The organism is Limosilactobacillus walteri, assembly GCF_014830205.1.
Classification (GTDB): Bacteria; Bacillota; Bacilli; order Lactobacillales; family Lactobacillaceae; genus Limosilactobacillus; species Limosilactobacillus walteri.
Window position 1 is genome coordinate 1 of record NZ_QORN01000037.1, and the last position, 53,025, is coordinate 53,025.

The following is a 53,025-nucleotide window of genomic DNA, read 5'->3' on the forward strand; positions in this document are numbered from 1 at the left end:
GTACTTCTTGACGAAGAGCCCCTTTTAATCATTCCTTAAATTAATTATAGGCCACTTTAAAATGAAAAGCACAATACAACCTTAGACAATTGTACTGTGCTTCTATGATTTTAGTTTTCAAAGGCCTTAATCATTCGATCAAGTAATTCAATGTCAGTATCACGAGAATAAATATCCATAATCTCGTAAATTTGTGGTGCAGAGGTTGAACCAGTAAAGGCTAAGTTTAATGGGAAGTATAATCCCCGACCCTTAATACCAGTATCCTTACCAACCTCCTTAATTGCTTGACTGTAATCAAGATCGTCCCCGCCATTTTCAAGCTTATCTTTTAAGCCCTTAATAACCGCTAGGACGTCATCATTAGCAAAGTCCTCATTGTCCTTTAGTAAGTCATAGTTAAATGATTGGTCAAGGACAGTGTAGTAAGACCATGCATATTGAACCACTTCAAGTAATTTATTAACATCACGCTGGTGAACCTCAATCGTCTTCTTAAGCAGGGTAGTTAATTGATCTTCTGGAATAGTTTGGAGGCGCTCAGCTTCTTCAGTTTCGCCTTCCTTAATTAGTTTCATTGTGCGATCCGTAAGTTCATCAATTGACATACTCTTGATGTATTGGGCATTCATCCAATCGAGCTTCTTTTGGTCAAAGTATGCTGGTGCCTTTGACATCCGCTTTGGATCGTATACCTTAATCAATTCATCCTTTGAATAAATTTCACGCTCACCAACTGGAGACCAACCTAAGAAAGCAATGAAGTTAAAGATTGCTTCATGAAGGTATCCATGCTTCTTGTATTCGCTGATGAACTGTAATGTATCCTTATCACGCTTACTTAACTTCTTGCGAGTCTTAGGGTTAAAAATCAATGGGATATGACAGAAAGTTGGGTGATCCCAGCCCAATGCTTCATAAATAGCAATTTGCTTTGGCGTATTTGAAATATGATCAGCGCCCCGTAAAACATGTGTAATATCCATGGTGTGATCATCAACTACTACCGCAAAGTTATAAGTAGGCATCCCATCACTTTTTTCGATGATGAAGTCCCCACCAAGATTGTCAGAATTAAAGGAAACGTGGCCCCGCGCAATATCGTCCCATTCATAATCATGATCCTTAGGGAAATGGAAACGAATAGTTGGCTTTAAGCCTTTTGCTTCAGCAGCTTTTTGTTCTTCTTCGCTCTTACCGTACCAACGGCCGTCATAGTGAGGCGGTTCATTGTTAGCCTTTTGACGTTCCCGCATCTCTGCTAATTCTTCTTCGGTTGAGTAGTCTTTGTAGGCAATTCCCTTATCTAATAATTCTTGGATGTACTTATGGTAGATACCTTCCTTGTTACGTTCACTTTGGCGGTATGGAGCGTACTTTGGATTTGGTTTGTTTGGACCTTCATCCCAGTCAATTCCTAACCAATGAAGGTTTTCTTTTTGACTAGCTTCACCATCTTCAACGTTTCGCTTAGTATCCGTATCTTCAATCCGTAATACCATCGTACCGTTAAAGTGACGCGCAAATAAATAATTAAATAATGCTGATTGAGCATTTCCAATATGTAAGAAGCCTGTTGGGCTAGGTGCATATCGAACTCTGACCTTTTGATCCATTATCTAAGACTCTCCTTTAGTAACTAATCAGGATATAATATCCCCAAATTAAAACTGACTGTTAGAATCCTCTAACAATCCTTTAAAAGGATGTCATCCCTAATAGACGGCACTCCTTTCAATGCAACAAATATAATTGTATATGAAACAACATATTTGTCAATTCATCAATCATTTTCGCATAAATAACGCCTGGTACAACAACCAGACGTTAGTTTAGTTTTAGTATTGTTCCATATAGTGTTGCCGTTCCCAATCAGAAACGTGTTGACGATAAGAAGCGTATTCTCGCGTCTTGGCTTCCATGAAGCTGTGGTACAAGTGGTCACCCATTGATCCTTTTACAACTTCATCGGCTGCTAATGACTTCAATGCATTATGCAAGGTATCAGGTAAATCACGAATATCTTTTTCTACCCGTTCTTCCTTCGTCATTGTGTAGATGTTTTCATCGACATTGTGAATTGGCGGTAAGCTGTTACGCAAGCCATCAAGGCCGGCTTCAAGGACAGCAGCAATTGCAAGGTAAGGATTAGCTGATGGATCAGCTGATCGTAATTCCAGCCGAGTTCCCATCCCCCGATCACTTGGGATCCGGACAAGCGGTGACCGGTTAGATGTTGACCAAGCAACATAAACCGGTGCTTCGTAACCAGGAACTAGTCGCTTATAAGAGTTAACAATTGGGTTGCAAATTGCTGTATAACTCCGCGCGTGTTTCATTAATCCGCCAAGAAAATGATAGGCTGTTGTAGAAAGCTGATCTTTATCATTTTCATCAAAGAATGCATTAGTACCATCTTGCTTAAATAATGACATATTAAGGTGCATTCCCGAACCATTAATTCCTGATAATGGCTTAGGCATAAATGTGGCATGGAAGCCATAGTTCTTGGCAATTGTCTTAACAACAAACTTAAATGTTTGAATGTTATCAGCCGCTTCAAGCGCATCAGAATATTTGAAATCTACTTCATGTTGTCCCGGAGCAACTTCATGGTGGGCAGCTTCAACATCAAAGCCCATCTTTTCAAGGGCTAATACAATATCGCGCCGACAGTCTTCGCCAGGATCAGCTGGTTCCATATCAAAGTAATTTTCTTTATCGTTTAAGTTTGTTGTCGGATTACCCTTTTCATCAGTCTTAAAAAGAAAGAATTCTGGCTCAGGACCGATATTAAAGTCCTTAAAGCCCATCTTGCGCATGTCTTCAAGCACACGCTTTAAGTTATTACGGGGATCACCTTCAAATGGGGTACCATCAGTCTTATAAACACTGCAAATTACGCGGGCAACCTTACCGTGCTCTGCACCCCAAGGGAATGCCAGCCAAGTAGACATATCTGGGTAGAGGTACATGTCACTTTCTTCAATTCGGACAAATCCATCGATTGAAGAACCATCGAACATAATTTTATTGTCCATTAACTTGTCAAGTTGACTAACCGGCAAGTCAACGCTCTTAATCGTTCCTAATAGGTCAGTAAACATCACCCGTAAGAAATGAATATCTTCATCCTTAACCAGTTGGCGAACTTCATCTTTTGTAAATACGTGTTTACCCATAAATCTTTTCATTCCCTTTCATACAATCTCGACAGGTGAAAACGACTATACCAATCGTCTCAATCATCCGCCGCTCTCCTTAACACTGTCACATAGAATAACAATAGACAGCTCATAAGTCAATTCTATTTAGACGCTTTATTTCAATTAACAAAAACTTTCCCATTTAGCTTTACTTTTTTAACCATTCATCGATTAGCTGCTTAATTTGGTTAATATCTTCTGGATTACGCAAGAGGTCAAACCAATGTGTATCAGCCTTATTTCTAAACCAGGTTAGTTGACGCTTAGCATAATGACGGGAATCTTGCTTAATCTTTGCGACAGCATCATCAAGGCTACAGTTCCCCTGAAAGTACGGGAACAATTCATGATAACCAATCCCCTTTCCAGCTGGAAGATTTTCACCATTATGATCAAATAACCAGCGGGCTTCTTCCAACAGTCCATTAGCCATCATTAGGTCCACCCGTTTATTAATCCGGTCATATAAGGCTGGACGATTGGTTGTTAACCCAATTAAGAGAAAATCATTATCCGTTATATACTGGGGCTGTTTTGAGAAGAGCTGACCTGTTTTTTGAATCACTTCAAGCGCACGAATTACCCGTCGTGTATTTGCTGGTGGAATATGCGTACTAGCATCGGGATCACGCTTTGCTAACTGCTTCCATACATATTCCGGTCCTTTTTCTCTTGCTTGCGTTTTCCAATAATTTCGGATTTTTAACGTTTCTTGGTCAAACTGGTCGCTGCCAAGAGCAAGGTTATCTGTCAAAGCTTGTAGGTAGAAGCCAGTCCCGCCGGCAATAATCGGTAAGTGATTGCGGCTTGTAATCTCAGTAATCTTTTCATTTGCCATTTTCTTAAAACAAGCTGCGGAAAATCGCTCGTCAATATCACAAATATCAATTAGGTGATGCGGAACACCTGCCATTTCTGCTGGCATGACCTTGGCCGTTCCGATATCTAAATGACGATAGACCTGCATTGAATCTCCTGAAATAATTTCACCATTGAGTGCTTGCGCTAGTTTGATTGATAATGCTGTTTTCCCTACTGCCGTTGGGCCAACGATTGCAATTACTTTACTCATATTGACTCTCCATTTTTATAAATTTTATGCTAAAAGTTATCCTTCTTACTGGTAAATCACCATTAATTCTTGCATAATGGAGGTAACCTAGAATTTCGAGGAGGTTTTATGTTATGAAACAATTAGCAAAGGGTATTTTAGTTGGTAGTTTAGCAACAGTTGCTGCAATCGCTAGTGGGGTTCTGACTTTCCATAAGACTGTTATTAAGCCTGCCGAAGAAGAGGAAGAAAAGTTTGATCAAAACCGTCGAGCTGCTATTCGCAAGGGTCGCTCCGCACACCAACTATAATAACTAGATTTTATAAACAAAAGAAGGGCTGTGACTTGATGTCATCGGCCCCTTTTTTGTAGATAAAGTTATAAACACAAGTAATAACTACTTTTGTTTTAATACTTGGACTTTTTAGTCTTACCGTCCCATGCGCGGTAACCATCTTTTAAAATGTACAAGTGACTATACCCATGTTTACCTAAAAAGGCAACTGCTTGGGTACTTAATGTCATTCCTTCATCATAAAGATAAACTGGCAAGTCTTTCCGTAATTCGCCATATTGCTGGCGAAGGTATGGGTACGGTAAGTTACGTGCACCGAGAATATGTCCCCGCTTAAAATCATTTTCTTGACGGAGGTCGATTACCTGCGCTTTACGCATTCCTTTTTTAAAATCCTCTTGACTTAACACTGTTGCATAATGCTTACGACGATAAGTCTGAAATGCCCAGCTAAAAATCCATACTAGTAAGATGATTAAAATTACAGCATTGAGAATCATCAAACCAGAACTAACTCCAAGTACCACTATCATTTCCCCTTAATAAACTAAAATTAATCTTCGTTGATAAACTGACGAGCCAATGATGCGGCACCAATAACACCAGCATCATTACCCAATTCAGCTAGCTTCAATTGAGTTGAAGTACGGACAGTTGGGAAAGCAAATTTTTCAAAGTTTTGCTTTACTCGCTTCAATAAGAATTCCCCAGCTGCAGAAACCCCACCACCAATAACAAGGTATTCAGGGTTGAGCGCGTTGCTCAAGTTTGCAGCAGCTAAACCAAGATAGAAACATACTTCGTCAACAACAGTATTTGCTAAGTAGTCATTTTCCTTTGCAAGGTCAAAGACGATTTTAGCTGTAATTTCATCACCGTTGTCAATCATTGCCTTTAAACGGCTGTTACCTTCATATTCTTCGGCCTTATCTTGGGCAATGTGAACAATACCAGTAGCTGATGCATATTGTTCAAGACATCCATGATTACCACAGGTACAAAGGTAGCCATTTGGTTTAACAATCATGTGGCCTACCTCCCCACCGGCACCAACAACACCGTGAATCAACTTACCATTGGAGATAAGTCCACCACCGACACCAGTACCAAGAGTCATGAATGCAACATCATCACCTTCATTACCAGCACCTTTCCAACGTTCACCAAGAGCGGCAACGTTAGCATCGTTATCAAGCGCAAATTGCATTCCTGTGCCTTGTTCAATCTGTTCTTTAACATTTTGGGTCGTCTTCCAGTTTAAGTTGTAAGCTCCAACAACTGTTCCTTCTTCACGATCAATTGTCCCCGGTGTACCCATACCAATTCCAATAAATTGATCGCGTGTCATCTTGTATAAATCAAGGTGGTGATTAATTGAGTCGATGATGTCTGGGACGATATGTGAACCATCATCCAAAATGTTAGTCCGTAGTGACCACTTTTGTTGGATTTCACCGTTCTCCGTTAAAATTGCAAACTTGATGGTCGTACCACCAAGGTCAACACCAATTAATTTTTTAGCCATAATGATTCCTTTCTTGGGCAATTTAATATAGTTTACCCCTTTTAATTCTCGTTTGTTCTTCACGATGTTCTTTGCGCAAAACAATTTTTGCCTTAGCATAGGTTGACTTATCAACGACACCAGATTGATATAAGTTATCCAATTCAATTGCCATTAATTCTATATCGTATAATCTTTTGCCAACGTATACAAACACATTAAATTCTTTCAGCAACTGTTGAACATCATACAATGTGCGGTATATCCGTGAGGTGACTGCCATAAATTATCACTTCAATTCTAGAGTTAGTATTATCAAACTCACAGTTAATATAGTGCCACTCAGGAAACGCTTTATCAAGCTAATATTTCCTAATAACGGGGCACCAACAACAAATGCAATGAGAAAGCCGCCAAATAATCCACCGACATGTCCTGCCAGGTCAATTCCTGAAAGGAAAATATCCATCACAATATTAATGATGACGAATAGAAAAAAGGTCCGACTTAAAACACGTACAATAACGTTATGGTGAAAACAGACGCCAAGCATCAAAAATGCTCCAAATAGTCCAAAAATAGCTGTGCTAGCCCCTGCCGAAATAGTTGAAGGCATTAAGACTGCACTAACTAAATTACCGAAAACTGCACTAACAAAATATATTACAATCATTCGCCAATGACCGAAGAATTCTTCGATATAACGACCAATATATAAAAGCGTCACACTATTAACAACTAAATGCGATAGCCCAACATGTAAAAACACAGGTGATATTAAACGCCACCACTGCCCATCTCTAATCAAAGTAGTACTTCTTGCTCCTGAGTTAAGGAGGACCGTTGTATTAGTAGAACCACCTGCATAAACTAACCAGCAATAAACAAGAACTTGAAAGATTATTAAGGTGAGCGTCACTGGCGCCAGTTTTAATCCCTGTGACCGCATCTTTTTATATCTCCGGCAAATGTAATACTTTATCTATGTGCTGATCAAACTCGTCTGGCGACCACTCATTTTCATTAGCTAACTGGGTCGTTAACGCCATTGAAATGGTCGGTCCATTATAATGTTGAAGGTAACGATCATAATAGCCACCACCAAACCCAATCCGGTGACCAGAAGCAGTAAACGCTACTCCAGGCACCACCATTAAGTCAATCTCATCTGGAGAGTAAACTTTACCTTCGTGGGGTTCTAGTATTCCAAACGACGTCTCATCAAAATCCGTATCTTCATTTAATTCAACAAATTCCATTTGATGATTTGGCAACGTCCGAGGAACAACAATCTGCTGTCCCTTATGACGAGCATGAAGAATAATCGGGGCCGTATCAATCTCAAAAGACTGACTCAAAGTAGTCGCAATCGTTTTAGCATTGATCCATTCAGATTGATCATATAGTAACGACGCTAACTGACGTTCTTCGTGAAGCCGTGTGTTTAAGTCTAATTGTTGAAGGCGGGCAATATATGCTTGCCGCAATTCTTTCTTTGAATAAGCCATTATGTTATGACCGCTCCTTTATAGTGAAATAACAAACGGTATCAGCCTTTATTATCACCGCTTGTGCGAATTTATGCAAGCGTTTTTTTATAAAAATGAATAATGCTACGACAAAAGCTTTATTTAATTCATTTTATAAAAAAGAGGACTAAGGAACACAAATTCCTCAGTCCTACTATTTAGCCATTACTTAGTTTCCCGATGTAATGTAACCTTTTGTTCCCGTGGACAGTACTTGTTTAATTCAAGACGATCTGGGTTGTGACGACGGTTCTTGCTAGTTAAGTAAGTCCGTTCGTGGCATGAAGTACATTCAAGTGTAATGTTGACACGCATTGTTTTGACCTCCAAACTATTTCTTTTATTTAACGTGGTTATTTAACGTAACCCTAACTCGTACAACTATATCATTTATTTTTCATTTTGGCTAGTAATTTATCAAACTTTGTTAAGGAAATTTCCTTGACAGCTTTAATTATTTACTAACATCTTTAGAACTTTGAACAATCTTCCAATATGCTTCAAAAATTTGCTTAGCCATTGTTAGATTTGCTCCCCCATCGGAGTTAGACGCTCCTGGAATAGCAAGGGCAACAACAACTTGCGGATTATCTGACGGAGCATAACCAGCGAAACTTAATGTAGTCGTGGAATGAGACTTGTAATATGTTTCAGCTGTTCCTGTCTTACCAGAAATCGATGGCTTTACACTTGCCAATGCTTTACCAGTAATATAGCGATTTGATCCGTGAACCACTTGGTAAAGTCCTTGTTTTACTACGTCAAAGTCCGCCTTTGAGGCTGGAATTGTCATTTGAACTTGTGGTCTAGTTGTATATTCAACCGGACCAAGCTCACCATTGGCCTTTGTCCCACGGATTTCTTTAACAATATATGGACGCATCCGATTACCCCCATTGGCTATCGTTGACATATACTGAGCCAATTGAATCGGGGTATAACCATCGTAGTTACCATAGGACAAGTCAAGGGCCGAACCAATATGCTTTTGATCGGCTGGACCAGTATAACCACTAGTTTCACCAGGCAAGTCAATTCCAGTCTTCACACCTAAACCAAACATATTGAAGTATCCTCGGGCCTTAGTAAAGATCGTCGGCTTCATTGTAATCTGAGCATTGGGCGAATATTTCATTCCTCCCTCTTTCATCAACAATTGCATCATGTAAGAGTTCGATGAAACTTCAAGAGCCGTTGCCGCATTTAACGCCATGTTAGCAGAGCCTCCATGATTAAACCATGAACCCTTCGAAGAGGTCCCGGCAACTTTAATCGGCATATCAGTTAGCGTATTATTGGTTGGGGTAATAACACCATCCATTAACGCACCCATTACCATGGCGGGCTTAACGACCGATCCCATCGTAATCGGGTGGTTGATTGCCCCAATCTCATCAGGAGTTTCTTTACCAGTTTCAGGATCACGGTCAATACCAGCCATCGCATAGATTGCTCCTGTATTAGGATTCATAACCACGGCATAGACCCCTGTTGAATACTGATTTCCAGCTGCTGAGTAATTATTCTGTAAGATTGATTGGACTTTCTTTTGGAACTTAGAATTAATCGTCAGAACAAGATTATCCCCTTTTTTACCAGGATACTTGGTCTTTTCTTTTGTTACATCATTCCCATTAGTTGTAACTTCTGTTTGTGATTTTGATCCTGCTAAGGTTGCTTGGAATTGTTTTTCTAAGTAACTCTGTCCAACGCTATCATTTCGCGAATATCCTTGAGCAAGCAGTGAGTTGACCTCATCACTTGGCAGTCCAGTTGTGGAAACAGTCCCTGTCAATGATTGAATATCTTTACCTTGCGGGTAGTTTCGTGTCCAGGAAGTACCAATTTTTACTCCAGGCATCTCATTTAAGTGTTCACCAACCGCTGCTAATTCCTTTGCGCTAACCCCGGTCTCTTTAATATATGTCGTTGAAAGAGAATAGGCACCGCTCATCGCTGCATAAATGCGGGCATTATTCTTTTGCTGGTCAGTTAACTCCCATGATCCTGGATGATTACTCAGGTAATCCAGCGCCTTATTATATTTTGTATCTTCTGAATCCTCGTCTGAAGTCTTAACATGTTTTAAGACACTCTTTAGCCGTTCCTTATCAGCAAGATAGTAGTCTTCTTCATTCCGTTCTGTTAATCGTGAATTTTTATTAGAAACTGATACGTACCGTCCCAAGCGATTAGCAATTTGATAAAGCTGATCTGAAGTAACGTTAGCACCTTTCGTATATGTAATAGCTTGGTGAGTCTGATTTCCAACAAGGACATTGCCCTGTGCATCGTATATCATCCCCCGCTGAACGTTATTAGTCTGGGTCGTCGTATCAGATCTTTTTACTTCCGCCTTATATGATGTTCCCTGTAAGACTTGGAGGTAAAATAGTCGAATAGTTAAAGCTAGTAGCAAAATACCGACAATCCACAATAGCATATTTAACCGAAACGGAATAATCGACTGTGCATTTTGCCGTTTTTTATTATGTGAACCAAATAAGTTCATTATTCGATCAAAGAATTTCACAGTTTTACAATTCTCCTTCATTGTAGTGAATCTATTTTAGCAAAAATCACCCGTCTCCACAGATAATTTACCACTACTAACGTGAAAATAATACTCTTTATTTTATAAGAAATGAAGAACTTATTCCAATGATTTAATGAAATTTAATGAACAATAGTAATGAATATCATTTTGAAACAGGATATGATAGGGTGGATGTGTCTATTTAATGAGAAGAAGGAGAAGTTTGCTGTGTTTTTATATCAACAACATAATCATTTATATCGACGTAAAATTTTAATTGCAAGTTTCTTATTACCAGTCATACTGATGGCCTGTTATTTCATGTACCGTCAAATGACGCCTTTTGGTAAAAGCAGCTTGTTAACTGTTGATCTCGGTCAGCAGTATGTCGACTTTTTTGCTTATTTGCGAAATACCTTATTACATCATCCAAGCAGTTTCTTTTATTCGTTTAGCAAGGGTCTCGGCGGGGAAATGTATGGGACAAATGCCTATTACCTTCTTAGTCCCTTAAATTTGATTTTATTATTCTTCCCGGCCCAACACCTCGCCACTGGTATTACCATTGTAACTCTTGTTCGCTACGGTCTGGCTGGTCTTAGTTTTGCCTGGTTATTGCAAAAAACCGAATTACAGCAAGGCTGGCGAATTCTCGCCTTTAGTACCGTTTATTCAATGAACGGGTGGATGATTGCTAACCAATTAAATATGATTTGGCAAGACGCCCTCATCCTCTTGCCGTTAATCATTTGGGGGCTGCTCCTCCTCATTTATCAGCAACGCGTAGGCACTTATATAAGTTGGCTCGCTGTAATGATGATTGATAATTATTATATGGGCTGGATGATTGCTATCTTTACCCTGTTATTTTATCTCTGGCAGATGCCTGCTATTACTACTTGGCGTCAACGGGGCATTATCTTTCTTCGCTATATTGCTGGTTCCCTTCTTGCTGCTGGAATTGCGGCAGTTGTTCTTTTGCCAACTTTCTATGCCTTAATGCAAAGTAAGGGAACTTATACTGAGACAAAGATTCATAATCATTTTGAATACTTTGTGCCAAAAATGCTTGGCAAACTCGTCCCTGGTTCTTTTAGCTTCGGGCAGATGCCGAGCGGTCAACCTAACATCTATATTGGAATGCTGTTAATGATTGGCGCTTGTCTTTACTTCTTTGATCATCGTTTTGCCCTTAAACGGCGAATCATCGGCGTAGTTATTTCATTATTCTTTATTCTCTCTTTTTGTTATGAACCACTTGATTTACTGTGGCACGCGGGCCAATTTCCAGTCTGGTATCCGTACCGCTTCTCATTTCTATTTTCATTCTGGTGCATTTATCTTGCTGCTAAAGTTATTCAACCTAATTTTCAAATCAAAAGACGAAGTGCAATTTTACTAACGATCTTAATTGTTGCCATTTATTGGTATGTTGGTACATTAAATTTGTCTTATATTAATAACAATCAACGAAATATTGGCCTTTGTTTTGCCTTGATTGCTATTTGTTGTCTCTGTATACCGCGAAAAAACTCTCCCCGCCTATATGATGTTCTTTTAATCTTACTTGCAGTCTGTGATATTGCAATGAGTGGCTACACCGCCCTAAATAAGATTTCATATGTATCACAACCAGAATTTGGCAACTATACCATCGCCCTTGATAAAGCAGTTCACAAACTTAAGGAGAACGATGATGGACTTTACCGGGTAGCTAAGACTTTTATGCGGACCAAAGATGACCCTTTCCAAGCCGATTTTAATGCTGGTGATCATTTTGGTTCTACTCTTGAGCCCCCAATTCCGGCATTCATGGGTGCAATTGGGCAGCCAGATGGGGATGGCTTTGTCACCTATGCTAATGGAACAGAAGTTAGCGATGCCCTGCTCGGTTATAAATATACGATGAATGCCCGTAATACACCTACCGGACAGGAATTACCATTATCTGGCTATCGTCCTGATTGGTATAACTACCCGCTAACCGGGCATACTAATGCTATTAATCTTCGTGAAAATCCAAATTCCCTACCTATTGCTTTTGGGGCAAATGCAGCAATCCTTAACCTTCAACGAACAACTATGGATCCGCTAAATTATCAATCACAAGTTTTCCAGACCCTGGCTGGTCGGCCAACTTTCCATTCACTATTTGCAGTTCAAAACTTTAGCTCGGTTAAATTCAATAATGTTCAAAAGGCAAAACAAATTACCGGAACCATTTTCCGTAAGCAAAACCTTCTCCAGCCAGCCTCCGTTCAATTAAAATTTATTCCGCCGACAAATGATTCCTATTACCTTACCCTTGGCCCCAACGTTAAGGAAGACGCTACAATTACAATGAACAATAAGCATTTTACTCAATACGATACTTTCCGCAATACTGTAGTTATTAATGTAGCACACGATCAAAAAGGACAAACAATTACTATTAATCTTAGCCTGAAAAAGGCAACCTTATGGATGCAAAATGTCAGCATCTACCAGTTAAAACAACGTCCATTTGAGGCAAGCTTGAAGACGCTTCAGCAATCACCGCTCAAGATTAGCTCATACCGGAGCAACAAGATTGTCGGAACGGTTAAGCTCCAGGCTGGACAACGGGTGCTGATGACAACAATTCCTGCTGCGACTGGCTGGCACGTTAAAGTCGATGGTAGACCAGTTACTCCACGAACAGTCCTAAATACTTTTATGGCAATCCCGATGAGTCCAGGAAAGCACCATGTTGAATTCTATTACCGTCCACCTTACTTAATCTTAGGGTTAATAATCACCCTTATTAGTCTCGTAATTACTGGTTGGTGGGTCAGAAAAGAACATCAGCAAAAGTCTATCTTTAGTAACTAAAGAAGCGCAGTTATGCATAATCGGAGTATATCTCCATTGCATAATTGCGCTTTTGTTATTTTCGCGAAGCTCCTGTTGATGCATCTGCTTTATTATCCGCATGATCATCAGCATCATGGGCCAGCCCAGCCACATCGGGAGTAGCATCCCCATCTTCATGTTGAAAATGAAAGACCGGTCCATCCTCTTCACCGCTATAATCAACCGTGGTAATTAGCCCCTTAAAGAACCAATCATCTAAAGAATCAATATGGTAATTTATCCCATCTTTTTCAACTTCTAAGATTGGATCAACCGCCTGATCTTCACGGGTAAATCCTTGGGAAAAGCCATGATGAACTTCCGTTTGCCCATAGGTTTTTCCATAAAATTTTATTCCATTACCTGTTTGAAGACCCATCTCATCACGAAACCATTTACTTGCAGCATCTGTAATAATTAATTTCATTTTAGTTCATCCTCACTCTTGTTGGTATCGTTTTCATACTCCTTACTATAACATAGTAATAACTTAATACCAACGAGTTAAAAGTGATCTGCTAAAAAAGACTCACAATGATTACCTCACTGTGAGTCCTTTTTGCACAATTAGTCAACTTTTACAATTTTAACCTTGATGGTCCCATTAGGAACTTCAACCTCAACTTCTTCGCCAACCTTGTGTCCTAACAAACCTTTAGCCATTGGTGATTCATTTGAAATCTTGCCATTGAAAGGATCAGATTCAGATTCACCAACAATTTGGTATTCTTCTGGTTCTTCATCTGGTAATTCTTGAATCGTAATTGTCCGTCCCATTGATACTTCATCTTTATCAACATCTTCATTATCAATGATTTCAGCATATTGAAGCATATTTTCAATTTGCGCAATCCGACTCTCAACCATTGCCTGCTCATCTTTAGCTGACTCATATTCTGAGTTTTCAGATAAGTCCCCGTAACTACGAGCAATCTTTATGCGCTTAATAACCTCTGGACGACGCTTCAAGCGATATTCTTCAAGTTCATCTTCAAGCTTTTTCTTCCCTTCAAGGGTCATTGGAAAAGTTTTTTCTTCAGCCATTATAAACACTCCTCATAATTTATCAGTGCAACATTACCATTTCTATTTCAGCTTGTAAACACCTATTGTAATTCAGTATGTCCACGCTTTACTAAAATATCACGAATCTTAGTTGACAATAGGTCAATCGCAACCTGATTCTCGCCACCCTCTGGTACGATAATGTCAGCATACCGTTTGGTTGGTTCGACAAATTGGTGGTACATTGGTTTAACCGTTGCAAGGTACTGGGTAATAATCGAGTCAAGCGAACGTCCACGCTCGACCATATCCCGCTGAATCCGCCGAATAATCCGAATATCATCATCAGTATCAACATAGACCTTAATATCCATCAGATCCCGTAAACGCTCATCATCAAGGATTAGAATCCCTTCTAAGATAATCACATCTGTTGGTTCAACATGAACGGTCTTTGCTGACCGAGTATATTGGGTATAGTCATATACCGGCATTTCAACTGCCCTATTATTCCGCAAGTCAGCTAACTGCTTAATCAAAAGGTCAGTATCAAATGCCAACGGGTGGTCATAATTTACCTTTTTCCGTTCTTCCATTGTCATATCTGATTGATCATTGTAATAAGTGTCTTGATTAATAATCTGGATTGCTTGTCCATGTAATTGATTATAAATCTTGTTGCTTACTGTTGTCTTTCCACTACCAGAACCCCCGGTAACGCCAATCACGACTGGGTGTTTGTCCTCTTGAATACTCATCAATTTGTCTCCTCATTAAACTTTCTAATCTGAAATAGTATATAGCACTCGCATACGATGCGCAAGATAATTACTAATTTAAATTATTAAAAGTGACCCTAAAGAGAAGATTCTAGTGCATTACCACGTAATAATTACCTGGGAAGTATTGTTGATCAGTAATCTTAACTGTTTCATTTTCATTTGGCGCCTGGATAATTCGACCATCGCCAAGAGAAATAGCAACGTGGTATGGCGCGTCATCCGAACCATAGAATACAAGAGCACCATATGGGGCATTTAAGACATTGTCATGAATATGTGGCCCTAGTGCTTGCTGCTCATAAGTTGTCCGCTGCGGAATGCCATAACAGTACTGAACTAATCCAGAACAATCAAATCCGCCCGGCTTATTCCCGCCCCAAACATACGGGGTGCCTAAGTAAGACATTGCTTTATTAACTGAATCTTTCAAACTTTGACTATTTTTACCGTCTTGACTTTGCTTTTGATTAGTTGCCGGTTGGCTATTATTTGTAGCTGAATTATCCTTATTTTTTGTCGGAATAGTTAGCTTCTGACCAGCGAAAATCAGTTCTTTATTTTGCAGGTGATTAGCGGTTGCAATATCATCTGCGCTCACATTGTACTTTTGTGCAATTGCATTTAAATTGTCACCAGCATTGACAGTAATAGTCGTATCGGCTTTAGCAGTAACTGTTCCCATTGCCATTGCGCCAGCCATTCCAAGTGATGACGCTAAAATTTTCTTTGTTGTACTTTTCATTATTTGTCCTTTCTCTTTTTTACGAAATTATTAAAAAACTTATCAAACTATTAATAAAATAGCAGAAAACCAAAAAATCTTCAACCGCCTTTTTATCAATCAGCAGTCCCTATTATTATATATACGTAAAAATTTGATCTTTGCATTTTTTAATTTAAAAAGATTAAAGAGATTCTGCAAATTTAATTTTACACAATCTCTCTAACATCATTTTAACGAATTTCAGCTTTAACCTTGTCTTTCAAGAAAGCTGTAACCTTATCAAAGGCAGCGTTTACTTGATCTTCGGTTAAGGTACCATTGTTATCTTGGTAAGTCAATGTATATGCTAAGGACTTCTTACCAGCCGGAAGATGTGAACCAGCATAAACGTCAAATAGGTGAACATCCTTTAAGAAGGCTCCACCCTTTTGCTTAATCGCTTCAACAATTGTTGCATTTTCAACATCACGATCAACTAAAAGGGCAATATCCCGAGTAATAGACGGGTATTTACTAATTGGCGTATATTCATTTTCAATCTTTGGTGCGGTAAGCAAGGCTTCAAGATTAAGCTCAAAAACATAGGTTTCTGGAATCTTATATTCTTTGGCTGTTTGAGGGTGAACCTGACCGATAAACCCAACTAATTCGTTATCAATCTTGATATCAGCGGTCCGTCCTGGATGCATTTCTGAACGGTCAGCAGTTGGTACAAATGAAATTTGCCCAGCAACTCCCATATTGTGCATATAACGTTCAACAATTCCCTTTAATTGGAAGAAATCAACTTGTTGATCTTTCTTATTCCAACTATTAGCAACTAGTTGACCAGTTACGGCTGCTGCAATATGTTCTTGTTCTTCGGGACGTTCGCCACCCTTTGGTAAGAAGACCCGTCCTTGTTCATATAAGGCAACATTATCCACATTGCGCGCAACATTATAGGCAATATCATTAAGCAAACCGCTAATAATATTCATCCGCGTAGCAACATGGTCTGAACTCATTGGAAAGTCTAATTTCATTGGTTCAGTCAGTGGTGTAATCTGGAACTGCTTAGCCTTCGCAACCGTTGTTAGTGAATAGCTGATAGCTTGAGTTAAGCCCATTCCTTCGAGGTCATGACGGCTTGCACGGATAAAGCGCTGGCGTGGCGTCAATCCACCACGATTCCGCGTCATTGTTGGTAAAGTTGACGGTAAATTATCATATCCATAGATCCGCGCAATTTCTTCGTAAAGGTCAGCTGCTAAACTAATATCCCACCGACGTGCTGGCGCAATTACTGTTAATTGATCATCAGTATCTTGATGGTAATCAAACGCTAACCGATCAAAAATATTCTTAACTTCGTCCATTGTCAGATTGGTTCCAAGGACATGGTTAACTTTAGCTAAGGAGAGGACAATTGATTTATTAACAATTGGCGCTTCACTTCCGGTCACAATTCCGGCCGTAACAGTTCCGCCAGCAAGTTCTTTGATCATTTCAGCTGCTTCATCGAGTGCTGTCTCAACAGTTGCAGGGTTAATGCCCCGTTCAAAGCGCATCGATGACTCACTATGAAGGTCCAAACGCCGTGCTTGTTTTCGAACCATCACAGAATCAAAAATAGCAGCCTCTAACGCTACGGTAGTTGTATTGTCACTAACAGCTGTCCCCTGACCACCCATCGTTCCAGCAAGGGCAACTGGTTGGTCATCTACTGTTACCACAATATCAGCTTCTTTTAACTTTTGCTCATTTCCATCAAGCGTAACGAACTTTTCCCCTTCATTAGCATGCCGCACGCCGAAATTGTGACTTGACAGCTGGTCATAATCATAACTGTGAAGTGGTTGACCATACTTTAAGAGAATATAATTAGTAACATCTACTACATTATTAACGGGCCGAATTCCGCTATTCCATAACCGAATCTGGAGCCAAAGCGGACTATCAGCAATCTTAACATCTTTAATAACTCGTAATTTATATGTTGGGGCGATCTTAGCGTCTTTAATATCAGCTTGAACTAGGTCGCTAGTCTTTTCCGTGCTATCTTCTTCAACAGCTAATTCCTTAAAATGCGGTTTTAAGCTATAAAAGGCAGCGATATCATTAACATTACCATAAATACTAAGCATATCACCACGGTTAGGCGTTACGTCTGTATCAATGATTGTGTCGTCCATCCCTAAATACTTAAATACCGAATCACCATTTTTGGCATCGTCAGGTAAGAAGTAGATTCCTTCTTCATAATCTTTTGGTGCAATCTTGTCGCTAAAGCCGATTTCTTGTAGCGCACAAAGCATCCCGTTAGATTCTACTCCGCGGATCTTCCCCCGTTTAATCTTTTGGTTATCGGCAATTCGCGCCCCATTTAAGGCCACAATTACTTTTTTACCGGCCTGAACATTTGGTGCACCACAGACAATTTGAATCGGCTGTTCTGCACCAACATCAACTTGGCAAACGTGTAAGTGGTCAGAATCCGGATGGCTTTCACATTCCATAACTTCTCCGACCACAATATTTTTCAACCCGTCACTTAATGAATAAACATCATTAATGTCAACTGACGTCCGCGCAATCTTTTCCGCGAGATCTTGTGGCGTTACATCTAAATCAAGGTATTCTTGTAACCATTGGTATGATACTTTCATTTCACATTATCCTTTCTGGTCGAATTGGTTGAGGAAGCGCACATCGTTAAGGTAGAAGTTACGGATGTCATCAACCCCGTACTTCAACATTGCAAAACGATCTGGTCCTAACCCAAAGGCAAAACCACCGTATTCTTCTGGGTCAACACCTGACATCTTTAAGACATTGGGGTGCACCATCCCAGCACCAAGCACTTCGATCCAACCAGTATGCTTACAAATGGCACAGCCTTTCCCTAAACAGTTAAAACAAGTAATATCGGCTTCAACTGACGGTTCGGTAAATGGGAAGTAGCTTGGCCGCAGACGAACCTTTAACTTATCGCCAAAGAGGTTTTGGGCAACCGCCTCAAGCGTTCCCTTGAGGTCCGCCATCGTGATGTTTTTACCAACTACCATCCCTTCGATCTGGTGGAATTGGTGACTGTGCGTCGCATCATCAGTATCCCGCCGGTAAACCTTACCTGGTGAAATCATTTTTAGCGGTCCTTGACTAAAATCATGCTTTTCTAACATTCGTGCTTGCATTGGCGATGTCTGTGTCCGCATCAATACTGATGGGGTCACATAGAAAGTATCTTGCATGTCCCGTGCAGGGTGGTCTTTAGGTAAATTAAGCTTTTCAAAGTTGTAAACTTCTTGCTCAACTTCATCACCAACTGCTACTTCATAACCCATTGATACAAATAAATCGACAACTTGGTCAATAATTTGCTGGATAACATGAGGTTCTCCCTGTGCAACCGGTGTTCCTGGAAGAGTAACATCAATTGTCTGGGCGGCAAGCTTAGCGTTCATTGCAGCTTGTTCTAATTCTGTCCGCTTCGCTTCAATCGCCGCAGCCAACTCATCGCGCACCTTGTTGGCAAATTGGCCAACCTTAGGGCGTTCCTCAGCGCTTAATTCCCGCATTCCACGAAGGACCGAGGTGATTGGCCCTTTCTTTCCAAGCATTTTAACACGAATTTCATTAACCTTTTTTAGGTCCTCTGATTGCTTAATATCTTGCAATCCTTGCTCCCGCAAATCGGCTAATTTTTCTTTTAATCCCATACTTTCACTCCTTAATTTAAATAAAAAAACCTCATCCCAATATAGGGACGAGGTTACGCGGTACCACCCTAGTTTGTAGGAAATCCTACACACTCAATAATCAATAACGGTGATTAGCCGGAATACCATTACGTATCAGCTCCGGAAATGAAATTCACCTTAAATCACTGATCGCAACTCTCAGAATCAGATCACGACTCTCTAACAGGATCATCCAGCTACTAGTCTCCATCATTGCCTTTAACTCAATTACATATTCTAGACAATCATCATCAGGGCGTCAAGCGTTATTTTGGGGGCAACTTAATTAAATCCACTTATCACTCCAGGCATGGACAGCATCCATTACCGGCTTTAGGTCTTGTCCGCGCTCTGTCAAAGAGTAATCGACCCGGCTAGAACCTTCATAAGTATTCCGACTAACAATTTGTTCATCTTCTAATTCTTTTAACCGTTCGCACAAGACCCGGTCGCTACATTTGGTGATGCTGCTAGCAATATCCTTAAACCGCATATTACCCTTTTCAAGTAATACTTCAATAATTAGCCCATTCCATTTTTTTCCCAAAATCATAAACGTGTGGGTAAATTTTGGACATAGCTTACAGTCTTCATCAAGTGCCTTTTCTGCTACTAATTGTTCCATAAATAAATCTCCCTCTCGTCTACCAAGTTGTCCGCATCCGGCGCTTCTTAATCTTCCGACGTAACTTTGCCCGTAGCGGTCCAAAGAATTCATGCTCTGCTTCAAAGTCATCAACCAATGAAACAATCAAACTCTCTGGGTAACGAGGAACGGCCAGCGTCGCGCCAAACATATGCTTAAGGATGATATCCTTTTCCTTTTTATTTAGCGGGGTCAACTTTTCTGCATTGCGCAGTGCTACGCGAGGATGGATAAAAGCATGCGTTCCTAAGTTAAACTTGGTTGTCCGCCAGTCATAGTAAAAAAGATCATGTAATAATCCAGCTCGTGCAGTACTTCGATAATCAAGATGCATCTTCTTGGCAATTTTATAGCTATCATACGAAACCGCAATAGAATGTTGCAAGCGCGTAGAATGATGGTGCTGAGTATAATTAGCCAGTTTTTGTACAGCAGGCTGAGCTAATAGGTCAGCAACAATCGATACGTACTCCTTATCGGCGCGCCATTCATTTTTTGATTTCATGTAATACCCCTTTTCTATTTGTTGCAATTATCATACACGATTTTGCGTCGAAAATAAATTAATTTAATCTAAATTTTGATTGAGTTGAAACATTAAAATTCCAGCAGAGATTGCCACATTGAGTGATTCTGCTTCGCCACGCATCGGAATATACAGATTAGCAGTCGTCATCGACAGCAGTTCATTACTCATCCCCTGTCCTTCATTACCCATCACGAGGGCAAAGGTATCGCCAGGGGTGACAGTGCGAAAATTCTTTGCTTGCGGATTGAGTTGGGTGCCAAATACCGGCGCCCCAATCTTGTTAAAATCTGCAATCCACTTCCGTAAATCACCTTCAAACATCTGTAAATGGAATTGACTGCCTTGCATTGAACGAACAACCTTAGGGCCAAATAAATCTGCTGACCGCTCGCCAACTACAACCCCCGCAAATCCAGCTGCATCTGCTGTCCGAACCATCGTCCCGACATTACCAGGGTCTTGAACACGATCTAGAAATAACCATGCACCATTAAGCGGGGCAGACGGTAACCGATGGGCATCAGGTAAGGCAACTACTGCCGCAATCCCTTGGGGAGTTACTGTATTAGTAATATGCTTCATAATCTCTTCAGTAACTTCATAGGTGGCTCCTGCCAACCTTATGAGATCGGGATGAACTGCCAACTGATCAGCAGTCCCAATCAGTTCGATCAGCTCTATCCCCGCTTTTGCAGCTTCTTGAACGAGGTGCCAGCCGTCAAGTAAATATGTTCCTGTTTGCCGGCGAGCTTTTTTAGTCTGAAGCTTCTTCCAGTCTTTAACGTGCTGATTGTGAATAGATGTTAATTGTTCCATGTTAATTGCATACTCCTTCTTATTATTTAAATTATACCATGTTCCTGATGTACAATTGTAAGCAAGCACTATAAGTTTTTCTTAAGGAGGCAAAGATGATTAATAAACATCTTGTAATAACTGGTCGCGTCCAAGGAGTCGGCTTTCGATGGCGCGTTTATCAGCTAGCAACTCAGTTTGGTATCAGCGGAATTGTTAAAAATCAAGAAGACGGTAGTGTCTATTGTGAGCTGCAAGGGGCAGCTGATGATGTCCAGCAAATAATTAACAAAATCAAAGCAGGCCCTACTCCATATGCACGGGTCAATACTGTCAATATTACAACCGGCAAAATTAAAGATTATCAAAATTCTTTTAGAATCACCCGCTAGTTCATGATTACAGGTAGAATTCACCTTCTTAATAGAGTAAAATACGTACTATTAGCGTAAATAAAATGAACATAAGGGAGTTTGATTCATTAATATGAAACATAAAAGAATAACGGTCGCTGGAGGACTTTTTACCCTCTTACTGCTCCTTAACGGATGTGTTCGAACAACAAAGAGCGGTCGGCCATATGGTTTTGTCTATGATTATATGGCAAAACCAATGCAGCATTTGATGGAGTGGCTTGCAAGCCATATGGGAAATAACTACGGCTGGGCAATTATCGTGATTGTAGTGGTTGTTCGGACGGTCCTTTTACCCGTGATGTTTTCACAAATGAAAAAGTCAACCATCATGCAGGAAAAAATGTCTAAAGTTCAACCATTGATTAAGGAATTAACTGAAAAACAAAAAGCAGCTAAAACACCCGAAGAACAAGCAGCAGTTAGTCAACAGATGATGGCTCTTTATCGGGATAATAATATTAGCTTAACGGGGGGAATTGGTTGTTTGCCCCTATTAATTCAATTGCCGATTTTCGCCGCATTATATGCAGCGATCCGCTACTCACCAGACCTTTACCATGCAACATTCTTTGGTATTCCTCTTGGTAAACCGAGCGTCATTTTGGCAGTTTTATCCTTTATTGCTTACGCTGCGCAAAGTTATCTTGGTCTTGTTGGTGTTCCAGAGGCGCAAAAGAAACAAATGAAGATGGCAATTTGGATGAGTCCATTCATGACTTTCTTTATTTCACTTACTTCTTCTGCCGGTTTAGGACTTTACTTCTTCATCGGCGGATTATTCGCAATTTTGCAAACACTGATGGTCAATGCTTATCGACCACGAATTCGACGCCAAATTGAAGAAGAAAGCAAGAATAACCCGATCAAGATGCCGGAAGCACCAGTAATCAATCAACCTAGTCCGGCGGCAAAGCCAACAAACGCAATCGACCAATTGCGTAAAGAAGATTCAACTGCTTCTAAAAACCGCAATCGGCAACGTAATGCTGGTAAACAACATCATAAAAAATAATAATTAAGAGGCTGGAGAAATTTTCGCCAGTCTTTTTCAGTTCTGAATATTGGAATGTCTAACTGTAAAAAATAATTGCTTTGTTGAAAAGATGACTTCCCGACTGATTTTAATTTTAGGAGAATCCACATGATTAAACCAATTGTTAAAGATCAACAACTACTAGCCAAGAAGGCTGTTCCTGCAACCAAGACCGACCGGCCGATCGCGGCTGACTTAATCGATACCCTCAACGCCCATCAGACAGAATGTGTTGGCATGGCAGCAAATATGATTGGCAGCAATAAAAAGATTATCATTGCCCGCCTTGGTCCATTAAATGTTGTTATGTTTAATCCACAAATTACTGCTAAAAGCAACCCCTACCAAACTGAAGAAGGGTGCCTTTCGCTAATAGGCAAGCGACCAACAAAACGCTATCAGAAGATTACGGTTAAATTTTTTAATCAAGCATGGCAACCACAGACTCTTTTCCTAACCGACTTTGCTGCTGAAATTGTTCAGCATGAGCTTGATCATTGTAACGGAATTATAATATAAGCCAATTCACAAATTTGCTAAAATAACTATAAATGAAATAAGGATAGTAAAATCGCCGGGTTTTACGATAATTTAATTAATGCTTCTCAAACAGGCGTCCAACAAGGAGGATGGGAGCATGTTTTGTGGAGGTTTTTTTATGGACTCAACAATATCAATTACGGGAGAAGTACGGCACTATGTGATTCGGAATGTTGTTGCTACCTTGGGGATGTCGATGTACGTTATTATCGATACCTTATTTATTTCGATTGCTGCTGGAGCCTTAGGTCTAACAACCCTCAACTTGGTATTACCCCTCTTCAATGTCTTTAATGGGACGGGGCTACTACTTGGCGTTGGCGGGGCTACTATTTTTTCCCTAAATAAGGTAATGCATCCTGAACGAATACAATCCTTATTTAGCCAGCTGGTTATTTTTGCCTTTAGTCTTGGCCTTATTTTAGCAGCGCTCTTAAATATTTTCGCCACCCCCGTTGTTAATTTTCTGGGAGCCGATGATGCCACGCGTCAAATGGCAATCACCTACTTACGGATTATTGCTTGGAGTGGTCCCCTTTATATGGTTAATTATATTGCCATTAACTTTATTCGGAACGATGGTAATCCAACGCTTACAATGAAGGCAACGTTAACCGAAACTATTTCAGTTGTTATTATTGACTGGTTTTTTATCTTTGGAATGGGGTTAAAGCTTGAAGGAGCAGCTCTAGCAGTTCTCTTCTCACCAGCAATTAGCTTGTTTATTTTAAGTTTTCACCGGCATTTTGCTAAACGCCAGCTTGAATGGCACTGGGTTATTCCTCGGTTAACAAACATCTATCGTGCTGCCCGCTTGGGAACTGCCTCGGCGCTAAATGAATTAAGCACAGGAGTCAGCATATATTTCTTTAACCATGTATTATTACAGCTAGCAAATAATTACGCTGTTGCTGCTTATGGCGTTATTTCCAATATTGCCATAGTGGTTCTAGCGATTGCTAACGGGGTGGCTCTTGGTGTTCAACCCATTGCAAGTCGGGAATTCGGTAAACATGAGTACCAAAACGTTACAACGAGCTTAAAAAACGGGATTGTAATCACCCTGTTTTTAGCGGCCGTTAGTTTTATCATTTTAATTACTTTTAAGTTGCCCATCATTGAAATCTTTAACACCGCGCATTCTAGCCAGCTGGTTGCATACGCAAGTGTTGGCATGCCAATTTATTTTACAAGTGTCTTCTTTAGTGCATTAAATCTCTTATTTATCCTCTTTCTAACTGCAATCGGTTCCGCCCGAGCGTCATTCTCCCTATCAATTTTACGGGGATACATTATTCTGTTACCTGCTATTCTTCTTTTGGCTCAATTTGCTGGTATCAATGGTGTATGGGCAGCGGTTCCATTTACAGAACTTGTCATTAGCTCCATTGGTGGAATAATAATTTATCAACGACTTAAAAAATTAAATAATGTTTAAAAAGCAAAAGCTGGTGAAAAAGCAAAAATTTTTCATCAGCTTTTTTCAGATTTGAATATTATCTCAATCATCAGCCACTCTTGTGCTAACCTTGCTAAGAAGATTATTTTCCAGCTTTATTTTTACTTAATCTTTTTAGTTGCGTGATTGTAGAATATCCAAGCAACCACGCCGAAAAATACCGGTCCAAACGCGGTCCAAAATGCGGTCTGGAAATCATGATCAAGAATTGGTTGGATACAGGTAAAGATAATCCCTAAGCAAACGATTATCTCAACAAATACAACCAGAACATTAGTCCAAAAACGATTCTTAAATACCACAAAATCGTGTGGAATATTCTTTTTCTGGAATACTGGAAAGGCTCCCACTAAGAAGATATACGGTGCGCAGGTAGAAACATTGACCATATCTGTCAAAATCTGGTAAAAGCTAGCCGCCGCTGATCCCCCAAACGCAATTAGGAAGATAATGCAAGAAACGAAGATTGCTTGAATCCACATTGCGTAGGCTGGCATTCCATGCTTATTTAGTTTAACTATTTTCTCTGGCCATAGCTCAGGATTTGCTCCCATAATAAATGACTTAATTGGGGAGTAAACTAAGAGGAACATTGCGCCAAGCATGCCCATCAATCCAGCTAAGGCAATCATCCGTGTAAATAATAAACCGAGAAAAACATTGGTTGCGTGACTTAACCCCAGGGAAACTCCCATCTGATAACCAAGTTCATTAAATACAACATAGGTAACGTTACCCAGATTAACATTGGAACGAGCAATTACATGATCATAGTTGACAGAAAAGCCAGTCATTAAAATCATTAAAACGTAACTACCAATAGTTAAGAGAGCACCAATCACTAATCCACGGGGAAAAGTTTTGGCGGGATTTTTCATGCTATCAGTAACTCCACCAAGGTTTTCCATCCCCCCATAGGCAAAGATGGCATAAACAACAAATGAAATAATTGCAATTGGTGTCTTAAAAGCAGGATTAGGCGATTCAATAAAACTACTAATGCCGTGGATTGGCTGCGCAGTTACCCCCTTATTTGCAATAATCGTAATTAAACTAGCAATGATAAAGATGGCATTCATCCCAATCATAAATGCTCCCCCAAAGGAACTAATCTTGGTAATTCCATTTATTCCTTGAGAGCTTAGCAAGGTTACTAACAAAACAAAGAGAATCGCGAGAATTCCAATTAATTGATTAGAATTAAATATCCAAAAGTGCCACTGCTGAGTAGTATCATGTCCAAACAATAATGCAGATAAAGTAATCCAAAGTCGGGAAGCACTAGATACAAGCCATAAGACCCAACTTGCTAACCAAATAAAGGTTCCAATAAAAGCTAATCGCTCACCAATGGAACCTGCTAGCCATGAATAAATCCCGCCTTTAGCATCCTTAAATGCTGACCCGTATTCTGCCATCATCAGACAGCACGGAAAGAAGAAGCATACCCCTGCAAGGATATACCAAAACATCCCGGCATATGCCATTTGGTCGTAGGCAATTGAAACGTTACCAAACCCATAAATCGTTGAAATTATCATTAGCACCAGTGTTGGTGTAGTGATTAATTTTTTCTGCTCTTTCGCAGCCACTTCAATTCAACTCCTTAATAAACGTTTAATTCATTATACCGCTAATTATGAAAAGTTTACCTGATTTACTGAACAGTTAAGTAAAATTGTCTATTTAAGCTAGTAAAAAGCGATGATGAGTTCACATTATGTAAACTCACCATCGCTTAAATCAGGTTATTTTTTTGTTTCAGGATCTTCAATAATTGGCAAAATAATTCTAAATAGTGAACCAGCACCAACAGAACTCTCTAAGGTAATGGAGCCATGATAACCCTCAATTAACCGCTTAGCAATTGAAAGTCCTAACCCGTTACCACCTTTCTTACGACTACGTGCTTTATCCACGCGGTAAAACCGATCAAAAACGCGTTTAACATTTTCCGGCGAAATCCCTTCACCAAAATCTTGGACACCGATTTCAACCGTATTCATCCCCCGCGACAAGCTCAGGTGAATCTCCTTATGATCGTCAGTCGAATATTTGACTGCATTATCACAGAGAATTACTAAAACTTGTTCAAGATGGTCACGGTAAATATCAACAGTAATAGGTTCCTTAAGGTCATCATCTAAGCGGAACGTAAACTCCGGATATAGCATCTTGAAGTTGTTAAAGACTTGATGAACCACGTCATTGACAATTGTATGTTGATTGCGAAAATTAATCTCCACTTGTTCAGCCCGACTAAGGTCAAGCATTTCTTGAACCAAATTTTTCATCCGATTAGTCTCGATCAACGTTGCCTTTATTGAATCATTGAGGACTTTGGGATCATCTTTCCCCCACCGCTGGAGCATTTCTAAATGTCCTTGAATAATTGCAACCGGGGTTCGTAACTCATGACTTACATCACTAACAAACTGGGTCTGCTGGTCAATATAGCGTTGCATCCGATCCAACATTTCATTGAACATTGTCGTAAGCTCTGCTAATTCATCATTGCGCTTAAGGGTTGGCACCCGTACATCCTTTGTCGGATCAGAACTGATCTCCTTAACCGTGTCATGAATATTATCCAGTGGCCGCAATAGAAATAGTGAAAGAAAATAACCAAGCAGCCCACTTGCAATTACAACCAAGCACAGTGCCAGTGCACATACTATTTCAAGTTGATGATAACTACGTGTGTATGCATCTAGATTATTCTCAACTTGGAGATAACCAATTAATCGTCTGCTCTTTTGACCATAAATCGGCATCTGTCCAACTAAAACATCATGGGTTGGTCCCTCTGCAATATGAATATTGCGGTTAGTGGTAAAATGCGGTTTTTTGATATAGCGTCCCGTACTTAAAACATTTTTTCCATCTGGATTATAGATGTTGACTACGAGATGACCATCGCTTAACTCTTTTACCACTGGCCGACGATAGTCTTGTCCGGAAATAATCTGTGACTTGCTAGCATTCGGGTCAACTAACTGACTAATATTTTTCTTCGTCAGCGGTGCATTTAATGTTCCTAGTTGCCGACTGATATTAGTCATTCCTTGGTTTAATAGTTGCCGTTCCTGATGGAAGAGATTCTGGGTAAACGCACTAAATAAGGCCATTACAACGACAAAAAAGATGATAAGGGATCCTAATGCTGTCCCCAGTGCCCACTTAATTTTTAATGAAATAAACCGTCTTTCATCTTTTTTCTCCATAATAAATCATTCCTATGAACGGATTACATACCCTGTACCCCGCACTGTCTGAATGTAGCTCTTTTCGCCAGGGCGGTCAATCTTATTACGCAAGTACCGGATATAAACATCAACAACATTCGTCTCAACCTTCGAATCGTAACCCCAGACCTTGCTTAAGAGGTCCTTACGTGACATCACAACGTTAATATTTTCCATGAGAATCAGTAATAATTCATATTCACGCTTAGTTAAATTGATAACTTCATCGCCACGACGAACAACCCGGTTTTCCTTTTCAATCGTCAAGTCCTTGTAGTTAACCGTCGTTTGATGTTCCTTATTATTACCATCTTCAATACTGATTCGCCGCAGTAATGCCCGAACACGTGCAAGCAACTCTTCAATTGCAAATGGTTTAACAATGTAATCATCAGCCCCATGGTCCAAGCCAGATACTCGGTCAATAACTGAATCACGAGCTGTCATAATGATAATCGGAGTATCTTTTAACTCTCGAACGCGACGTGCGACTTCAATTCCGTTTAATTCCGGTAACATTAAATCAAGTAAAATAACGTCAAAGTCTTGATTTAAAGCAGCATCTAGCCCTGCACGGCCATCAAGTTCTACATCAGTATCGTATCCTTCATGCTTTAATTCAAGTTCAACAAAATTTGCTAAATTTTCCTCATCCTCAATAATTAAAATTCGACTCATTAATAATTCACCTACTATATAAACTTCTTCATTTTGATATACGTATTAATAAAACACAATAATTTTATCACAAATTTCTAATAAACCCTAGTATTCTCAACACGAAAAATATAGATTTATCAAGGAATTAGATTATATCATTTTTTATCTCCCAGTTCTTAGAAAATTTTAAAATAAAAAAACTATCCTAGGTCCGGCGCCTAAAGGATAGTTTTTTTGTTAATTAGTTGTTAGTGTTAACAACTTGCTTGCCGTCGTAGTAACCACAACTAGGGCATACCATGTGTGACTTGCGAAGTTCACCACAGTTTGGGCAAGGAGTAAGGCCAGGTACATTTAACTTAATGTGACCCCGACGCATACGCTTCTTAGTCTTTGAAGTCTTCCGTGCTGGAACAGCCATGTTTGACACCTCCTAAGAAATTAAAATTATCCACAAATGGTTTTTAACCGTCCGCTACTTTTTGTTATCCTGATCAGGAAAAAGGTTTTGCAACTTCGCGAGACGTGGATCAACTTTTTTATCTTCCTGCTTTTGGGCCTTGTAGTCATCTTCAGAGATAACATTCCACCCTTTACCAGTTGGCATTGGTTTACCAGACTTTTCTTCCGCAGAAAGGACCCGTAACGGTACCTGCTCCACAATATTCTCAGCTAAGGCTGTATCGAAATCAATTGGTTCTCCCTTCTTGATGAGAAAAACCACATCATCTTCATCCTCATAGCGAGAAAAATGTGAGCGATCATCAATATACGTCTCAGTAAACGTAAAATCGAGTGGTAGTTGAACGGGTGTTAACGAACGACTAGATGGGACAGTTAGCGTTGTTGTAACGTGTGCGCTAATCGTGGCATCCCCGTCGTCATAAGTAACGTATCCATCAACTTTAACTGGTTGAACAGCTAAAATAATATCTGGAAACAGTTTCGTTAATGATGCGTTCAGATCAAAAGTACTTTGAATATGAAGTGGTTCATCTTGATAACGATGTAATTCAGCTAACGACCATTTCACCGTACTAACCTCCTAATGCAACATGTGCAATTATACTAGTCCCCTAATAGCTTGTCAATGTTTTTTCCTTGACAAGCTATTAAGAATAACAATCTACTTAAATATTTTACCAAACTTTGCTCGCCACGTTAATTAATAATCACTGGGGGGTGTTTCAAATCTTGTTCTATTGATGTAAATGATTGATAGAGCTTTCCTGCGCGATAATCTAGGTTAAGCAGGCTATCACGAAGGCCTTGATCTACTTTAGTAATTAATGGTATCTCTACTTGTTTTTTTACCTGGTGCAAGTATTCGCGTCCCCGCTGATTAAACGCTAAAACATGCAGGTAAGGTGATTGCGTGTGCATTTGCACCTCTTTTTGACTAACCTGAAGCAAAGTATACAAACTAACCCGTAATAAATGAGCATATGTGTAGCGCTTTGTCTTGGTATATTTCATAAAGGCGGCAAAGTCTAAACTTCGCTGGGCAGCCTCTTTCATCCGATACTCTAATCCTTCGGCCATTAAATATGTCGATTGCAGGTAAGATATCGGGGCTTGAATTAATTGATTGCGTAATAACGGGTATAAAGATTGCCAGGACGGCACTGCTTTTACCTGAGCTAATGAATCAGCCATCGTTTGTGGTACTGCTTGGCGATATAAATCATTATTGGCAACTAGAGCATCACGAATCGCACTTGCGCTTGCAATCTTACCAGTAATCGTATTGTCGTGGTAGTTACTCCCCTGTCGTTGGATGGGAATCAACTCAAAAGGATAGTCATTCTGCATTGTTGCTTTTGTATAAGCAAAGGCAAGAATATCGTTGGGATCAACAAGGGTGACCCCCGTCTGCGCTTTTAATTGTTGATTGAACTGGGTAGCGTAAGTCGCATTGTATTTATTGAAGCTCTCTTGATTAAATAACTCCTCTGCTTTAACTAGCCGTTGAAAATTCCATTGTGGATGTTCAGCACCAAAGACAATTGACTGCACCCCTAGCGAGGATAATAATCGTAGCGCCCCCGCAGCAAAGCGGTGAGCAGGCTGAACTGCATAAAAAAGCGGGAGTTCAACCACTAAGTCCACCCCATTAGCAACGGCCGCTGCTGCCCGTGACCATTTGTCAACAATTGTAGGCTCACCGCGTTGAGTAAAGTTGCCACTCATCACCGCAACTGTTACGTCAGCTCCCGTTATTTCTTGTGCCTGCTGGAGATGGTAGCGGTGACCATTATGGAAAGGATTGTACTCAACGACAAGGCCAACTGCTTTCATTTTATTGTCTCCTTATTTTTGACATCGAAAAAACCAACGAGTTGGGTTGCCCGACTTCATTTCAGTTGAAAAGTCTGATCCCACGCTCAGAGAATTAAAACCGGCATGCTTTAACATTTGTTTTAACAGCGATAATTCATACGCTCGTTCGTAATGGGTCTCTCCAACCCGATCATAGCGGCCATCTGTTCCCTGCGTGAAAAATGTTAGTTCATGAATAGCACCATGATCTACCTCATCATTAGCAAAACTTTGCCACATAAATGCACGCTGGTGGTCCTCATCTTCGTAATTATACATATAGCCTGGATAAACTTCATCGGTTTGATATGGTGTGATCACATCAAATAAAAATACCCCATCGCTTTTTAAATGTTCAGCAATTTCATTAAATGTTTGCTGAACTTCTGCTGGTCCAGCTAAATAGCAAAATGAGTCCGCATAACAAGTAATAGCATCGTATTGGGGAAGGACACTAAGATCTCGCATATCGGTTTGAATCAGTTGTAAGGAAACATCTGCTTCAGTCGCGTGTTGGTCAGCTAAACTCAGCATTTCAGCCGAAAAATCGGCGACCGTTAATTCAAGGCCATCTTGAGCCAGCATTACTGCTAAACGACCACTTCCGCCCGCTAAGTCAAGGATTTTTTTATCTTGAGCTTGAAGATTTTCAAGAGTAAATTTCTCCCAATTACGGTACATTTCAGGATCAAATAACTGATCATATAACTGAGCAAAACTCTGATAGATCATTATTCATTAACCCAATCATTAACATTAACTAGTGGTGCATCTGCCCATAGTTTTTCAAGATTATAGAATTGACGCGTTTCTTCACGGAAGATATGTACAACAACATCACCTAAGTCTACTAGAACCCATTGCGCGTGATTCTTTCCTTCAACGCTACCAATCTTAAGATTTTCTTCATGGGCTTTTTCAACAATAGCATTAGTGATGGCTTGAACTTGGCGATCAGACCCCCCAGTCATAATCACGAAATAATCAGCCATTGGACTGATCTCGTCAACTTTAAGGGCAACAATGTCTTCTGCGCGCCGACCATCGGCAGCTTTTACAACCATTTCTAATAATTTTTTACTATCCATTAATCGATCTCTCCTTCATATTGTGGAACCCATGCATTATACGTATCAATAGTTTTGGGATAAACGGTCTTACCATTAGCAACTAAATAGTTTAGCGTATGCTTTGTTTGATAGGCAACACCAGCTTGAAGATTGGTCGCGGTAATTAGCCGTGCTTTTTTTACTCCGGCAAAGTCACGTCCCGGTTCAATATAATCAGCCATATAAATAACTTGCTCAAGCTTAGTCATAACCGGTGCGCCTGTGGTATGGTGGCGAACCGCGTTTAGTATATCTTCATCCCAAATGTTAAGTTCATCTTTGATTAGCTCCGCACCGACAATTCCATGCCAAATAGCATTTCCATAATTAAGCAATTCAGGATCAAGCCTCTTTTGCTTAATTTCATTAATAAAGTCACTGTCGGGCCGTTGCTTAGCATAGTCATGAACCAAGCCCGCAATGCTTGCTTTTTCAACATTAACCCCGTTTTTTATTGCCAGGTCAATTGCAGTTGCTTCAACCCGTAAGACATGGTGGAAACGTTTATCTTTCAATTCCTTTTTTAATCGCTCGATAAGCTCTAATCGGGTCATTGAAATATATTTTTTGGTGTATACTATTTCTTCACTCACGATATAATTGATGCTCCTCAATAAATTCCCGCACTGCGTCTGGCACCATATACTTAATTGATTGGTCGTTCTTAATCCGTTGCCTAATATTAGTCGAGCTAAAGTCGACCGTTGGAACGTCAACCCAGATTACGGGATACTTAGTCTCATTTTTTGCTCCTTGCCGGTGAATACCGACAAAGTGAAAGCGTGGCAAACGAATTAAATCGGCAATCCGGTACCATTTTTCAAGATAATCAACCATATCCCCGCCAATAATAAAGTAATACTCAGTATCGGGATGCTTATCAAGCAGTTCCTTAATGGTATCGTAGGTATAACTGACGCCACCACGTGCTAGTTCGGCCTGTTCAATACCTAAAAAGGGATTGTCAGCTATCGCCAGTTGCAACATTTGAAGCCGTAACTGCGGGTCAATGGAAGACTTATGATCCACATGCGGAGGTTTTGCATCGGGGAGGAAGTCAACCCGATCAAGACTTAAAGCATGACCAACCTGATCGGCAAAAAATAAGTGCGCATTATGAATAGGGTTAAACGTTCCCCCATAAAGGCCGATTCGTTTATGGTGATTGTGTGGGTTTGTTTGCAATTGAGCTTGCGTTTGTACCTTGTCTATTACACTACAGCTTTGCACAATGTCACTCCCGCTTCATTTAGATTTCTGCAACTCGTGACGATAATTCACGAGCATCTTTATTTGCTGAAACCTTAAATAATACTAAAACTCGACCAATAACTTGAACAACCTGAATTGAAGTCTTCTCTTCAATTAATTGGCGGACCTCATCAGTTGTTACATCAGAGTTCTGGAGAATACTAACTTTGATTAATTCACGACGGTCAAGCGCCCCATCTAACTGAGCAAGCCAGTTATCCGTTAATCCTTCCTTGCCAACAGAAAATAGTGGTTGTAAATGATTAGCTTGTGCACGCAAAAATCGCTTTTGTTTTCCTCTTAATTGCATAAATATTTCCTTTCAAATATTAAAAAATCAAACCATTGCTCGTCGAACTAAGGCACCAACGCCCTTCGGTACCCAGGCTGCAACTGTTGTCTTTGCTGGTACTGTAATCCAACCGAGTCCTTCAAAAACAACATCACTTTTCTCATTAATATGAAATTCGTATCGTTCAAGGGGCGGAAAATCATCTTTTTCATCTGCCGTTGGTGGTGTTAATAAGTCACCTAAGTGCTTAGCATAAAAACTATCCGCGTTACTTAGTTTTGTTCGATGAATCGGAAGGTTGTTATCAAAATATGCGACCATTCCAACTCTTTGGCCGTGCAGATAATCGAATCGGGCAACTCCACCAAGAAATAACGTCTGCCCATCATTCAACTGGTATGTCTTAGGCTTGATTTCCTTTTGGGGAGCTACAATCTTCAGATCCTTCGGTGATAATACATGGGCCATTTGCTCTTGATGGATGATCCCCGGAGTATCGACTAAAATATGACCATCATCTAATGGAATTTCGATCTTATCAAGCGTCGTCCCTGGAAACCGTGAGGTCGTAATTAATTCCTTTACTCCTGTCCGCTGCTTAATAATTTGATTAATTAATGTTGACTTGCCGACATTTGTTACCCCGACAACATACACATCACGGTCATGACGGTATTTTTCAATCACATCGAGTAAGTGGTCAATTTGGTGGTTCTTTTTAGCTGAAACAAGAACTGTATCAATTGGTCGTAACCCCGCTAAATTAGCTTGTTGACGAATCCAATCTCGCAGCTTAGGACGGCGAAGTGATCGTGGAAGCAAATCTTCTTTGTTGCCAACTAGTAATACTGGATTATCACCAACAAACCGGTGCAATCCGGGGATAAGGCTCCCATTAAAATCAAAGATGTCGACAACATAAACGATTAAGGCATGAGCATCCCGAATTTGGTTTAATAACCGTAAGAAATCATCATCAGTTAACGAAACAGGGGCAATTTCATTGTAATGGCGCAAGCGGAAGCAGCGCTGACAATATAACTCCCCTGTCTCCTTGCCCTTCTCTAAAGCAGACTTAGGCGTATAGCCTAAACCATTTGGATTATCAGTCTGGATAATGCTTCCACAGCCGATACAGCGTAATTCCTCATTTTGTTGTTCTTGTTCAGTCATTCAAATCCTCCTGCCATTTTAAATCTGGGTATTTTTTTAGTAATTGTTTCCAAACACGCCGTTCAAAGAAACGATTAATCCGCGTATCCCATTTATCAGTATTCAATAATGGGCGCACCAAAATACTACGAATACCGGCTTGATTAGCTGCCGCAACATCTGTTAACAGCTGGTCGCCCACCATTACTACCTCATTCTTGGTTAGGCCAAGCTTTTTTCGTGCACGATCAATTCCAAAGCTTAATGGTTTTAATGAGCGAGAAACAAATGGTAAGTCCAAACTATCTACTGCTTTGGCTACCCGTTCCTTACTATTATTAGAAATAACGATTAATGGAATATTAGCCTCATGTAAAGCCTTCATCCATTTCTTTAATTCTGGAGTTCCATTAGGGTTGTTCCAAGCAATCAAAGTATTGTCAAGGTCGCTAAAAACAGCCCGAATCCCCTGCTCTTTTAATTGGGCAGGTGAAACAGAATAGATTGTATTGACCATCCATGTTGGTTTAAATATCTCTAGCAAAGCTGCACCTCATCAAAATTTTATTATAATCGGTTACCCCCGACTAAATGTTCTAGTATTTAATTATATCCTGTGTCTTAACAGGAACGCAACTAAAAAAAGACCACTCATCATGCATACGCACCACAAGCGGTCAAATAGTATTTAGGCTTAGTTAAGAGCTTTCTTAGCTTCGTCAACGAGTGCCTTAAATGCATCAGCATCGTTAACAGCTAAATCAGCCAACATCTTCCGGTTAATATCGATGTTAGCAAGCTTTAAACCGTGCATTAACTTACTGTAACTAATATCATTCATACGTGCAGCAGCGTTAATCCGTGCAATCCAGAGTTCACGGAACTTACGCTTGTTGACCTTACGATCACGGAAAGCGTAAGTGTAACTCTTCATTACTTGGTCTTTAGCAGTCTTAAAAAGACGGTGCTTTGAACCACGGTAACCCTTTGCTAACTTCATAATGCGCTTGCGACGTGCACGCGTAACAGTTCCACCTTTAACTCGCATGTTGAAATCCTCCTACGTATCTTAAATAGTTATTTTTCTGAAGTTTACTTAAATGGTAATAACTTCTTGTAACGCTTTACGTTGGTCTTGTCCATCATGCTCAAACCACGTAATTGACGACGTTGCTTCTTAGTCTTACCGTGGAAACGGTGACTGGTAAATGAGTTACCACTCTTGAAACCACCATTAGCTGTACGCTTAAAACGCTTTGCAGCAGCACGGTTACTCTTCATCTTTGGCATAACTAATTCCTACCTTCTTAAATTAATTTTTTGCTTTATCAGCAGCTGGGGCAAGAGTCAAGAAAATACTCCGCCCTTCCATCTTCGGACGTTGGACAACAGTGGCAATGTCTGAAGTTTCTTCAGCCATTCGTTCAATCATGTCACGACCGATATCCTTATGTGTGATAGCACGACCACGGAAACGTAGTGAAATCCGCACCTTGTCACCCTTTTCGATAAACTTACGAACACGCTTTAATTTAACATTAAAGTCGTTGGTATCGATTGATGGACTAAGGCGAATTTCCTTAACCGTTATCGTCTTTTGCTTCTTACGAGCTTCACGCTCTTTCTTTTGCATCTCGAAACGGTACTTCCCGTAATCCATAATGCGGGCAACAGCTGGGCGTGCCTTAGGTGCAACTAATACTAGGTCAAGGTTAGCCTCTTCTGCTAACTGTAGTGCTTCTCGCTTAGACTTAATGCCTAATTGTTCACCGTTTTGACCGATTAACCGCACTTCACGTGCACGAATACCGTTATTGACAATCATATCTTGTGCTATGGCAACGCACCTCCAATTTTTTTAGCGAAAGATCAAGCAAAAAAGCGAGGCACAAATGTACCCCGCTTCATAATAATGACTATATAGTAATAGTTCTAATCATCATTCATCTCGTCAGCCCGGCGATCGATATCACCTAGGCGAGAAGCGGGTGCTTCTGCTTTTTCTTTCAACGTTTACTAGCTTACTAAATAACCAATTTAATGTCAAGGAGTTTATCCCTTTTCCCGCAAGTTTTTCCCTTCCATTTCAATTTCACGAGATAAGAACTTAATTCGTTCCATTATTCTTGCGGCTTTTAACGGCTCATTATCTCCCTGAGAGTTTATTGCAAGATGATTGTCCTGCAACTCGTTCATTGAGAAATTAGAACTAAAGAAAGTCGGCAATTCTTCTTGCATTCGATACTCTAAAATAACGCCAAGAATATCATCACGTACCCAGGTCGACATTGCGCTGGCACCAATGTCATCCAGCATTAATACCGGTGCCCGTTTGATAGCATCTAATTTTTGACCTGTGCTATTCTGCTTAATCGAATTTCGCATCTCAACGGCAAAGCTAGGGAAGTGAACCATTGTCGTTGCTACTCCTTTGGCCTTAGCTAACTCATTAGCAATGGCGCCAAGCAGGTATGTTTTACCAACACCGAATTTTCCGTAAAGATATAAGCCAGGCTGAAACTGGTCTTTATGATAATTATCAGTAAAATCCATTGCCGCCTGAATTGCCCTTGTTCGTGTATCGGTCTGGGTGTCCTCATTTAAATAGTAATCATCATAAGATGCATTTTTTATAAATTTTGGCATGTTAATTGAACTTACCAGTCGCTGAATATGACGTTGGCGTTGTTGTTCTATTAATTGTTTTGTCGGAACATAGGTAACATCAATCTGCCCAGCACTAATTATTAGCTGGGGAGAATATCCAGGAGCTACGGTCGGCACACCCTTTTTGATCAGCTGCTTTTCGTGGAAAAATTCGTAAAGTTTTGATTCTCCCCGTTTTATTGCTTCTTTACTAAGGCGATCACGATTATTGTTTAAAAAAGTTTGAACATCTTTATCTGCATAAACTTGATTCATAGTCTGCTGAATATTACCAGCAATATTTTGCCCACGCATTAGTTCTTGCAGAGTTTTATTAAGTGATTGCATCGTTGCCGCCTCCTTTTTATTGTTTTTTCTTACGATTGGCAATCCGCTCGCGGAGCTTAGTAATTTCTTGCGAGGAAGCTTTCTTCATCAGCTCGCTTTCCTTTTTCTTGCTCCATTCCGGCATTGGCTCATTAATTGTTTTCCGCCAATTCTTTTTCTTTGCTACTGGCTGCTTTTTCTTTTCTTGCGATTGCTTGTTAAAGTTTTTCAACTGAATGAGGGCTTGGCTCCCCGTTACAATCCCGTTACGGAGCCAATTATTTGCAATGGCATCGACAAAATTAGCACTCAGGGTAGAATTGCCACGGTCGCCAATGACGTACCACGTTAAAATATTAATTGCATCTCGTTGCAGTTTGTCTTCTTCGACTAACCGAGTCAAGATATGGCGCTCACCCGAAGTCACATAACCACCAATCTGCGCTTTTAAGTCTTGGAGAAACTCGATTGGTGCATATTCCTTAGCCGTATTTAAAAGTTGGCGGTCCTTGCTTGTCAATTGACCATCAGCTTTATCGACTGGTGGATTGTCTTTTTCTGCTACTTTTGCTGGTTGCGTGTAGACCACATTATAAGTCGAGGCAACAATGCGTTTAAATTTTTGCGAATCAAAATGATTGTCTTTAAGATTGATTGAACGTAAAATCAATTTTTTCATTGTTGGTTCATCAATTCCGTATAATTGGTGTTCAACAAGAATCAATTCACGATTATGCTCCAAGTCAGTACTGACAATTGGCTGGTTGGCAAGTAAACTCATCAACGTCGACCAATCAAAATCATCAGCCATATCAGTAGTTAATGACGGTTGCTTTTCGACTGATGTCTGTTTACGAGCATTCGCAATGGCCTCGGGGGTGGTTGTAATAGATCGTGAATTAACATGAAATTCATCAAAAAAATGGTGACTAATATTCGTTAAGACGGTATTAGTAGATACCAATTTAAATTGCCGGCTCTGGGCAACCAACTGATCAAAAGCATTTTCACCGATTTCTTCAAGCAAAAGGATGCTTAATAAATTGTCAGCAATAAATTTCTCCGGCGAGAGCGTTGATTGTAATTCATAGACATAAACATCCCCAACCTCATCATGTTGAAAATAGGTTTGAACTAAGCCAACAGCCTCTAACCGATGCAATGCCTCTATAACTTGACGGCCGCCAGTATTAAGCTGTGCTAACAACTCACTTTGCATCACTCGGCTGGCCAGCGTGGGGCGTGATCGCAACCGGGCCTTTAAAGCATAAAAAAGACTAAAGGCAACCGGCCCAAGGATTGGCTGATAAAATGCCGCAAATGTTTGATCGTTAAACTCAATAAATGATGGACTAGCAGTAACAACATACCCTGCTTGTGGGTCAAGAGTTGTTGCAACAGTCATTTTACAGCCCCCTCTTTTTATTTTTTATGTTCCGCCTTTACCATTGATTCAAGCTCATTCATAAAAGCATCGACATCTTTGAATTGGCGGTAAACACTCGCAAAACGAATATAAGCAATTTCATCAACGTTTTTTAATTCATTCATCACAAATTTACCGATAATTTGACTTGAAACTTCGCTTTCCCCAATACTACGAACTTGTTTCTCAACTTTATCTGTAATTTTTGTTAAACGTTCCATGCTGACAGGTCGTTTTTCAGCAGATCTGACAATTCCATTTAAGATCTTTTGGCGACTGAACTCCTGTCTTGTCCCGTCCTTTTTTATTACAAGTAAAGGTGTTTCCTCGTACCGTTCAAAGGTTGTAAAACGAAAGCCACAATGAATACACTCACGACGACGACGAATAAAGCTGCCATCTTCGCTTGGCCGGCTATCGACAACTCGTGACCCGTTTTTGTGACAATGCGGACAGCGCAATGCGTCCCCCTCCTTTTTAGTATAAGTACTTTATTTTATCATATTTTACTTGCTTTTTAGCTGATTTATTAAGGATGCAACCTGTTTTTGCAAGGCAACCTGATCGCCATCGTTATTAATTTGATAGTCAGCACGCGCTATTTTGGTTGTTAACGGCATCTGGGCAGCAATTCGTGCTCGTGCCGCCTTTTCAGAAGAATGATCACGAGCCATTAACCGCTCAAGCTGAATTTGCGGAGTCGTATAAACAACCACCACCTGATCACATTCTTCATCATAATGTTGTTCAAACAAGAGTGGAACATCAAGCACTATTAATGGAATTTGTTGTTTTTTTAAGGCTGTTACCTGGGCAAAAATCTCATCCCAGATCAATGGTTGAAGAATGTCATTAAGTTTTTGTCGGGCTTGTTGGTCATTAAAAACAATCTTAGCTAAAGCTGGACGATTGAGGTCCCCAGTCGGTAAAAGAACATCTGGACCGAATGCTTTTACGATCCGTGTAAGACCGATAGAATCAGGCATTTGAACTCGGCGGGCAACTTGGTCCGCATCAATAACCGGAATTCCGGCTTGTCGTAAGATTGTACTAACCGTTGTCTTTCCAGTTGCAATCCCACCAGTTAAACCAATTATTTTTGTCATTTTCCTATTCCTTTAGCGGTTGACAATGAGGACAGAAGGTGGTGCCACGTTCGGCAACCTTGATTTTTACTAACTTTGTTCCACACCGCGGACATTCTTCACCAGCATGACCATATGCATTCAACCGGTCTTGAAAGGCTCCCGCATTTCCAAAGGCATTAGTAAAGCTATGAACCGTGGTCCCCTTATACTTAATTGCAGTTGCCAGTTCGCTAATAATATTCTTGCGTAAAGCAGCAACTTCTTCATCAGTCAAGGTATTAGCTGGCTGCTCAGGATTTATGCCAGTCATCCATAAAACCTCATCCACGTAGATATTACCCAAACCTGCCACGTGGCGTTGGTTAAGTAAGAACGGCTTGATCTTTCCACGGCTTTTTCTTAATTCATTCTTAAAGAAATCAAGCGTAAATGTTGCCGCAGTCGGTTCTGGACCAATGGTCTTTAAACCGCCAACAGTCATTTCCTGTCCAGTTCTTACTAAAGTCATCCGCCCAAACTTACGGGTATCTTGGTAACAAAGCTCAGTGCCATCCGTAAATTCAAATACAACATGAGTATGCTTATCAACTGAGCTGCCAACTGGCTGGTTATAATACTTTCCTTCCATTCGCAAATGCGAAACCATTGTTAGATTATTAGTAAAGCGGAAAAGTAAATATTTCCCGCGCCGATCAACTTTTTCAATCGTCTGGCCAATCAATGCCTGACGAAATTCTTCGACATCGTTAGTAATCGTTTTCCCATAGTAGACATCAATCGCATTAATCTTTCGTCCAGCAGCAATTTTCATTAAGCCGCGACGGACAGTTTCAACTTCTGGTAGTTCTGGCATCTGACCGCCTCCTACTTCTTTAAGTCATACCATGTGTCACCGTACTTGCTATCCACTTTCAACGGGACATCAAGCTTGACGGCTGAATCCATTACTTTCGGGACCAGCTCAGACAATACTGGTATTTCTTCTTTTGGTGCTTCAAAAACTAATTCATCATGGATCTGCAAGAGCATTTTGGCCTTTAAATGCCGTTTTACTAGTTCATCTTGCATCCGAATCATTGCGATTTTAATAATATCAGCCGCGCTTCCCTGAATTGGCGTATTCATTGCCGTTCTTTCTGCAAATGACCGTTTACTAAAACTTTTCGCATGAATATCCGGCAGGTACCGACGCCGGTGGGTAATTGTCTCAACATACCCGTTCTTTCTAGCAAACTCAATCGTATCATTGATATATTTTTTAACTCCCGGAAATTCGTGGAAGTAATTTTGAATAAACTCATGCGCTTCTGCCCGGCTCACATGAATCCGTTGCGCAAGACCGTAATCACTAATTCCATAGACGATTCCAAAATTAACTGCCTTTGCCCGGCGCCGCATATTACGGTCAATCTCGGCATCCGGTCCAAGATGGAATATCCGGCGGGCGGTACTTGCATGGATATCCTCACCATTTTTAAAGTCTTCTTGAAGGTTCTTATCCCCAGTAATATGGGCGAGAACTCGTAATTCAACCTGTGAATAATCCGATGAAAAGATTTGCCATCCTTCATGACTTGGCACAAATGCCTTACGGATCAACCGCCCCTCTGGTAACCGAACCGGAATATTCTGAAGATTAGGGTCAACAGATGATAACCGTCCCGTCTGTGTCAAGGTTTGCAAGTAGCGAGTATGAATCTTCTGATCACTAGAATGAATCACTTTCAATAAGCCCGTAATATAAGTAGATTGAAGTTTGGCAATTTGGCGGTATTCCAGAATCTGTTCTACAATCGGGGACTTATCTGCTAATTTTTCTAATACATCGACCGCCGTCGAATAGCCGGTCTTGGTCTTTTTGATAACCGGCAGCTTAAGCTTTTCAAACAGGATGTGTCCTAACTGTTTGGTCGAATTAATATTGAATTCTTCTCCCGCTTCTTGGTAGATCTGACTCTCAATTTCCGATAGGCGTTCTGTCAACTTGCTGCCCATATCTTTAAGCGTCTGTGCATCAACACGGATTCCGGTAATCTCCATCTTAGCGAGGACCCGTGCTAATGGCAATTCAATTTCCGTATAAAGGGGCATCTGCTCATTTTCATTAAGTTTGGCAAAAAGATTTGTTCGCAAGTTTTCAATCGCACGAGCCTTATTAGCAAGATGACTGAAGAAGACTTCATCGTCATCCGGTACCGCCCGTTTTGCCCCCTTGCCATAAACTTCTTCATCTGTCTGCACATCATCATAATCATGCTCATGGGCAACTTGACCAAGGTCATTACTATTATCGTTAGTATTAAGGAGATAGGAGGCAAGCAAGAGATCAAAATCAATGTTTTCGAGGTTAATCCCTAATCGATGAAGACCAATAATTTGGGCTTTAGCATTAAAAACATTCTTTTTAATTTTCGTGCTTGTTAACAGCTCCTTCAATGGTGCTTCTTTAAGCAGGTCCATCTCCCGACTAGCAAACCAGTGCCCATCTTTACCAACCACAAAGCCGGCAAATGGTGAAGTATGATAATTAGCTTCTGGCATCTCAAGATAGAAACTCACTTCATCTCTTAATTGGTTTAATTCGTTTAAATTAGCCTTTGTTAAAACCGTATATTCAACTGGCGCAACCTGGGCATCATCTTCTTCACCAGCTACATCAGCGTCCATCTTTTTCAAGAATGATTTAAAGTCCATTTGTTGGTAAAACTTAATTAATTCATCATTTTGCGGACCTGTATATGTCAAATCGGCTAAATCAATCTTAATCGGAGCATCCTGCAGAATCGTCGCTAACGTCTTACATTCTCGAGCGATCGCTTCATCTTCAATCAGGTGCTCTTTCATCTTGCTCTTCTTTAATTCATCAATCCGGTCATATAGCTCTTCAACAGAACCAAATTGCTTTACCAGCTTTAATGCTGTCTTTTCACCAATCTTTGTAACCCCTGGATAATTATCTGATGAATCACCCATTAATGCCTTCATATCAATAATCTGGCGTGTCGTAATCCCTAATTTTTCTTCAACATGAGCTGGGGTGTAGTGCTCAGTATCAGTAACCCCCTTATGGGTAACAGCAACTGTCGTATGTTCGCTCGCTAACTGGGTCAAGTCGCGGTCACCAGTTACAATCAAAGTCTTGTAACCTGCATTGTCAGCCTGCTTAGCTAACGTCCCAATAATGTCGTCTGCTTCGTAATTAGCCAACTCATAGCTATGTAATCCCGAATCTTTAATTAATTCCCGCACATAAGGAATTTGTTCTGTTAACTCATTAGGCGTTTTATTTCGACCGCCCTTGTATTCGTCATACATCTTTGTCCGAAACGTTACTTTCCCCGCATCAAATGCTACGAGGGCTGCGTCTGGCTTAAAGTTTTGTAAGACATGATCAAGCATGAGCTTAAATCCATAGATAGCTGCTGTGTGCAAGCCGTCCTTATTTGTAAATTTATCCATCTGATTATGCATTGCAAAAAATGCTCGGAAAACAATGCTATTTCCGTCAATTAATAGTAATTGTTTTGTCATTTAATTCCCGCCCTTCTATCGCTAATAGTAATTGTACCAAAGAATGCCGCAATGGTTTAGTTACTTGACTAAAGATTAAGCTATAATTATAAATAAATGCCATTATCTTGGAAGTGAACTTTATGGATAAGTTAATTAATTATCAAAAACCAGCCGAAGCACGCTTATTTGCCCTCCTGCTTACTTTTAGCGGCGGCTTTATTGATGCATTTACATACATTAAGTGTGGACGAACCATGGCTGCTGCCCAAACCGGTAATATTATTTTCCTTAGTGCCGCGCTAGCAAATCATAATTTTCTCGGCGTTGTCGACCGTTTAGGATCATTAATCGCCTTTATTATCGGGCTTGCAATGGTTAGCATCCTCCATGCACATTTAAAAACAGATTACTGGCGGGTTGTATGCCTCCTGCCGATTTTGATCGTTGGCGCCATTATCGGCTTACTTCCTGATGATTTTCCAGATTATATTATGGTGCCTGCGGTGTCATTTGGACTAGCAATGCAAAGTGCTGCTTTTAGTAAGATTGAAGGCCTAGGTTATAACAGTGTCTTCACTAGCGGAAGTGTTAAAAAAGCTGCTGTTGCTTGGAGTGAATATTATTTTCACCATGACCGGACCCAACGAACTGTTGCCCTCAACTACTTTACAATTGTGGTCTGTTTTACTATTGGGGCAATTATTTCTGCCCAGCTTCTGCCATTTTTCCGGATGAAAACTATCTGGATTGCTACTTTCTTAATCTTAGTCACTGATAGCTCGTATTACCTACAGTTATTCAAAAGTAAACAACGCCGAATAAAATAAGCGACCAAGCCCAAAGCCTGATCGCTTATTTTATTTAGTTACGGTCACTCATTCCAAAGATTTGGAGAAGTGAGATAAATAGGTTTACGAAGTCTAAGTACAATTGCAATGCACCTAAGACTGCTAAACCGGTGACAGAAACTTGATCCCCATAGTTAATGTAAATTTGCTTCATCTTTTGAGCATCCCATCCGGTCAAAACCGTAAAGATAATAACGGCAATGAAAGAGAAGATGTAAGCAATAGCAGGACTTTGCAAGAACATATTGATCAAGTAAGCGATCATCAATGCTACCAAGGCAGCCATTGCGTGAGCACCAAACTTACTCAAATCACGCTTAGTAAACGTCCCGTATAATGCCATTGTTACAAATACTGCTGCCGAAGATACAAAGGCAGAAGCAATACTTGCACCAGAGTATACGCCTGCAATAATTGCAAACTCAACCCCGTATATTACCGCTACCAGCATTAACATAATAAAACTACCAACGGGATTACGGGTAGCGCTAAAACTAACTCCCATCGATAAGGCAATCGGTAAGAGTAAAATAATCCAGACCATTGCTGGGTGGGCACTAAAGAATCCAAAGACCGCGGCTCGGAAAACACCCATGGTCAAGTAAGCACTAAAAGCTGATACAAGAACAGCAAGCGTCATATTACCGTACATCCGGGTCAAGAAACTATTCAAGCCAGCCGCATCGGTAACAACCCGCCGTCCTGGCTCTTGAGAAAAGTTATTCATCAAGACTCCCTCTTTCTATATTTAGTTTGACTTTATTTGACTATTACAAAAATGGTAGCAAATGCTACCATTCCAATCAAGTAAATCTTTAATTATTTTAACAATTCTTTGTACTTATCTTCGTACTTTTCAACATCGCCTGCACCCATAAATACGACTACAGCATTATGGTATTGAAGGAGCTTATCAAGCGTATCCATATCAATCCCCTCACTACCATCAATCCGTTGCTCTAAGTCAGCACTGGAAACATTTCCGGCATTTTCACGAATTGAACCAAAGATAGGGGTTACAAAAGTTTTGTCAGCCCGACTTAATGACTTGGCAAAACCATCAATATATGCTGCCAAACGAGAATAAGTATGTGGTTGAAAGACGGTGATAATCTGTCGGTCTGGGTATTTTTGCCGAGCAGCATCAATTGTCGCCTTAATCTCGCTTGGATGGTGAGCATAGTCATCAATAATCGTCATATCAGCAATATCACTCTCGCTAAACCGACGCTTAACACCGCTGAAGTTAGCTAGCTCTTGCTTGATCTCATCCATATTCATATGTTCCATGTAAGCAACGGCAAGAACTGCCAAACTATTCAAGACGCTATGTTCTCCATATAGGTGGATAGTAAAAGTTCCCAGCTTTTGGTCGCGGAAATATGCATCATAAGTTGAACCGGCTGGTGTTCGTTGAATATTTTCAGCTCGAAAGTCATCGTCTGGGTTTGTTCCATAGTAGTAAACAGGAACGTCAACGTTTAATTGACGAAGGTTCTGATCATCACCCCAGGCAAAAATTGCTCGTTGCACTTGCTTGCCATACGTCTCAAATGAATCCCGAACATCATTAATATCTTTAAAGTAATCTGGATGGTCAAAATCAATATTGGTCATGATCGCGTAATCCGGGTGATAAGCAAGGAAGTGGTCACGGTACTCATCAGCTTCAAAAACAAAGAAACGAGCATCCGCGTTACCCTTACCAACTCCGTCACCGATTAGGTAGCTCGTTGGCTCAACTGCCGCTAGTACATGGGATAAGAGCGCTGTTGTGCTAGTCTTGCCATGCGCCCCTGCAATCCCAATACTGGTATGGTTTTTTACTTCTTTTTCTACAGCTTCAGGATAACTTAAAATTTGGAGACCTAATTCATGTGCTCGTTTAATCTCTGGGTGATCATCGTCAAAGGCATTTCCTTGAATAACGATCATTCCTGATTCTAAGTTAGCTGGATCAAATGGTAAAATCTTAATTCCCGCCTGTAGTAATGGCGCTTGTGTAAATGTTTCTTTTTCAATGTCTGAACCTAGTACTCGGTGTCCTTTATCATGAAGGATACGTGCTAAAGAGGCCATCCCAGTCCCTTTAATGCCAACAAAGTAATACGTCTTTTGTTCCATCAATCCAATTCCTTTCAACAATTCAATTTAAAATAAAATATGATGATCGGGGCTGAAAATTAACGCAGCCTCTTTAGTATATAATCTTGATAATTACCGCACTGATAAATCAGCGGCTGGGGCTATTTTTCTGGGAAGAAAGTATCCGCCTTAGCAAAGTCAACTGCCTCGCCGACTTCCTGCCATTCATCAGGAATAATAAACAACCCTTTTTCGTCAGGAGCGTTCTTAATGCGTAGCTCACGGAAACCACAAAGCATACCATCACTATCAACGCCCATTAATTGCCCAGGCCAAATAATCTTGCCATCAGGCATCATTGCTCCTGGACGAGCAACTACAACCTTGATTCCTTCGGCAACATTGGGTGAACCACAGACAATTTGAACGGTCTTATCCGCAGCAATCCGCGTTTGGGTTACCTTTAAGTGGTCAGACTTAGGGTGGTCAGTAATCTTTTCGACATAACCAACCACAAACTTAGGTTCTTCGTCTGCTGTTAAAAATTTATCAAAACCCGCTTCTTTAAGTTTTGTATTTAACTTTTCTACTTGGGTAGGATTTAAAAAGACCTGACCGTTTTCACTTGTTAATTCTGGTAAAATCTTGCTGGCATTCATAAAATTATAGCCAAGCAAGTCGCCATTTTCTGATGTAATTTGGGCTACGTCATCAGCAATCTTTGTATCTTGATTTTCCGCATCAGGCGCGGTAATGACAACTAAAATGTCACCTAATTCCTTGGGATTATAACTTGAAATTAACATCAAATATTCCTCTCTCTAATATAATATCTACCGTCTAATATTATGACACAAAAAGAAGACCGTGAAAAACATATTTTAAAGCAATAAAGGAGGCTGAAAAATACAGTCCCTTTATCAAATTATTCACAGCTATTCTATTTTACTTCAAATTACGCAAAAAATCTTCTACTTGTTGCTTTGTTTTCCGGTCTTTATTGACAAAACGGCCAATTTCTTTACCGTTATCGTAGACAATAAAGCTTGGAATCCCAAAAACATTTAGCTCAGCAGCAAGATCAATATTTTCATCGCGATCAACCTGATAAAAAGTATAATCACTAAAATCTTGTTCAATTTCAGGCATCGCCGGTTTAATAAAGCGGCAATCAGGACACCAGTCCGCTGTAAAAAAGAGGACGACTTTGCCTGTTCCGATTGTTTTTACTAACTGGTCTTCGTTTAGTTGTGGTAATCTTTCCATAAGTTCTCATCCCCAAATAATTTTAGCAACATTATACCATGCTTCTTATCAATTGTAAGTAATCTGCTTGTGAAGATTAGATGTTTGGCTTTTGAGAATTAAAAATGATAAAATAAGTAAAAAAGTTAGGAACGAATAAAATAGTGAAGGAAGCAATCATATGAATGCAAGTAATAACTCCCTTAATCCATGGATAATTCCAGTTACGCTTGGAGCTTCAGGTATTGCTGGTTTTATTGCTGGTAAATTATTTGGAAATCGTCAAGTATCTGCTGATCGTATTTTAAAGCTAGTCAAAAATGACTTTGCCAGCGAAGGAGCAGTTACTGGTAGTTGGATTAACGATAAGGCAATTCCTTTTCAACGTTTTGCAGTTAAGACTGATGCCTATGAAGGCGGGATTTCCCGATTAGAAGATGGCGAAAAAGTTGAATATGAATTCGTTGCTGATGCATACACTGGCAGCTTGTTAGAATTAAAACGTATCGAAAACGATTAATTACGCGACACTAACCAAAAAGATCCAAATATTCGGATTTCCGAAATATTTGGATCTTTTCTTTAATTAATGGGTAAAACCATACTTTTTTAGTATATGTGTTGGATGGGCAACAAGGTGGCTCTTATTTAATTCATTGATTGATTGCTTCATATCTTCAATAAAGTCACACGCCATATTCATTCCAAGGTCAGCCCGACAAACTATCCGTTGGACTTCAATCTTATCAAGGTCTTTTGGCAAGGGGTATGCTGGTACCTGCCACCCCTTCATCCGTAAGCGGTCAGCAAGGTCATAAAGATTCCATTGGCGTTGATCGTCTTTTTTCAGTTTATAGCAAACAATTGGCAAGTGGGCACCATCGTTAACAATCTCAAAATAGCCAAGTTTTGCAATCTCTGTAGCCAAATAGCGAGCAACATTATGTGTCCGCCGTTGGATCTCTCGGTAACCTTTAAAGCCGAACCGCACAAAATTATAGTATTGCCCAATAATCTGCGAAGCACTACGAGAAAAGTTAATCGCCATTGTCGGTAATTCGCCACCAAGGTAACTAACTTTAAAAATCAACTTCTTAGGCAAAAACTTCTTATCCCGCCATAGGATCCAACCAATCCCCGGATAGACCAGCCCATATTTATGACCAGACGAGTTAATTGAGACAACATTTTTCAACCGAAAGTCCCACTTAATCTGCGGGTCCATGAACGGCGCATAAAAGCCACCGGAAGCCGCATCAACATGAATATATACCTTATAAGGGGTGGTCTGATTATATTCTTCGACTAGGTCATTAAGCTTAGCAATATCATCATAACGACCAGTATAGGTAATCCCCATAATCCCGACAATGCCAATCGTATATTCATCGACATAATCCATTACCTTATCCATGTTCAAAGATTGGTGCTGCTCATCCATTGGTACTGTTCGCAATTCAATGTCAAAATAAGTAGCAAATTTTTCCCAGCAGACTTGATAACCCGATGAAATTACCAAATTGGGCTTGTGGGCATTAATGTCTAATCCTAATTTTTCTGCCCGCTGCCGCCAGGCAAACTTCATCGCTAGCCCGCCAAGCATACAACCTTCTGATGACCCTACCGTCGATGTTCCCATATACTCCTCATTGGGCTGCGCATGCCAAAGATCAGCAATAATATTCACACAACGGTTTTCTAGCTCCGCCGTCCGCGGATATTCAGACTTATCAATCGCATTCTTATCCATGGTTTCAGCCATGATTTTATCAGCTTCCGGCTCCATATATGTTTGACAAAAGGTTGCTAAATTTTCACGCGCATTTCCTTCATCTAGCAGCTGGTCCTTCACAATCCGATAGGCAATCCGTGGTTCAACTGGTTCATCATTTAACTTATATTTTGGTAATTGGTGGTCTGATGTCGTTGAACCAAAAATCGGATCAAGAAAATCCCGTTCCTCTTTATTTTTCTTACCATACAACCCAGCCATAGGAATACCTCCTCCATCTTTTATAAATAATTTTTTATAAGCTATTTTTATTATCTATTCATTATGTCTTTCTTGTCAATTAACAGCCACTCCCATAAATCGATTATCATTTTTCCTTTTTGATACCTGACAAATACAGAAATTTATCCTGTATTATTTAGCCGAATCGTTAATCGTTCCCACAAAGGTCGGCTATAATAAAATATAATAATCAAAAGCAGGAGGAGATTATGATGAATCTTAACGATGCAATTCAAGAATGCTGGGATAAGATCGATGAAGGACAAGTTGCGACCTATATCCCCGGGTTAGCAAAAGTTGACCCTTATCAATTAGGTATCTACTTATTTGACGTGACTAATGACAAGCAATGTCAGGCTGGTGCCTCCCAGGTTCGCTTTGCTATTGAGAGTGTTTCTAAAGTTATCACCCTTCTCTATGCAATTGAACGATTAGGGCTTACCGCGGTGGAAGCCCAAGTAGGCACGCGGCAAACCGGCTTTCCTTTTGACACAATTCTTAATATGGAAATCACCAAAGAAATCCACCCGCTCAATGCTTTTATTAATAGCGGGGCGATTTTAATTTCTTCATTAATTGAAGTCCAAGATGATCAGACCCCCTTTGAACAAATTCTTGATTTTACCCGTAAAATTTGCAATGATTCGGAAATTACGCTTGATGAAGGCATCTATCAATCCGAACTCCGTACTGGCGACATGAACCGTTCTCTTGCCTATTACCTTAAAGCTAAGGGCGCCCTTAATAATGACGTCACACTCAGTCTTGAAACCTACTTCAAGCAGTGCTCGATGATGGTCACCTGCGAGAGTTTGGCTAACCTGGGAGCGGTTCTTGCTAATGATGGGGTCGCCCCTTGGAATGGAAAACGGATCATTTCTAGTGCTGCTGCTACATATACCAAATCAGTCATGATGACAACTGGTCTTTATAATGAATCGGGGACCTACTCGGTCAAAATTGGGGTGCCGACCAAGAGCGGAGTCGGCGGCGGACTTGTAGCAGCCGCTCCCAACCATTACGGAATCGGCATCTTCAGTCCGGCATTAGACTATGCTGGTAATAGCGTTGCTGGTCTTGCCCTTCTGGAATTAATTAGTAAAGAACTAAAGCTCAGCATCTTTAAATACTAACAAAGGATTTTAATTATGAACTACTTTATCACTAGTCGCCAAGATCTTCAGACTTCTGCGATTGAACTTGCCCAAGTCAAACGATTACGAATTTTTGACCATCTCCGGGCACCAGCAACCATCCTCACGATGCTTTATAACTTTGATCATCAGGCGGTGGAAGAAAAACTCAATGTGACTGGAAGGGTGGTCAATCTCTTTCAGCACTATCAGCAGCTCCCCTACCATTCTGATCCTGCAATCGATCAGCAAATAATCCACCGTGAACTAAATGTGTTAGGCTGGCAGATCAAAGATAATTGTGCCATTCATAACAACAAAATCCGTGTACGGATCAATATGCGCAATAATCGGCTTTATTACATTGATTATCTTGACCAGTATGGCTTTACAGACCGCCGTGATTTTTATGATCAAGGTTGTCGGACTTACACTGAATATTTTGAGGATAAAGGACGGCTTGTGGTACGCCAATATTATGACAGCCAAGGACAAATTAAACTTAGCTACCACTATCGGGGCGGTGATGGCAATGTGCCGATTCTCACCCTTATCCAGTTAGCCGATCAGGGAAAAGAATGGCAATTTGATAATGAAGCTGAACTCCGCGCCCACTTCCTAGATAGCCTTGTCACCGATAATCCTCAAGCGATCTTGATTAGTGACCGGTCAAATATTGCTTTGAAAGCTTTTGCCCTAATGACTCGTCCAGCAAGACGTTATCAAGTATTTCACTCTGCTTTTACTGATGATGGACAAAGTAACGGACCAATCTCCGCAATCTATCAGCCTATTACCACTATGCTTGCTACAGGCCAGCTTACCGGCTTGATTTCAGCAACCCAGCGTGAAGCTGACGATGCTAGTCGCCGTTTTCACACCAGTCATAGTTACGGAATCTCCGTGACCTACTTATCCGCTGGGGAACTATCAATGAAAGTACCATTTAACAAACGGAAAGCAGGTAAGTTTATTGCCGTTGCTCGACTGTCAAAGATTAAGCAGCTTGATCATATTATCAACACAGTCACCCATTTGCATCAGTTCTTTCCACAAGTAACGCTCGATATTTACGGATATGAGGACAGCTGGAATCAATACCAAACTGCAAAGGCTCTCAAAGCACTCGTTAAACACCAACAAGCAGAAGATTATATTCATTTTGCTGGCTATCACGATAATCTCCACACTGTATATGAGCAAGCACAGGCAGAAATTCTGACAAGTCATTACGAAGGGTTTGCCATGGCCCTGCTTGAAGCACAGGGTCATGGATGTCCTGCTATTAGCTACGATATTAATTATGGCCCTGCTGAAATCATCGATGACCATGTCAGTGGCGAACTAATTCCGGCAAACGACCAAGAAGCATTGTATCAGAGCTTATCCCGCTTATTGGCAAAGCCCGCGTTAGTAAAGAAATATGCCAGCCACACTCAACAATCCGTGCAAAAGTATTCGTTTGATTGCGTAGCAGAAAAGTGGGCAAGCTTAATCAATAACTAAAATTCAAGCGTCAGGCCACAAATAGCACAGAACGCAAATAAGGGCGCCAAAACTTGGAAAACTATCCGAGCTTTGGCACCCTTTTTATATTTGCAAGAGACGTGAAAAATTATAAATGGTTTCTATCACGATCCCTTTCTTATTTTTGAAGAATTATCATTAACTATTTCGTTTCTTGTTATTAACCTTTGTTAAACCAAGTGCAGATAAGATACCAGCAAAGCCCATCGCAATTAATCCGCGCGAGTTTTCATTACCAGTTTGTGGTAATTGTTTGGTGTTTTGCTTTGCTGTTGACTGAACAGTGACTTGCGCCTTCGGAGAATCTACCAATTGACGACTAGCATTAACCGTCACCTTAGCTTGTTCCCCTTGTTGACCGGTCAAAGGAGGGTTGGCATTAAGTTGGTTATCATCCTTTTTCTCACTATTAATTGCTACTGTGGAATTAGTAGTGGTCGATTGTTCAGTCGGCTGTTCTGTTGGTTGAGCAGTCGGTTGGCTTGTCGGTTGCTCTGTTGG

At 40.4% G+C, this 53,025-nt stretch carries 57 protein-coding genes and 2 other annotated features; of the genes, 10 read left to right on the forward strand and 47 right to left on the reverse strand.

Annotated elements, in window-relative coordinates:
- Nucleotides 1-110: 110 nt before the first annotated feature.
- From gltX to miaA, 3 genes are all read right to left on the reverse strand, one after another.
- On the reverse strand, nt 111-1,616 hold the full coding sequence (gltX, locus tag DTK66_RS08610; protein ID WP_191668416.1) for a glutamate--tRNA ligase: 1,506 nt from the start codon (nt 1,614-1,616) through the stop codon (nt 111-113).
- 222 nt (nt 1,617-1,838) lie between these two features.
- On the reverse strand, nt 1,839-3,182 hold the full coding sequence (glnA, locus tag DTK66_RS08615; RefSeq protein ID WP_153930908.1) for a type I glutamate--ammonia ligase: 1,344 nt from the start codon (nt 3,180-3,182) through the stop codon (nt 1,839-1,841).
- 172 nt (nt 3,183-3,354) lie between these two features.
- Complete coding sequence (gene miaA, locus DTK66_RS08620) at nt 3,355-4,278, reverse strand: tRNA (adenosine(37)-N6)-dimethylallyltransferase MiaA (RefSeq protein WP_153930907.1); 924 nt, start codon at nt 4,276-4,278, stop codon at nt 3,355-3,357.
- A 113-nt stretch (nt 4,279-4,391) separates the two neighbouring features.
- On the opposite strand from miaA, the gene DTK66_RS08625 reads away from it, so the two are divergent.
- Nucleotides 4,392-4,568 carry a DUF3042 family protein gene (locus DTK66_RS08625; RefSeq protein WP_003664039.1) on the forward strand — a complete coding sequence of 59 codons (177 nt, stop codon included), beginning with the start codon at nt 4,392-4,394 and terminating at the stop codon, nt 4,566-4,568.
- 98 nt (nt 4,569-4,666) lie between these two features.
- On the opposite strand, the gene DTK66_RS08630 is transcribed toward DTK66_RS08625, so the two are convergent.
- From DTK66_RS08630 to DTK66_RS08660, 7 genes are all read right to left on the reverse strand, one after another.
- Nucleotides 4,667-5,086 carry a rhodanese-like domain-containing protein gene (locus DTK66_RS08630; RefSeq protein ID WP_153930906.1) on the reverse strand — a complete coding sequence of 140 codons (420 nt, stop codon included), beginning with the start codon at nt 5,084-5,086 and terminating at the stop codon, nt 4,667-4,669.
- A gap of 20 nt (nt 5,087-5,106) precedes the next feature.
- The gene (locus DTK66_RS08635) at nt 5,107-6,078 is read right to left on the reverse strand and encodes an ROK family glucokinase (RefSeq protein WP_153930905.1); all 972 of its coding nucleotides are present in this window, start codon (nt 6,076-6,078) and stop codon (nt 5,107-5,109) included.
- A gap of 22 nt (nt 6,079-6,100) precedes the next feature.
- The gene (locus DTK66_RS08640) at nt 6,101-6,340 is read right to left on the reverse strand and encodes a YqgQ family protein (RefSeq protein WP_191668417.1); all 240 of its coding nucleotides are present in this window, start codon (nt 6,338-6,340) and stop codon (nt 6,101-6,103) included.
- A gap of 6 nt (nt 6,341-6,346) precedes the next feature.
- Entirely contained in the window at nt 6,347-7,006 is a 660-nt protein-coding gene (locus DTK66_RS08645; RefSeq protein WP_153930903.1) for a rhomboid family intramembrane serine protease, read from the reverse strand.
- A gap of 4 nt (nt 7,007-7,010) precedes the next feature.
- Nucleotides 7,011-7,565 carry a 5-formyltetrahydrofolate cyclo-ligase gene (locus DTK66_RS08650; protein ID WP_191668418.1) on the reverse strand — a complete coding sequence of 185 codons (555 nt, stop codon included), beginning with the start codon at nt 7,563-7,565 and terminating at the stop codon, nt 7,011-7,013.
- Nucleotides 7,566-7,751: 186 nt separating this feature from the next.
- Complete coding sequence (gene rpmG / locus DTK66_RS08655) at nt 7,752-7,901, reverse strand: 50S ribosomal protein L33 (protein WP_003664049.1); 150 nt, start codon at nt 7,899-7,901, stop codon at nt 7,752-7,754.
- 139 nt (nt 7,902-8,040) lie between these two features.
- Nucleotides 8,041-10,140, reverse strand: a complete 2,100-nt coding sequence (locus DTK66_RS08660) for a peptidoglycan D,D-transpeptidase FtsI family protein (RefSeq protein WP_191668419.1) — start codon at nt 10,138-10,140, stop codon at nt 8,041-8,043.
- A 210-nt stretch (nt 10,141-10,350) separates the two neighbouring features.
- Between DTK66_RS08660 and DTK66_RS08665 the strand changes: the two genes are divergently transcribed.
- Nucleotides 10,351-12,972, forward strand: coding sequence for a YfhO family protein (locus tag DTK66_RS08665; RefSeq protein WP_191668420.1), 2,622 nt, complete (start codon nt 10,351-10,353; stop codon nt 12,970-12,972).
- 55 nt (nt 12,973-13,027) lie between these two features.
- Here the strand turns inward: DTK66_RS08665 and DTK66_RS08670 are convergent, their stop codons facing one another.
- From DTK66_RS08670 to DTK66_RS08710, 9 genes are all read right to left on the reverse strand, one after another.
- Complete coding sequence (locus DTK66_RS08670) at nt 13,028-13,420, reverse strand: HesB/YadR/YfhF family protein (RefSeq protein ID WP_191668421.1); 393 nt, start codon at nt 13,418-13,420, stop codon at nt 13,028-13,030.
- A gap of 140 nt (nt 13,421-13,560) precedes the next feature.
- Nucleotides 13,561-14,037: a transcription elongation factor GreA gene (gene greA / locus DTK66_RS08675; protein ID WP_153930895.1), complete on the reverse strand. Its 477-nt coding sequence runs from the start codon at nt 14,035-14,037 to the stop codon at nt 13,561-13,563.
- Nucleotides 14,038-14,099: 62 nt separating this feature from the next.
- Nucleotides 14,100-14,756, reverse strand: coding sequence for a uridine kinase (gene udk / locus DTK66_RS08680; protein WP_153930894.1), 657 nt, complete (start codon nt 14,754-14,756; stop codon nt 14,100-14,102).
- Between the two features lie 112 nt (nt 14,757-14,868).
- Nucleotides 14,869-15,522: a C40 family peptidase gene (locus tag DTK66_RS08685; protein ID WP_191668422.1), complete on the reverse strand. Its 654-nt coding sequence runs from the start codon at nt 15,520-15,522 to the stop codon at nt 14,869-14,871.
- A gap of 212 nt (nt 15,523-15,734) precedes the next feature.
- Nucleotides 15,735-18,152 carry a phenylalanine--tRNA ligase subunit beta gene (pheT, locus tag DTK66_RS08690; RefSeq protein WP_191668423.1) on the reverse strand — a complete coding sequence of 806 codons (2,418 nt, stop codon included), beginning with the start codon at nt 18,150-18,152 and terminating at the stop codon, nt 15,735-15,737.
- 6 nt (nt 18,153-18,158) lie between these two features.
- A complete protein-coding gene (gene pheS / locus DTK66_RS08695) occupies nt 18,159-19,205 on the reverse strand; it encodes a phenylalanine--tRNA ligase subunit alpha (protein ID WP_153930892.1) in 1,047 nt (348 codons plus the stop codon).
- A gap of 40 nt (nt 19,206-19,245) precedes the next feature.
- Nucleotides 19,246-19,449: a binding site (T-box leader), on the reverse strand.
- Nucleotides 19,450-19,512: 63 nt separating this feature from the next.
- The gene (locus DTK66_RS08700) at nt 19,513-19,851 is read right to left on the reverse strand and encodes a winged helix-turn-helix transcriptional regulator (protein ID WP_153930891.1); all 339 of its coding nucleotides are present in this window, start codon (nt 19,849-19,851) and stop codon (nt 19,513-19,515) included.
- Nucleotides 19,852-19,870: 19 nt separating this feature from the next.
- Nucleotides 19,871-20,377, reverse strand: a complete 507-nt coding sequence (locus DTK66_RS08705; protein WP_153930890.1) for an HD domain-containing protein — start codon at nt 20,375-20,377, stop codon at nt 19,871-19,873.
- A 63-nt stretch (nt 20,378-20,440) separates the two neighbouring features.
- Nucleotides 20,441-21,217, reverse strand: a complete 777-nt coding sequence (locus DTK66_RS08710) for a TrmH family RNA methyltransferase (RefSeq protein ID WP_153930889.1) — start codon at nt 21,215-21,217, stop codon at nt 20,441-20,443.
- Nucleotides 21,218-21,312: 95 nt separating this feature from the next.
- Between DTK66_RS08710 and DTK66_RS08715 the strand changes: the two genes are divergently transcribed.
- The 4 genes from DTK66_RS08715 (at nt 21,313) to DTK66_RS08730 (ending at nt 24,623) form a co-directional block, all read left to right on the forward strand.
- Nucleotides 21,313-21,588: an acylphosphatase gene (locus DTK66_RS08715; protein ID WP_153930888.1), complete on the forward strand. Its 276-nt coding sequence runs from the start codon at nt 21,313-21,315 to the stop codon at nt 21,586-21,588.
- 94 nt (nt 21,589-21,682) lie between these two features.
- Nucleotides 21,683-22,624, forward strand: coding sequence for a membrane protein insertase YidC (gene yidC, locus DTK66_RS08720; protein ID WP_191668424.1), 942 nt, complete (start codon nt 21,683-21,685; stop codon nt 22,622-22,624).
- Nucleotides 22,625-22,753: 129 nt separating this feature from the next.
- Nucleotides 22,754-23,164 (forward strand): peptide deformylase, encoded by a 411-nt coding sequence (locus DTK66_RS08725; protein WP_191668425.1) that lies wholly within the window; start codon nt 22,754-22,756, stop codon nt 23,162-23,164.
- A gap of 139 nt (nt 23,165-23,303) precedes the next feature.
- Nucleotides 23,304-24,623 carry an MATE family efflux transporter gene (locus DTK66_RS08730; protein ID WP_497006447.1) on the forward strand — a complete coding sequence of 440 codons (1,320 nt, stop codon included), beginning with the start codon at nt 23,304-23,306 and terminating at the stop codon, nt 24,621-24,623.
- Between the two features lie 122 nt (nt 24,624-24,745).
- Here the strand turns inward: DTK66_RS08730 and yjeM are convergent, their stop codons facing one another.
- The 22 genes from yjeM to polA all read right to left on the reverse strand — a co-directional run bounded on the left by yjeM (nt 24,746) and on the right by polA (nt 43,690).
- Nucleotides 24,746-26,236 (reverse strand): glutamate/gamma-aminobutyrate family transporter YjeM, encoded by a 1,491-nt coding sequence (gene yjeM, locus DTK66_RS08735; RefSeq protein WP_191668426.1) that lies wholly within the window; start codon nt 26,234-26,236, stop codon nt 24,746-24,748.
- A gap of 156 nt (nt 26,237-26,392) precedes the next feature.
- Complete coding sequence (locus tag DTK66_RS08740) at nt 26,393-27,868, reverse strand: HAMP domain-containing sensor histidine kinase (RefSeq protein ID WP_153931046.1); 1,476 nt, start codon at nt 27,866-27,868, stop codon at nt 26,393-26,395.
- A gap of 12 nt (nt 27,869-27,880) precedes the next feature.
- Nucleotides 27,881-28,567 (reverse strand): response regulator transcription factor, encoded by a 687-nt coding sequence (locus tag DTK66_RS08745; RefSeq protein WP_153931047.1) that lies wholly within the window; start codon nt 28,565-28,567, stop codon nt 27,881-27,883.
- 223 nt (nt 28,568-28,790) lie between these two features.
- Nucleotides 28,791-28,970, reverse strand: a complete 180-nt coding sequence (gene rpmF, locus DTK66_RS08750; protein WP_003664092.1) for a 50S ribosomal protein L32 — start codon at nt 28,968-28,970, stop codon at nt 28,791-28,793.
- Between the two features lie 54 nt (nt 28,971-29,024).
- Nucleotides 29,025-29,582 carry a YceD family protein gene (locus tag DTK66_RS08755; protein ID WP_191668427.1) on the reverse strand — a complete coding sequence of 186 codons (558 nt, stop codon included), beginning with the start codon at nt 29,580-29,582 and terminating at the stop codon, nt 29,025-29,027.
- 128 nt (nt 29,583-29,710) lie between these two features.
- The gene (locus DTK66_RS08760; protein ID WP_191668428.1) at nt 29,711-30,847 is read right to left on the reverse strand and encodes a nucleotidyltransferase; all 1,137 of its coding nucleotides are present in this window, start codon (nt 30,845-30,847) and stop codon (nt 29,711-29,713) included.
- A 12-nt stretch (nt 30,848-30,859) separates the two neighbouring features.
- Nucleotides 30,860-31,600 (reverse strand): class I SAM-dependent DNA methyltransferase, encoded by a 741-nt coding sequence (locus DTK66_RS08765; protein WP_191668429.1) that lies wholly within the window; start codon nt 31,598-31,600, stop codon nt 30,860-30,862.
- On the reverse strand, nt 31,600-31,956 hold the full coding sequence (rsfS, locus tag DTK66_RS08770; RefSeq protein WP_153931050.1) for a ribosome silencing factor: 357 nt from the start codon (nt 31,954-31,956) through the stop codon (nt 31,600-31,602). The genes DTK66_RS08765 and rsfS overlap by 1 nt, the downstream gene beginning before the upstream one ends.
- Complete coding sequence (gene yqeK, locus DTK66_RS08775; RefSeq protein ID WP_191668430.1) at nt 31,956-32,570, reverse strand: bis(5'-nucleosyl)-tetraphosphatase (symmetrical) YqeK; 615 nt, start codon at nt 32,568-32,570, stop codon at nt 31,956-31,958. The genes rsfS and yqeK overlap by 1 nt, the downstream gene beginning before the upstream one ends.
- Entirely contained in the window at nt 32,563-33,207 is a 645-nt protein-coding gene (locus DTK66_RS08780) for a nicotinate-nucleotide adenylyltransferase (RefSeq protein WP_191668431.1), read from the reverse strand. Before DTK66_RS08780 ends, yqeK begins: the two co-directional genes overlap by 8 nt.
- Nucleotides 33,208-33,226: 19 nt before the next feature.
- On the reverse strand, nt 33,227-33,538 hold the full coding sequence (yhbY, locus tag DTK66_RS08785; RefSeq protein WP_153931051.1) for a ribosome assembly RNA-binding protein YhbY: 312 nt from the start codon (nt 33,536-33,538) through the stop codon (nt 33,227-33,229).
- 27 nt (nt 33,539-33,565) lie between these two features.
- Nucleotides 33,566-34,693 (reverse strand): ribosome biogenesis GTPase YqeH, encoded by a 1,128-nt coding sequence (gene yqeH / locus DTK66_RS08790; RefSeq protein WP_191668432.1) that lies wholly within the window; start codon nt 34,691-34,693, stop codon nt 33,566-33,568.
- Nucleotides 34,686-35,216, reverse strand: a complete 531-nt coding sequence (locus tag DTK66_RS08795) for a YqeG family HAD IIIA-type phosphatase (protein WP_153931053.1) — start codon at nt 35,214-35,216, stop codon at nt 34,686-34,688. Before DTK66_RS08795 ends, yqeH begins: the two co-directional genes overlap by 8 nt.
- A 150-nt stretch (nt 35,217-35,366) precedes the next feature.
- Nucleotides 35,367-35,720 carry a 50S ribosomal protein L20 gene (gene rplT / locus DTK66_RS08800; protein WP_076459319.1) on the reverse strand — a complete coding sequence of 118 codons (354 nt, stop codon included), beginning with the start codon at nt 35,718-35,720 and terminating at the stop codon, nt 35,367-35,369.
- A gap of 44 nt (nt 35,721-35,764) precedes the next feature.
- Nucleotides 35,765-35,962 carry a 50S ribosomal protein L35 gene (rpmI, locus tag DTK66_RS08805; protein WP_003664106.1) on the reverse strand — a complete coding sequence of 66 codons (198 nt, stop codon included), beginning with the start codon at nt 35,960-35,962 and terminating at the stop codon, nt 35,765-35,767.
- 22 nt (nt 35,963-35,984) lie between these two features.
- Nucleotides 35,985-36,497, reverse strand: a complete 513-nt coding sequence (infC, locus tag DTK66_RS08810) for a translation initiation factor IF-3 (RefSeq protein WP_003668486.1) — start codon at nt 36,495-36,497, stop codon at nt 35,985-35,987.
- Between the two features lie 42 nt (nt 36,498-36,539).
- Nucleotides 36,540-36,678, reverse strand: a sequence feature (ribosomal protein L20 leader region).
- A gap of 46 nt (nt 36,679-36,724) precedes the next feature.
- Nucleotides 36,725-37,666 carry a primosomal protein DnaI gene (gene dnaI / locus DTK66_RS08815; protein ID WP_191668433.1) on the reverse strand — a complete coding sequence of 314 codons (942 nt, stop codon included), beginning with the start codon at nt 37,664-37,666 and terminating at the stop codon, nt 36,725-36,727.
- A gap of 16 nt (nt 37,667-37,682) precedes the next feature.
- Entirely contained in the window at nt 37,683-39,050 is a 1,368-nt protein-coding gene (locus DTK66_RS08820) for a replication initiation and membrane attachment family protein (protein ID WP_153931055.1), read from the reverse strand.
- A 17-nt stretch (nt 39,051-39,067) separates the two neighbouring features.
- Nucleotides 39,068-39,532 carry a transcriptional regulator NrdR gene (gene nrdR / locus DTK66_RS08825; RefSeq protein ID WP_153931056.1) on the reverse strand — a complete coding sequence of 155 codons (465 nt, stop codon included), beginning with the start codon at nt 39,530-39,532 and terminating at the stop codon, nt 39,068-39,070.
- Between the two features lie 45 nt (nt 39,533-39,577).
- Nucleotides 39,578-40,177: a dephospho-CoA kinase gene (gene coaE / locus DTK66_RS08830; RefSeq protein ID WP_191668434.1), complete on the reverse strand. Its 600-nt coding sequence runs from the start codon at nt 40,175-40,177 to the stop codon at nt 39,578-39,580.
- A gap of 4 nt (nt 40,178-40,181) precedes the next feature.
- Complete coding sequence (gene mutM, locus DTK66_RS08835; protein WP_191668435.1) at nt 40,182-41,012, reverse strand: DNA-formamidopyrimidine glycosylase; 831 nt, start codon at nt 41,010-41,012, stop codon at nt 40,182-40,184.
- Between the two features lie 11 nt (nt 41,013-41,023).
- Nucleotides 41,024-43,690 (reverse strand): DNA polymerase I, encoded by a 2,667-nt coding sequence (polA, locus tag DTK66_RS08840; RefSeq protein WP_191668436.1) that lies wholly within the window; start codon nt 43,688-43,690, stop codon nt 41,024-41,026.
- 122 nt (nt 43,691-43,812) lie between these two features.
- Here polA and DTK66_RS08845 point away from each other — a divergent pair, with 122 nt between their 5' ends.
- Nucleotides 43,813-44,499, forward strand: a complete 687-nt coding sequence (locus DTK66_RS08845; protein ID WP_153931060.1) for a YoaK family protein — start codon at nt 43,813-43,815, stop codon at nt 44,497-44,499.
- A gap of 34 nt (nt 44,500-44,533) precedes the next feature.
- On the opposite strand, the gene DTK66_RS08850 is transcribed toward DTK66_RS08845, so the two are convergent.
- From DTK66_RS08850 to DTK66_RS08865, 4 genes are all read right to left on the reverse strand, one after another.
- Entirely contained in the window at nt 44,534-45,247 is a 714-nt protein-coding gene (locus DTK66_RS08850; RefSeq protein ID WP_153931061.1) for a Bax inhibitor-1/YccA family protein, read from the reverse strand.
- 92 nt (nt 45,248-45,339) lie between these two features.
- The gene (gene murC / locus DTK66_RS08855) at nt 45,340-46,644 is read right to left on the reverse strand and encodes a UDP-N-acetylmuramate--L-alanine ligase (protein WP_191668437.1); all 1,305 of its coding nucleotides are present in this window, start codon (nt 46,642-46,644) and stop codon (nt 45,340-45,342) included.
- A 122-nt stretch (nt 46,645-46,766) separates the two neighbouring features.
- Nucleotides 46,767-47,411, reverse strand: coding sequence for a YtpR family tRNA-binding protein (gene ytpR, locus DTK66_RS08860; RefSeq protein ID WP_153931063.1), 645 nt, complete (start codon nt 47,409-47,411; stop codon nt 46,767-46,769).
- 139 nt (nt 47,412-47,550) lie between these two features.
- Nucleotides 47,551-47,871, reverse strand: coding sequence for a thioredoxin family protein (locus tag DTK66_RS08865; protein WP_153931064.1), 321 nt, complete (start codon nt 47,869-47,871; stop codon nt 47,551-47,553).
- Between the two features lie 160 nt (nt 47,872-48,031).
- On the opposite strand from DTK66_RS08865, the gene DTK66_RS08870 reads away from it, so the two are divergent.
- Nucleotides 48,032-48,370 carry a PepSY domain-containing protein gene (locus DTK66_RS08870; RefSeq protein WP_153931065.1) on the forward strand — a complete coding sequence of 113 codons (339 nt, stop codon included), beginning with the start codon at nt 48,032-48,034 and terminating at the stop codon, nt 48,368-48,370.
- Between the two features lie 66 nt (nt 48,371-48,436).
- Here the strand turns inward: DTK66_RS08870 and gad are convergent, their stop codons facing one another.
- On the reverse strand, nt 48,437-49,843 hold the full coding sequence (gene gad, locus DTK66_RS08875; protein ID WP_191668438.1) for a glutamate decarboxylase: 1,407 nt from the start codon (nt 49,841-49,843) through the stop codon (nt 48,437-48,439).
- Between the two features lie 233 nt (nt 49,844-50,076).
- Here gad and glsA point away from each other — a divergent pair, with 233 nt between their 5' ends.
- Both glsA and DTK66_RS08885 read left to right on the forward strand, forming a co-directional pair.
- A complete protein-coding gene (glsA, locus tag DTK66_RS08880; RefSeq protein ID WP_191668441.1) occupies nt 50,077-50,997 on the forward strand; it encodes a glutaminase A in 921 nt (306 codons plus the stop codon).
- A gap of 15 nt (nt 50,998-51,012) precedes the next feature.
- Nucleotides 51,013-52,503 carry a glycosyltransferase gene (locus DTK66_RS08885; RefSeq protein ID WP_191668439.1) on the forward strand — a complete coding sequence of 497 codons (1,491 nt, stop codon included), beginning with the start codon at nt 51,013-51,015 and terminating at the stop codon, nt 52,501-52,503.
- A gap of 159 nt (nt 52,504-52,662) precedes the next feature.
- On the opposite strand, the gene DTK66_RS08890 is transcribed toward DTK66_RS08885, so the two are convergent.
- On the reverse strand, nt 52,663-53,025 hold a 363-nt coding region (locus tag DTK66_RS08890; protein WP_191668440.1), incomplete at its 5' end, for an LPXTG cell wall anchor domain-containing protein.

Excerpts from the sequence above, each read along its gene's own strand:
- gltX (WP_191668416.1), bottom strand. The coding sequence starts at position 1,616 with ATGGATCAAAAGGTCAGAGTTCGATATGCACCTAGCCCAACAGGCTTC.
- glnA (WP_153930908.1), bottom strand. The coding sequence starts at position 3,182 with ATGGGTAAACACGTATTTACAAAAGATGAAGTTCGCCAACTGGTTAAG.
- miaA (WP_153930907.1), bottom strand. The coding sequence starts at position 4,278 with ATGAGTAAAGTAATTGCAATCGTTGGCCCAACGGCAGTAGGGAAAACA.
- DTK66_RS08625 (WP_003664039.1), top strand. The coding sequence starts at position 4,392 with ATGAAACAATTAGCAAAGGGTATTTTAGTTGGTAGTTTAGCAACAGTT.
- DTK66_RS08630 (WP_153930906.1), bottom strand. The coding sequence starts at position 5,086 with ATGATAGTGGTACTTGGAGTTAGTTCTGGTTTGATGATTCTCAATGCT.
- DTK66_RS08635 (WP_153930905.1), bottom strand. The coding sequence starts at position 6,078 with ATGGCTAAAAAATTAATTGGTGTTGACCTTGGTGGTACGACCATCAAG.
- DTK66_RS08640 (WP_191668417.1), bottom strand. The coding sequence starts at position 6,340 with ATGGCAGTCACCTCACGGATATACCGCACATTGTATGATGTTCAACAG.
- DTK66_RS08645 (WP_153930903.1), bottom strand. The coding sequence starts at position 7,006 with ATGCGGTCACAGGGATTAAAACTGGCGCCAGTGACGCTCACCTTAATA.
- DTK66_RS08650 (WP_191668418.1), bottom strand. The coding sequence starts at position 7,565 with ATGGCTTATTCAAAGAAAGAATTGCGGCAAGCATATATTGCCCGCCTT.
- rpmG (WP_003664049.1), bottom strand. The coding sequence starts at position 7,901 with ATGCGTGTCAACATTACACTTGAATGTACTTCATGCCACGAACGGACT.
- DTK66_RS08660 (WP_191668419.1), bottom strand. The coding sequence starts at position 10,140 with ATGAAGGAGAATTGTAAAACTGTGAAATTCTTTGATCGAATAATGAAC.
- DTK66_RS08670 (WP_191668421.1), bottom strand. The coding sequence starts at position 13,420 with ATGAAATTAATTATTACAGATGCTGCAAGTAAATGGTTTCGTGATGAG.
- greA (WP_153930895.1), bottom strand. The coding sequence starts at position 14,037 with ATGGCTGAAGAAAAAACTTTTCCAATGACCCTTGAAGGGAAGAAAAAG.
- udk (WP_153930894.1), bottom strand. The coding sequence starts at position 14,756 with ATGAGTATTCAAGAGGACAAACACCCAGTCGTGATTGGCGTTACCGGG.
- DTK66_RS08685 (WP_191668422.1), bottom strand. The coding sequence starts at position 15,522 with ATGAAAAGTACAACAAAGAAAATTTTAGCGTCATCACTTGGAATGGCT.
- pheT (WP_191668423.1), bottom strand. The coding sequence starts at position 18,152 with ATGAAAGTATCATACCAATGGTTACAAGAATACCTTGATTTAGATGTA.
- pheS (WP_153930892.1), bottom strand. The coding sequence starts at position 19,205 with ATGGGATTAAAAGAAAAATTAGCCGATTTGCGGGAGCAAGGATTGCAA.
- DTK66_RS08700 (WP_153930891.1), bottom strand. The coding sequence starts at position 19,851 with ATGGAACAATTAGTAGCAGAAAAGGCACTTGATGAAGACTGTAAGCTA.
- DTK66_RS08705 (WP_153930890.1), bottom strand. The coding sequence starts at position 20,377 with ATGAAATCAAAAAATGAATGGCGCGCCGATAAGGAGTACGTATCGATT.
- DTK66_RS08710 (WP_153930889.1), bottom strand. The coding sequence starts at position 21,217 with ATGGAACAATTAACATCTATTCACAATCAGCACGTTAAAGACTGGAAG.
- DTK66_RS08715 (WP_153930888.1), top strand. The coding sequence starts at position 21,313 with ATGATTAATAAACATCTTGTAATAACTGGTCGCGTCCAAGGAGTCGGC.
- yidC (WP_191668424.1), top strand. The coding sequence starts at position 21,683 with ATGAAACATAAAAGAATAACGGTCGCTGGAGGACTTTTTACCCTCTTA.
- DTK66_RS08725 (WP_191668425.1), top strand. The coding sequence starts at position 22,754 with ATGATTAAACCAATTGTTAAAGATCAACAACTACTAGCCAAGAAGGCT.
- DTK66_RS08730 (WP_497006447.1), top strand. The coding sequence starts at position 23,304 with ATGGACTCAACAATATCAATTACGGGAGAAGTACGGCACTATGTGATT.
- DTK66_RS08740 (WP_153931046.1), bottom strand. The coding sequence starts at position 27,868 with ATGGAGAAAAAAGATGAAAGACGGTTTATTTCATTAAAAATTAAGTGG.
- DTK66_RS08745 (WP_153931047.1), bottom strand. The coding sequence starts at position 28,567 with ATGAGTCGAATTTTAATTATTGAGGATGAGGAAAATTTAGCAAATTTT.
- rpmF (WP_003664092.1), bottom strand. The coding sequence starts at position 28,970 with ATGGCTGTTCCAGCACGGAAGACTTCAAAGACTAAGAAGCGTATGCGT.
- DTK66_RS08760 (WP_191668428.1), bottom strand. The coding sequence starts at position 30,847 with ATGAAAGCAGTTGGCCTTGTCGTTGAGTACAATCCTTTCCATAATGGT.
- DTK66_RS08765 (WP_191668429.1), bottom strand. The coding sequence starts at position 31,600 with ATGATCTATCAGAGTTTTGCTCAGTTATATGATCAGTTATTTGATCCT.
- rsfS (WP_153931050.1), bottom strand. The coding sequence starts at position 31,956 with ATGGATAGTAAAAAATTATTAGAAATGGTTGTAAAAGCTGCCGATGGT.
- yhbY (WP_153931051.1), bottom strand. The coding sequence starts at position 33,538 with ATGCAATTAAGAGGAAAACAAAAGCGATTTTTGCGTGCACAAGCTAAT.
- yqeH (WP_191668432.1), bottom strand. The coding sequence starts at position 34,693 with ATGACTGAACAAGAACAACAAAATGAGGAATTACGCTGTATCGGCTGT.
- rplT (WP_076459319.1), bottom strand. The coding sequence starts at position 35,720 with ATGCGAGTTAAAGGTGGAACTGTTACGCGTGCACGTCGCAAGCGCATT.
- rpmI (WP_003664106.1), bottom strand. The coding sequence starts at position 35,962 with ATGCCAAAGATGAAGAGTAACCGTGCTGCTGCAAAGCGTTTTAAGCGT.
- infC (WP_003668486.1), bottom strand. The coding sequence starts at position 36,497 with ATGATTGTCAATAACGGTATTCGTGCACGTGAAGTGCGGTTAATCGGT.
- dnaI (WP_191668433.1), bottom strand. The coding sequence starts at position 37,666 with ATGCAATCACTTAATAAAACTCTGCAAGAACTAATGCGTGGGCAAAAT.
- DTK66_RS08820 (WP_153931055.1), bottom strand. The coding sequence starts at position 39,050 with ATGACTGTTGCAACAACTCTTGACCCACAAGCAGGGTATGTTGTTACT.
- coaE (WP_191668434.1), bottom strand. The coding sequence starts at position 40,177 with ATGACAAAAATAATTGGTTTAACTGGTGGGATTGCAACTGGAAAGACA.
- mutM (WP_191668435.1), bottom strand. The coding sequence starts at position 41,012 with ATGCCAGAACTACCAGAAGTTGAAACTGTCCGTCGCGGCTTAATGAAA.
- polA (WP_191668436.1), bottom strand. The coding sequence starts at position 43,690 with ATGACAAAACAATTACTATTAATTGACGGAAATAGCATTGTTTTCCGA.
- DTK66_RS08845 (WP_153931060.1), top strand. The coding sequence starts at position 43,813 with ATGGATAAGTTAATTAATTATCAAAAACCAGCCGAAGCACGCTTATTT.
- DTK66_RS08850 (WP_153931061.1), bottom strand. The coding sequence starts at position 45,247 with ATGAATAACTTTTCTCAAGAGCCAGGACGGCGGGTTGTTACCGATGCG.
- murC (WP_191668437.1), bottom strand. The coding sequence starts at position 46,644 with ATGGAACAAAAGACGTATTACTTTGTTGGCATTAAAGGGACTGGGATG.
- ytpR (WP_153931063.1), bottom strand. The coding sequence starts at position 47,411 with ATGTTAATTTCAAGTTATAATCCCAAGGAATTAGGTGACATTTTAGTT.
- DTK66_RS08865 (WP_153931064.1), bottom strand. The coding sequence starts at position 47,871 with ATGGAAAGATTACCACAACTAAACGAAGACCAGTTAGTAAAAACAATC.
- DTK66_RS08870 (WP_153931065.1), top strand. The coding sequence starts at position 48,032 with ATGAATGCAAGTAATAACTCCCTTAATCCATGGATAATTCCAGTTACG.
- gad (WP_191668438.1), bottom strand. The coding sequence starts at position 49,843 with ATGGCTGGGTTGTATGGTAAGAAAAATAAAGAGGAACGGGATTTTCTT.
- glsA (WP_191668441.1), top strand. The coding sequence starts at position 50,077 with ATGAATCTTAACGATGCAATTCAAGAATGCTGGGATAAGATCGATGAA.
- DTK66_RS08885 (WP_191668439.1), top strand. The coding sequence starts at position 51,013 with ATGAACTACTTTATCACTAGTCGCCAAGATCTTCAGACTTCTGCGATT.